A 57,436-nucleotide genomic window follows, 5' to 3' on the forward strand; every position below is an offset into this window, starting at 1 on the left:
CCAGCGTCTCCCAGCGCGCCAGCGCCGTCTCCAGTTCCCGTTCGGCTGCGGCCACGCGCTCGCTGGCTGCCCGGATCTCGGTCTGGGGACGGTCGTAGAAGCCCGGCGCGTTGAACTCCGCCTCCAGCTCGGCGATCCGTGTCTCCAGCGTCTCGATCGTATCCGGCAGGGCGCGCAGTTCCTTGCGCTCGGCGCTGGACAGCGGGTTGGCGGTGGGTGCCGGCGCCGTCGCCGGTTTCGAGGCGCCGCGGCCGCCCGTCTTCTTTCGGGGCTCGGCGGCTCGTGTCGGCGTCGGCCGCTGCCGCAGCCAGTCGGAATAGCCGCCGACGTACTCGCGCACGTCGCCCTCGTCCTCGAAGACCAGCGTGCTGGTGACCACGTTGTCCAGAAACGCACGATCGTGGGAGACCAGCAGCAACGTGCCGTCGTAGTTCATCAGCCGCTCTTCCAGCAGTTCCAGCGTCTCAACGTCGAGGTCGTTGGTCGGCTCGTCCATGACCAGCAGATTGGCGGGCCGGGTGAACAGCTTGGCCAGCAGCAGCCGATTGCGCTCGCCGCCGGAGAGTACCTTGGTCGGCGACCGTGCGCGCTTGGGCGAGAACAGGAAATCGCCCAGATAACTCATCACGTGCCGATCCTGGCCGTTGATGGTGATCGAGGAGCGCCCCTGGGCCACGTTGTCGAGCACGCTGATGGAATCGTCGAGGGCCGCGCGGTGCTGGTCGAAGTGGGCGACCTCGATGTTGGTGCCGAGCTTGACCTCGCCGGCATCCGGCGCGAGGCGACCGAGCAGCAGGTTGATCAGCGTGGTCTTGCCGGCGCCGTTCGGGCCGACGAGGCCGACCTTGTCGCCGCGCTGGATGATCGTGGACAGATCGTTGACGATGGGTTTGTCCGCCCAGCCGTAGGACAGGTTCTCGGCCACGATCACGTGCTTGCCGGAGCGGGCCGCGTCCTGGGTCACGATGTTGGCGCTACCGCCGCGCTCGCGGCGCTCGGCGCGTTCGGCGCGCATGGCCTTGAGCTCGCGCACGCGGCCCTCGTTGCGGGTCCGCCGGGCCTTGATGCCCTGGCGGATCCATACCTCTTCCTGAGCCAGGCGCTTGTCGAAGGCGGCGTTGGCCTTCTCCTCGTCGGCCAGCATCTTTTCCTTGCCTTCGAGAAAACGGTCGTAGTCGCCGGGCCAGGAGGTGAGCTTGCCGCGATCGAGATCGACGATGCGGGTGGCCAGATTGCGCAGGAAGGCGCGGTCATGGGTTATGAACAGCAGCGCGCCGTTCCAGTTCAGCAGCATCTCCTCGAGCTGGTCGATGGCGCTGATATCGAGATGGTTGGTGGGCTCGTCCAACAGCAGCAGATCGGGCGCCTGAACCATGGCACGGGCGAGTAGCACGCGCCGTTTCTGGCCGCCCGACAGCGACTCGAACTGCCAGTCGGCGCCGAGCTTGAGCCGCGACAGCGTGCTCTCGACCTGCTGGGCCAGCGTCCAGCCGTCGGCGGCATCGACCGCGGCCTGGGCCTTCGAGAAGGCATCCATCACGTCCTCGCCGGCGGACAGCCGCGCGGTCAGGTCGTGAAAACGGGCCAGCGCTTCGCCGACATCGCCGAGCCCGGCCGCGACCACATCGAACACCGGGCCGTGGGTGCCGGCGGGCACTTCCTGCTCCAGCCGGGCCACGCGCAGATCGGCCCGGGATTCGCGCAGGACCTCGTCCGGTTCGATCTCGCCGGAGACGATGCGCATGAGCGTGGACTTGCCGGTGCCGTTGCGGCCGACGAGCGCGACCCGCTCGCCGCGGTCGATGGCCAGTTCGGCGTCGTCGAGCAGCGGCTGGGTCCCGTAGGCCAGCCGCAGGTTGCGCAGTTGCAGCATCATGGGCGCGAGAGCATCGCGATCTGGAAAAGAGAGCGCGTATTGTACGCGCTGCCCGGACGCCGGACTCCATCGTCGGCGCGGGTGCGGCCGCACGCGCCAGCGGGGCGGCGTTAGACTGAGTGCCATCGCATTCCGCTGCCGGCCGAACGCTCCATCGATGACCACGCAAGCCATTGTTCTGATTGTTTCCGCGCTGCTGCTGGGCGTCCTTGTCGGCGCGGCGCTGGCCGTGCTCTGGGCGCGTTCGGCCCAGGCCCGTCTGGAAAGCGCCCGCGACAGTGCCCGACAGACGGCCGAGAATGAGGCGGGCGCGCATGCGAAGACGCGCGAGGCGCTCGAGTCCGTGCGCCAGGCGTTGACCGAGGCGCGCAGCGAGAACGCCCGGCTGGAGACGCGGCTCGACAGCGAACGCCGTAACAGCGAGGACAAGCTCAAGACGCTGACCGAAGCGCGCGAAGCCCTCACCCACCAGTTCAAGACGCTGTCCCAGGAAATCCTGGAAGAGAAAAGCCGGGCCTTCACCGAACAGAACAAGGCCAGCCTCGAGCCGTTGCTCAACCCGCTGCGCGAGCATATCGGCCGCTTCGAAAAGCAGGTCCGCGAAGCCTACGATCAGGAAAACCGCCAGCGCAGCGCGCTCGCCGAGCAGGTGCGCCTGCTGGAGCAGTCCAACAAGGCGATCGCCGAGGACGCGACCAATCTGGCCAACGCCCTGCGCGGCGAATCCAAGACCCAGGGCAACTGGGGCGAGATGATTCTGGAGACGGTGCTGGAGCGCTCGGGCCTGGAGAAAGGCGTCCAGTACGAGACGCAGTTCTCGGTCACCACCGAGGACGGCAGCCGCCAGCTGCCGGATGCGGTCGTGCATCTGCCGGAGCAGCGCAGCATCGTCGTCGACGCCAAGGTGTCGCTGACGGCCTATCTGCGGGTCCAGGAGGCCGGGGACGAGGACGCCCGAAAAACCGCACTCGCCGACCACGTCGCCTCGGTGCGGCGTCATCTCAAGCAGTTGTCGGCCAAGAACTACCAGCATATCGACGCCATACAGACGCTCGACTACGTGTTCATGTTCATTCCCTCCGAGGCGGCCTATGTCGAGGCGCTGCGCGGCGATTTCGACCTGCAGCGCGAAGCGCTCGACGCCAATATCGCGCTGGTCTCGCCGACCACGCTCATGCCCATGCTGCGCGCCATCGCCAATCTCTGGCGGCTGCAGCAGCAGGAGGAGAACGCCGCCGAGATCGCCGAGAAGGCCGGCGCGCTGCACGACAAGTTCGTGGGTTTTCTCGACGATCTCGACAAGCTCGGCCGGGCCATGGATACGGCCAACAAGGCCTACGAGGGCGCGCGCAACAAGCTCGTCGAGGGCCGCGGCAACATCGTGCGCCGCAGCGAGGAGTTGAAGAAGATGGGTGCGAACACCAGCAAGTCGATCGGACAGTCCTGGCAGCGTAACGCCGCGCTGGCTGCTGCCCGCGGGGACGCCGACGACGGCATCTCCGACGACGAGGACGACGACAGTCTCACCGACCACGACGAGGCCCGCGACGCGCCATGAGCCTGACAGACCAACTCGCCGAACTGCGCGAACGCATCCCGCCGGTGAACGCCGAGCGCGCCGCCGAACTGGCGCGCTCCGGCGCGCTGCTGGTCGATATCCGCGAGGCCGATGAGATCGCCCAGGGCACGCCCGTGGGCGCGAAGCCGCTCGGCCGCGGCTTTCTGGAGATGCGTCTGGAGCAGGAGGTCAGCGGACCCGATCAAACGGTGCTGCTGTTGTGCGCGTCGGGCTCGCGTTCGCTGCTCGCCGCCGACCAGCTCGCGCGTCTGGGCTATAGCGACGTGCGTTCGGTCGAGGGCGGTTTCGATGCCTGGAAGGACGCCGGCCTGGCGTTCGAGACGCCCACCATGCTCGACAACGCCGATCGCGCCCGCTATGCCCGCCAGCTCACCCTGCCCGAGGTCGGCGAGGCGGGCCAGACGAAACTGCGCGACGCGCGCGTGCTGGTCATCGGTGCCGGCGGGCTCGGCTCACCGGCGGCCTATTATCTGGCCGCGGCCGGCGTGGGGCATATCGGCATCGTCGATCACGACGTGGTCGATCGCTCCAACCTGCATCGCCAGATCCTGCATCGCGATGCCAGCGTCGGTCAGCCCAAGGTGCGCTCGGCGATGGCCGCGCTCACGGCCCTCAACCCGAGTATCGCCATCGAGCCGATCGAGGCGCGGGTGAGCGCGGACAATGCGGCCGGGCTGGTCGACGACCACGATCTGGTGGTCGACGGCTCGGACAACTTCAGCGCCCGCTATGCGGTCAACGATGCCTGCGTGGCGGCGCGGATCCCGCTGGTCTATGGCGCGGTCGAGCGCTTCGCCGGTCAGGTCGGCGTGTTCCCGGCCGGCGGCCGGCCCTGTTACCGCTGTCTGTTCGCCAGCGCGCCGCCGGCGGGCAGCGCGCCGACCTGTGCCGAGGCCGGCGTGCTCGGGGTCGTGCCCGGCATCGTCGGCACGCTGCAGGCGCTGGAGGCGATCAAGCTGATCGTGGGCATGGCCGACACGCTCGCCGCGCGCGTGCTCACGCTGGATGCGGCCACGCACCGCTGGCGCAGCCTGCAGATTCCGGCCGATCCGGCCTGCCCGGCCTGCGGCACGCCGTAGACGCGCCGCACAGCGCCGGCAGCGCAGACGCCTGATACGTTTGTAGACTGGCGCCCGGCGTATCCGCGTTGCTATCGTTCGCCACGCACAGCGTCCGCCTGAGGCGCGAAACCGCGGGGAGATCCAATGCCGGCCTTTTTTCTGATCGTCATGGCGCTGGTCGCCTTCTATCTGGGCTATCGTTTCTATTCGCGGTATCTGGCCGAGAAGGTCTACGCGCTCGATCCCAATTTCCGCACCCCGGCGCATGAAATGCGCGACGGTGTCGACTTCGTGCCGACGCACAAGCACGTGCTGCTCGGGCACCACTTCACCTCGGTGGCGGGCGCCGCCCCGATCGTCGGCCCGGCGATCGCGGTCTACTGGGGTTGGCTGCCGGCGCTGACCTGGGTGATCCTGGGCACCATCTTCGCGGCCGGCGTGCACGATCTCGGCTCGATCGTCGTATCCGCGCGCAATCGCGGCCAGAATATCGGCACGCTCTCCGGCAAGGTCATCAGCGCGCGCGCCAGTACCCTGTTTCTACTGATTATTTTCTTTCTGCTAACGCTCGTGAACGCCGTGTTCGGCGTGGTGATGGCGATCCTGTTCGAGTCCAACCCGGGCGCGGTGATCCCTGCGCTGATCGTGATTCCGATCGCGGTCTTCATCGGGCAGTGGGCCTATCGGCTGGGGCGTTCCATCATCATCCCGTCGATCGTCGGCCTGCTGCTGCTCTATATCGCGATCCCGATCGGCCAGGCGTATCCGATCGAGGTCGACGGGTTGGCTTCGGCGATCGGCCTCGAGGTGCGCACCACCTGGATCCTGTTGATCTTCGCCTACACCTGGATCGCTTCGCGCCTGCCGGTGTGGATCCTGTTGCAGCCGCGCGACTACATCAACGGCCAGCAGTTGATCGTGGCGCTGTTCGTGATCTTCCTCGGCGTGCTCGTCGGCTGGGATACGGTTAGCGCGCCCGCGGTCAACGAGGTCTCGGCGGATTCGCCGCACTGGTTCCCGTATCTGTTCATCACCGTCGCCTGTGGCGCGATCTCGGGCTTTCACAGCCTGGTCGCGTCGGGCACGACGTCCAAGCAGCTCGACAAGGAGCCCGAAGCCCGCTTCGTCGGCTACGGCGGCGCCCTCGGCGAGGGCGCGCTGGCGCTGGCCGCGATCCTGGCCTGCACCGCGGGTCTGGGCGCAGCCGGCGAATGGAATACCGCCTACGCCGACTTCGGCGCCGCGTCGGGCGGGGCGCTCGGCCATTTCGTGACCGGTACCGGCCACTTCCTTAGCAACCTCGGCATTCCGGCTACGCTCGGCGCGACCTTCGCCGCGGTGGTGGTCATCACCTTCGCCGGGACGACGATGGACACCGGCATCCGGCTGCAGCGCTACATTCTCGCCGAGATCAGCGAACTGGCCGGCTTCAAGGCGCTGTCGGGGCGTGTGAATCTGCTTACTACGCTGGCCGTGCTGATCCCGCTGGGTCTGGCGCTGGTGCCCGGCGGCGACGACGCCGGCGGCAAGGGCTTCGCCTTCGGTCGCCTGTGGACGCTGTTCGGTACCACGAACCAGCTCACCGCCGGCCTGGCGCTGTCGGTGATTGCGGTCTGGGTGCTGGCACGCAACCGCAATCCGCTCGCGGCGATCGTGCCGCTGGTGTTCCTGCTGTTCATGACCACCTGGGCGCTGCTGCTCAATCTGGTCGACTTCTTCCAGAAGGGTGACTGGCTGCTGCTGGCCATGGACGCGGCGATCTTCGTCCTCGCGGCCTGGCTGATCGTGGAAGCGGTGACCGCGCTCAACCGCCAGCGCGGCGCGCGCGACCCGGCGGCCGCGGATCGATGATCACGGCGTGCCGAACCGATCGCCCCGAGGCGAGCGCCGGCGCGGTGACGACGCACCAGGTGATCCTGGTGCGCGAGCAGGATGCGCAGCACAGTGGCTCCGGCTGTTGCGGCCGTCTGGGTGCGCGCGATTCGGCGCTCGGCGGGGCGGCGGACTTCAGCCACAGCCGGGCGCGCATGGAACGGATCGGGGCCGTCTATCGCGACCTGGCCGCGGCCGCGCCCGAGCTCGATCTGATCGTGGCCGACCCGCGTAACCTGCTCTGGCTGTATCCGACCGTCTGGCGGGCCGCGCGTCGCCGCGGCCTCGGTTGGGCAGCGACGATTCGCTCCATGGCCCGGGCCGGCGCGCCGATGGCGGTGGTCTGCGACGGTGACACGCTGTATTCGGGGCGTCTGCCCGCGACCGACACCGTGGTCGCGCGGGTGCTCGAGCGCATCGCGCAGGATTGAACGCGCGGCAACACGGTGACCGCATTCATCACGACAGGCATGTCGACATGGCCGACGAGAAAAGCCTGTGGCGTCGGTTCTCCGACTACCACGACGAACTGTTCATGGCGCCCTGGCGCGCCGGCATCGCCCGCGAGGCGCGCTCCGAAGAAGACGTGCTCGTCGCCCTGCTGTTTCTGGAGGCGCTGGGGATTCCCGGCCCGGCCGACTACTACGCGCTCGAACTCTATCCGGATCTGATCGAGTCGTTCCACCGCTGGCACCAGCGCATGGGCATGGACACCTTTCCCGAAGCCGGCGTGTGCTGCTAGCGCCCGTTGGTTGTTCGTCCGTGCGCCGCGTTGGAGACCGCCAAGCGTGTCCGGCAGGGCGCGAGCCGCCGGGGCCGGGTCTGCCACAACCGGGGTTTGCCACGCCGCCGGGTGCCCCTGGTTATGGCGGGGCGTCCGATTCTTCAGCCCCAGCGCCGATGACATGGACAAGATGTGGCCATCCAGCGTTGCAGCGCGCCTGTACAGCGTGACGGCGCGAGCCCGCGCGACGCCTCCTCTGGCCGCAGCACGACGCTTGGCGCGCAGGCCTGCGACCCGTCAACCGGCCATAGCGCCCGGTCGCGCCCACGATCGCGATACGCGGCGATCGGAACCTCGGCTGCGCTTCGCCTGGCCCGCGAGCGTCAAAAGCTCGCGCGACGCGTATGGCCGACACGCGCGCCGCGCATGAACCCGCTGGAGACGCCCGATGGCGAATGAGCACCACCACGACGGCCCGACCCGCTTCTACCTGTTCGGCGGCAAGGGCGGGGTCGGCAAGACCACGCTGGCCGCGGCCCACGCGCTGCGCCTGGCCGGCGAGGGCCATCGCACCCTGCTGGTCTCGACCGACCCGGCGCATTCGGTCTCCGACCTGCTCGAGACGCGGCTGGGCGATCAGCCGACCGCGGCCGGCGAGCGCCTCTGGGCGATGGAGATCGATCCGGAGGCCGATGCACGCGCCTATGTCGAAGGCATCCGCGAGGACGCCGAGGCGGCCGTGTCCAAGGCGGTGCTGCCGGCGCTCGACCGGCATCTCAAGCTCGCGGTGCAGGCGCCGGGCACGGCCGAGTCGGCGCTGTTCGATCGCTTCACCCGCATCATGACCTGGTGCCCCGGCGATTACGACCGCATCGTCTTCGATACCGCGCCCAGCGGCCATACGCTGCGCCTGCTCACGCTGCCGTCGATGCTGGGCGCCTGGGTCGAGGGCCTGCAGGCCCAGCGCGCGAAGGTGAACAAGCTTCAGGGCATGTGGCGCACGATGGCCGGCGTGAGCGAACCCGAGCGCGAGGATCGCGTACTCGTACGGCTTCGCCAGCGCGCGGAGCGCTTCGCCGAGGCGCGCCGGCGCCTGCACGCCGAGGCCGTGTTTCATCCGGTGCTGCTGGCCGAGCGCCTGCCGATCGAGGAGACCGCGCGCGTGATCGAGCAGCTGCGCGATACCCAGATTCCCATCGGCGCGCTCTACGTGAACCGACTCTGGCCGGAGGACCCGGCCAGCGCCTTCGTCACCGAGCGCGTCGCCCAGCAGAACGAATATCTGGCCGAGATCCGCGATCGCTTCGCGGCCTTCGAACGCGTCGAGGTCGCCCAGAGCGCGCGCGATATCGTCGGCCGCCACCAGCTCGTGGATCTGGCCGCACGCCTGGGCGACGCCGCGCCCGATTGAGGCGACGCAATCAGACCGCTAGTGCCCGGTCGCCGTCCGGCGTCTGCGGGCGCACCCACTGCGAGGTCGACAGGATGCGCGTTTCGTCGCAGCGATCGGCATAGCGCTGGGCCACGTCGATGATCTCGCCGAGCAGCTGTCCGCGCAGGGTGGTCGGTTCCAGGCCGAGATCGAGCAGGCAGCGGTTGTCCACGCACAGATCGTTCTCGGCGGCCTCACGGCGCGGGTTGTCCATATGGCGGATGCGCGCGCCGGTCAGGCCCGCGACCAGCTTCGCGAGTTCGCCCACGCGCCAGGTCTCGGTCATCTGGTTGTAGATGCGTACGCGTTCGCCGGCGTTTGGCGCGTTGCCGATCGCCATTTCGATACAGCGCACCGTGTCCTGGATATGGATGAAGGCCCGGGTCTGGCCGCCGCTGCCGTGCACGGTCAGATCGTGGCCGACCGCGGCCTGCATGAGAAAACGATTGAGTACGGTGCCGTAGTCGCCGTCGTAGTCGAAACGGTTGATCAGACGCTCGTCGAGGCGCGTCTCGCGCGTCTGCGTGCCCCAGACCACGCCCTGGTGCAGGTCGGTGATCCGCAGGCCGTCGTTCTTGTTGTAGAAATAGAACAGCAGTTGATCCTGCGTCTTGGTCATGTGGTAGATGCTGCCGGGGTCCGGCGGGAACAGGATCTCGCGCTGGGTGCGCGCGCCCGCGCTGTCGTCGACCTCGACGGTGAGATAGCCCTCGGGAATGCGCAGGCCGCCGCCGTAGCCGTACACGCCCATCGTGCCCAGATGCACCAGATGCGCGTCGACGCCGGTCTCGACCAGGGCGCAGAGCACGTTCTGGGTGGCGGCGAGATTGTTTTCGAGCGTATAGCGCTTGGCCCGTGCGTGCTTCATGGAATAGGGCGCCGAGCGCTGTTCGGCGAAGTGCACGATGGCGTCGGGGGCGAGCCGGTCGATGGTCGCCTCCAGACGGTCGTATTCGCGGGCCACGTCCATGTGCAGGGCGGCGATGGTGCGCCCGGTCGTGCGCTTCCAGATATCCAGACGCACGTCGATGGGCGCGATCGGCGTGAGCGAGGTCACGCCCAGTTCGTTGTCGATATGCCGGCGCGAGAGATTGTCGATGATCGTCACATCGTGGCCGCGACCGGATAGGTGCAGTGCGGTCGGCCAGCCGCAGAAACCGTCGCCGCCGAGTATCAGGATCTTCATCGCGAGATCTCCAGTGCCAGGGTGTTCGAGCCGTGGGAGCGCGGGCGCGCGAGTGCGAGCTGTGCGGCGAACTCGGCCGCCGAGGCCGCCCAGCCGTTGGCGCGCGCGTAGGCGATGCCGGCCTGCCCGTCGAGTTCGACCGCGGCGAGCGCGGCGGCGCGCAGATCCTCGTCGAGCACGCCGGTGACGTGCGGCTGCACGACCTGCATCGGCCCGGTGACCGGATAGGCCGCCACCGGCACGCCGCAGGCCATGGCTTCCATGAGCACCAGGCCCAGGGTGTCGGTACGGCTGGGAAAGACCATGCAGTCGGCCGCGCAGATATGGCGCACGAGATCCTCGCCCAGGTGCATGCCCGCGAAGTGCACGTCGGGATGACGGCGTTCCAGGGCCGCCCGCGCCGGGCCGTCGCCGACCACCAGCTTGCTGCCCGGCAGCTCGAGATCCAGAAACGCCTCGACGTTCTTTTCGGGCGCGACACGGCCGAAGTACATGAACACCGGCCGCGGCAGATCGAGCGCGGCCGGTTCGACCGGGCGGAACAGCCGGGTATCGACCCCGCGCCGCCAGAGTGCGAGCCGCGCAAAGCCCTGGTCCGACAGGAAATCGACCATCGGCGGCGTGCTGACCAGCGTCCGCACGCCGCGCCGATGAAACCGGTTGAGCACGCGATAGCCCAGGCCCACGGGGATCAGCGGCCAGCGGGCGTTGATGTATTCGGGGAAGCGGGTATGAAACGACGTCGTGAATCGCCAGCGCCGCAGCCGGCAGTACAGCCAGCCGGCCAGGCCGACGCTGCCTTCGGTGGCGATATGCACCGCATCGGGCGCGAAGCGCTGCAGGCGCCGGGCCACGCCCGGCAGCGGCGCGGCGGCCAGGCGAATCTCGCGATAGGTCGGGCAGGGCACGGTCACGAACAGACCGGGATGGATCACCAGGACTTCGTGGCCGGCCCGCTCGAGCTCGGCCACCAGGGCGGTCAGTGCGGTCACCACGCCGTTGACCTGCGGCCGCCAGGCGTCGGTGAGCAGTGCGATGCGCATGCGCCTTCCCCGTTTCGTTGCCGGCCCGAGAGGTTCGGGCCGGTGTCACGCTGGGCGCAGTGTGGCGTGCGCGGATAACGCCGCGATGACGGCCGGATTGCGGTTTGTTGACAGCTCGGGGCGCCGGCCGCGACAGCGGCCGGCGCGATCGCCTCAGTCCTGCGGCTTGATGACCACCTTGCCGGAGGCGCGACGCGAGGCCAGAAGCGTGATGGCTTCGCCGCCGCGCGCCAGGGGATACGTCGCCGAGACGTGGGGCCGCAGCCGGCCCTCGCCGAGCCAGGTGAACAGCTGTGTCAGCTGTTTCCGGTTCGCCTCGGGTTCGCGCTTGACGAAGCTGCCCCAGAACACGCCCACGATCGAGCAGCCCTTGAGCAGGGCGAGGTTGAGTGGCGGTTTCGGGATCTCGCCGCTGGCGAAGCCGATGACCAGCAGCCGCCCGCGCCAGGCGGTGCCGCGCAGCGCGGCTTCGGTGGCCGGGCCGCCGACCGGATCGTAGACGACATCCACGCCGCGGCCGCCGGTGCGGTCCTTGATCGCGGTCTTGAGATCCTCCTCGCCGTAATTGATCGTCTCGTCCGCGCCGTGCTCGCGGCAGACCGCGAGCTTGTCCTCGCTCGAGGCCGCGGCGATCACGTGCGCGCCCAGGGCCTTGCCGATCTCGATCGCCGCCAGGCCCACGCCGCCGGAGGCGCCGAGCACCAGCAGACTTTCGCCGGACTGCAGCGCCGCGCGGTCGGCGAGCGCGTGATAGGTCGTGCCGTAGGTCATCACGAACGCCGAAGCGGTGACATGATCGACGCCCGCCGGCATGGGGATGACGCGATCGGCCGGGGCGGCCACCTGTTCGGCGAAGGCGCCGTAGGTGGTGAAGGCGATGACGTCGTCGCCGACGGCGACGTGATTCACGTTGTCGCCCACCGCCGAGACCACGCCGGCGAGCTCGCCGCCCGGCGAGAAGGGCAGCTCGGGCTTGGTCTGATACTTGTTCTCGATGATGAGGCTGTCGGGGAAGTTGACCGCGGCCGCCTGGACGTCGATACGGACATCGTCGGGGCCGATCTCGGGCGCGGCGATGTCCTCCACGACCAGCGTCTCCGGCGGACCGAACTGCTTGCAGAGCAGTGCTCTCATTCTCGTCTCCTCGATTGGGGCGCGCGGTCCGCGCCTCGATTTCCGGTTATAACGAACGTTCGTTCAGCATATTCTGCCTGATCGTGGCCATGACGTGACCGCGGCGACGCGCAGAACCGACGGAGCCCGGCCGGTGCCACGGTCGCGACGGCCTATGGCCGGCGGGGCGTAGCCGGCCCTCAGCCCGGCCTGTGGCGGGCCAGCACGGCGGCGACCGCGGCCTCGCAGGTGCGCTCCACCTTGGCCGCCGAGGGGCGGCGCTGGTCGTTGAGCATCCGCGGCCAGAAGACCACGCTCGATATCATGCCCAGAAACTGCTCCGCAGCCAGGCCCGGATCGGCCACGACCAGCGTGCCCAGCGCGTGCTCGCGCTCGAAGTAGCGCTTGACCGCGGCCAGAAACGGGCCGTGACCGCGCTGCTCCAGCGCGTGGCCGAGCTGGGGCAGGCGCACGGCTTCCGCGATGAGCACCCGAACCAGCGGCTGGAAATGCGGCGTGAGGATCAGTCGCGCATAGCGTTCGGCGATCTGCGGCAGCACCGCGGCCGGCTGGCCGGTGGGCAGCGTGTCCAGCGATTCGGCGGCGCCATCGAGAAAGGTGCGTTCGATGATCTGGGCGAAGAGCTCGTCCTTGCTCGGGAAATGCCGGTAGACGGTGGCCGTCGATACCGCCGCGGCGGCGGCGATGCGGTTGAGGCTGGTGCCGGCGAAACCGCGTTCGAGAAAACAGTCGAGCGCGGCGTCGAGGATCGCCGCGCGCTTGGCCCGGAAGATCCGGCGCTGGTAGGCCGCTGCAGGACTCGCGCTCGTCATGACCGTCCGGGTGAAATCGATGATGCGAGTCTAGCGGCTGCGCCGCTCGGTCTAAAGTGAGCCACTCGACTTGACGGCGTGGCGAGCGAGTAGCACGCTTTCGGCCACTACATGCGAAGACTGTCGCGGCGCGTCGGGCCGACCGGCTCGCAGCCGCAGACAGCGGCCTTTCGAGAGGAGAGGATCGTGTCATCGATCCGGCACCACGGCGCGCCGAGCGCCGGTCATTCCAGCCACGCGGGTGCGCCTGTGGCCCGCCGTCTTCAGCCGTATCGCGCGCGTGCCGGCGGGTGTCGGGGCGCAGGACGGCCGCGTGCCGCGGCGGTTCGCGTCGCGAGTGTCCAGCGTCGGACGGATACGGTTCGGGCTCGATCTGAGGCTTTCCCGGCGTCGCGCCTGCTGGCGCCGAGGTCGAACGGCGTGAAGCCCGCCCCGGGCCGCGTCGGCGACCTGTTTCTGCAGGCCGGGTACGGCGGCTTCGCGCTCGGGCCGACGACGCGGAGGCCGCTTCAAGACGACGGCGGAGCGTTCTGACGTGACGGTCCTGTCCTCCACGGTGGACGTCGAGTCCGAAGACCATCGCCGCAATCGCGAGGGCATGCTCGCCGCGGTCGAGGCGCTGCGCGACGTGGAAGCGCGCGTTCGGGCCACCGAGCAGAGCAAGGCCGCGCGCTATCGCGAGCGTGAACAGCTGCTGCCGCGCGATCGGGTCAACCTGCTGCTCGATCGCGGCTCGCCGTTTCTGGAGCTGTCGACGCTGTGCGGCTACGGCTGCCACGACGATACCGACGGATCGCTGGCCGGCGGCAACAGCATCTGCGGGATCGGCTACGTGGCCGGCGTGCGCTGCATGATCAATGCCTCCAACAGCGCGATCAAGGGCGGCACGATGACGCCCTGGGGCGTGCAGAAGACCCTGCGCATTCAACAGATCGCGCTCGAGCAGAAGCTGCCGATCGTCTCGCTCATCGAGTCCGGCGGCGCCAACCTGCTCTATCAGGACGAGATGTTCATCGAGGCCGGACGGACCTTCGCCAACCAGGCGCGTCTGTCGGCGGCCGGCATTCCGCAGATCACGGTCGTGCACGGCTCGTCCACGGCCGGGGGCGCCTATATGCCCGGCCTGTCGGACTACGTGATCATGGTGCGCGGCCAGGCCAGGGTCTTTCTCGCCGGCCCGCCGCTGCTCAAGGCCGCCACCGGCGAGATCGCCGAGGACGAGGCGCTGGGCGGCGCCGACATGCACGCCGGCACCGCCGGCACCTGCGAATACCTGGCCGAGGACGACGCCGACGGCGTGCGCCAGGCGCGCGAGGTCATGGGCCGCCTGGACTGGCCCGTCCGCGCGCCGCGTCCCGAATCGGCCCCATTCGCGCCGCCGCGCTACGACATCGACGAGCTCTGCGGCATCGTCGCCGCCGATCACAAGACACCCTACGATTGCCGCGAGGTGATCGCGCGCCTGGTCGACGATTCGGATTTCGACGAGTTCAAGGCCGACTTCGACGCACAGCTCGTCTGCGGCCACGCCGCCGTGGAAGGGCGCAGCGTGGGCGTGATCGGCAACAACGGCCCGATCACCACTAAAGGCGCGAACAAGGCCGCCCAGTTCATCCAGCTGTGCTGCCAGTCCGAGATTCCGCTGGTGTTCCTGCAGAACATCACCGGTTACATGGTCGGCAAGGACGCCGAGCAGGCCGGCATGGTCAAGCACGGCTCGAAGATGATCCAGGCGGTCGCCAACGCCCACGTGCCCAAGATCACGTTCGTGATCGGCGGCTCCTTCGGCGCCGGCAACTACGGCATGTGCGGGCGCGGTTTTTCGCCGGATTTCATCTTCGCCTGGCCGAACTCGCGCACCGCGGTGATGGGCGGCGAACAGGCCGCGGGTGTGATGCAGATCGTCACCGAAGGCAAGTACGCGGCGCGCGGCGAAGCCGTGCCCGAAGGCATGCTCGACGAGATGCACGCCCGTATCACCGGCGCCTTCGACAAGCAGGGCCATGCCTTCTACGGCAGCGCGCGCCTGTTCGACGACGGCCTGATCGACCCGCGCGACACCCGCCGCGTGCTGGCGCTCACGCTCTCGGTCTGTCGCGAGGCGCGCCAGCGCACGCTGCGGCCCACCGACTTCGGCGTCGCGCGTTTCTAGGAGCCTGAGATGACACAAGCGAACGAGGTCCCGCGCGCAGAAGGCCCGAGTGTCGCCGACGCACCGGCAACACATTGCCTGCGCGGATATTCGGGCAGGCCGTGTGCGGCGCGTGCTCGCAACGGCGCGCGCCGCCGTCGCGCCGGGGGCGCCTGATGTTCACCCACGAGCACGACGAGATCCGGCGCACCACCGAGCGCTTCATCGAAGAACAGGTCAACCCACAGGTGCGCTCCTGGGAAAACGCCGGCATCTTCCCGGCCCATGAGCTGTTCAAGGGTCTCGGCGATCTCGGCCTGCTCGGCATCACCAAGCCAGAGGAATACGGCGGCCTCGGGCTCGATTACTCCTACCAGCTCGCCTTCGCCGAGAGCCTCGGGCGCATGACCTGCGGCGGCATTCCCATGGCCGTGGGCGTGCAGACCGACATGGCCACGCCCGCGCTGGCGCGCTACGGCAGCGACGAGCTCAAGCGCGACTTCCTCGCGCCGGCCATCGCCGGCGATCAGGTCGCCTGTATCGGCGTGTCGGAACCGGGTGCGGGCTCCGACGTCGCCGGCATCACGACCACGGCCCGGCGCGAGGGCGACGACTACGTCATCAACGGCCAGAAGATGTGGATCACCAACGGCACCCAGGGCGACTGGATCTGCCTGCTGTGCGTGACCGGCGGTGAGTCGAAGCACAGCGACAAGTCGCTGATCGTGGTGCCGCTGGACGCGCCCGGCGTCAATCGCGAAACGCGGCTCGACAAGCTCGGCCAGCGCAGCTCCGATACGGCGATCATCTTCTTCGACGACGTGCGTGTGCCGGCGCGCTACCTCATCGGCGAGGCCGGCCAGGGCTTCGTCTATCAGATGCAGCAGTTCCAGGAGGAGCGGCTGTTCCTCGCCGCCAGCATTCTCGAGGCCATGCAGCGGGTGTTCGACGATACCGTCACCTACACCCGAGAGCGCCGGGCCTTCGGCCAGAGCGTGATCGACAACCAGTACGTGCAGTTCACGCTGGCCGAACTGGCCACCGAACTGGAGGCGGCGCGTGCGCTCACCTACCAGGCCACCGCGGATCTCGTCGCCGGGCGCGACGTCACCCGCAACGCCTCGATGGCCAAGCTCAAGACCAGCCGGCTCGCGCGCCAGCTCACCGATACCTGCCTGCAGTTCTGGGGCGGGCAGGGCTATATGGCCGAATCCACCACCGCCCAGTTCTATCGCGATCTGCGCCTGCATTCGATCGGCGGCGGCGCCGACGAGATCATGCTGCAGATCATCGCCAAGCGCCTCGATCTGCATTCGACCGCATAGGAAACCGACATGGCACTACCCGAGACCACTGCGCTCGCCCTCGACCGGCAGGACGGCGTGCTGCATGCCACCCTCGATCGCCCCGACGCCGGCAACGCGCTCGACGCCGGGCTCATCGACGATCTGGTGAACACCTTCAACGCGGTCCGTGACGACCGCAGCGTGCGCGTCGTCGTGCTGCGCGGGGCCGGCGACCATTTCTGTGTCGGCGCCGATCTGAACGCGCTCGCGGACTTCGACGGTGACGACGCGAGCGCTCGCGACGAAGCCACCGCGCACAGCCGGCGCTTCGGGGAGCTGCTCGAAACCGTCGACGCCGCCCCGCAGGCCGTGATCGCACTGGCCGACGGCGCGGCCCTGGGCGGCGGTTTCGGGCTGCTGTGCGTGGCCGACATCACCATCGTCACCACCGATACGCGCATGGGTATGCCCGAGGCGCGGCTCGGTGTGCCGGCCGCCCAGATCCTGCCGTTCGTGGTCGCGCGCATCGGCGCCGCCGAGACCCGACGGCTCGGCATCTGCGGTCATCAACTCAAGGGCGGCGAAGCCGCGCGACTGGGCATCGCCCACGATGTGGTCGACGACGCCGAGGCCGGCGAGGAGCGGATCACCGCCGTGCTCGAGGATGTGCTGGCCTGCGCGCCCGGGGCGATCGCGGAGACCAAGCGCATCGTCCGCGCGGCGCGGACCGCCGAGCCCGCCGCGCTGCTCGACGCCGGCGCCGAGACGTTCACCGACTGTCTGACCGGCGACGAGGGGCGCGACGGGGTACGCGCGTTTTTCGACAAGCGGGCGCCGTACTGGGCGCAGGGTGATGGCGATGCCTGAAGCGACCGGGAGCCCGGAGGCCCGCGGATGCGCGCCCTGAACAAACTGCTGGTGGCCAACCGCGGCGAGATCGCCGTACGGCTGATCCGCGGCGCCCGGGCGCTCGGCTGGTCGAGCGTCGCGGTGTATTCCGAGGCCGACGCCGACGCGCCGCACGTGGCGCTCGCCGACGAGGCCGTGTGCATCGGCCCGGCGCCGGCGGCCGAGTCCTATCTGTCGATAGCGCGGCTGATCGAGGCGGCCCGGGCCACCGGCGCGGATGCCGTGCACCCGGGCTACGGCTTTCTGGCCGAGAACGCCGCCTTCGCGCGCGCGATCGAGGACGCCGGTCTCGTCTTCGTCGGCCCGGCCCCCGACGCCATCGCGCTCATGGGCGCCAAGCGAGCGGCCAAGCAGCGCATGATCGAGGCCGGCGTGCCCTGCGTGCCGGGCTACGAAGGCGCGGCCCAGGACGATGACGTGCTGTGCGCCGAGGGCGAGCGCATCGGCGTGCCGATCATGGTCAAGGCCTCGGCCGGCGGCGGCGGACGCGGCATGCGTCGCGTCGAACGCATCGCCGATCTCGCCTCGGCGATCGCCTCGGCGCGCTCCGAGGCGGCCTCGGCCTTCGGTTCCGACGAGCTGATTCTGGAGAAGGCGGTCACCGGCGCGCGCCACGTCGAGATCCAGGTTCTGGCGGATCACCACGGCCACGTCATCCATCTCGGCGAGCGCGACTGTTCGGTACAGCGGCGGCATCAGAAAGTCGTCGAGGAAGCTCCCTCACCGGCGGTGGACGCCGCGCTGCGAGCGCGGATGGGGGCCGCGGCCGTGGCGGCGGCCCGGGCCATCGACTACCGCGGCGCCGGCACGGTGGAATTCCTGCTCGAGCCCGACGGCGCCTTCTACTTCATGGAAATGAACACGCGCCTGCAGGTCGAGCATCCGGTGACCGAGATGGTCACCGGGGTCGATCTGGTCGCCTGGCAGCTGCGCATCGCCGCCGGCGAGCCGCTCGCGCTGGCGCAGGATGCGATCCGCTTCGAAGGCCATGCCATCGAAGTGCGGCTGTGTCTCGAGGACGTCACGCAGGACTTCATGCCGGCGACCGGCACGATACACCGTTGGCGCCCGCCGGCCGGACCGGGCGTGCGCGTGGATCACGGCCTGGCCGACGGGCTGGTCGTCTCGCCGCATTACGATTCCATGGCCGCCAAGCTCATCGCCACCGGCGCCACGCGTGACATCGCCCGTCGACGCCTGATCGGAGCGCTGGACGACACGCTGCTGTTCGGGCCGACCAGCAATCGCGATTTTTTGCGCCGTATCCTGGCGCATCCCGTCTTCGCCGGCGGCGACTTCGATATCGGCTTCGTCGAACGGCACATGGCCGACGCGCTGGAGCGCGAGCGCCCGCCGGCGCTGCACCGCGCGCTCGCGGCGGCCGCGATGCATCATCAGGAGGCCGTCGCCCTGGCCGACAGTGCCGGGCTCGACGCCTCGCTGCTGGGCTGGCGCAGCGCCTATGCCGACGAAGCACCGATGATCCTGGATGACGGCGAGACCCGCCATGCATGCCGGCTCGCCTGCGACGGCGCGGGCCGCTACCGCGTATGCGTCAATCAAGCGTGGATCGAACTGGGGCTGACCGCATCCGCGGACACGCGGCTGGACTGGCACCACGCCGGCGTGCATCGACGCGCCCATGCGCTTCGGCACGGGGCGTGCCTCTGGCTGGCCGCCGAAGGCGTGACCCTGGCCTATGAGGACGTGTTGCGTCGTCCGCCGGCCTCGGCCGATGCGGCCGGCGACGGTCGCACGGTCGCGCGCATGGACGGCCGCATCCAGCGTGTGGACGCGGTCGCGGGCCAGTCGGTGCGCGCCGGTGACACGCTGCTCGTGCTCGAGGCGATGAAGATGGAGTTCGTCGTGGCCGCCGACGTGGACGGCACGGTCGAAGCCGTCCACTGCCGGGCCGGTGACCAGGTCGCCGCGCGCCAGTTGTTGCTCGTGATCACGCCCGACACGGCTTGATTGCGCTGTTGAACCGATGGCGCCGAGTCGTGGCGGGCGGCATTTCCGCCCGGCGAGTCGTACGGACGAGCTCTGGTCTCGCGGCGCTGTCGGGGCTGATGCTCCTGTCCGCCTGTGCGAGTTCCCGGATTGAGGCCGTGGTCGACCCGGCACACGCGGACACGCGCTACGACGGTTTCATCGTCTACGCCGCCTTCGACGATGTCGGCCTGCGCATGCGCTACGAGCGCGCGCTGTGCGCGCGCCTGATCGCCGCCGGCCATGCCTGCACGACCATGATCGCGGCCGCGCCGCCCACACGTGAACAGGACGCGGCCAGCCGCCACGCCGCCAGCCGCAACAGCGGCGCGCAGGCGACGCTGCTGATCGAGTTCGCCGAGGTGACCGGGGATGCGCGTCGTCTGTTGGCCGGGGGCGCCCCGGCTACGAGATCCGTGTGATCGACAACAGCGCCCAGACCGTGGCGCAGCTGATCAGCGTGGCCGGTCGACGCGACGGCAGCCCGTCGCAGCGGGCCACCGAACTCGCCGATGCGGTCGTCGCCGGTCTGCGTTCGGGAACGCTGCTTTACGAGCGTCCGTGAGGCTTCGACAGACCCGTGAAGTGGAGCGGCGGACGAGATTCGAACTCGCGACCTCGACCGTGGGAGGGTCGCGCTCTACCAACTGAGCTACCGCCGCACAGGCGCATTGATAACCCGATACGGCGATGCTTTGCAAGTACGGCGTTGGCATGGCGCAACGCGGCGGCCCCGGCGCGCGTATATTGCTGGAACCCTGTTCCGCCGCCGCGCTCCGCGTTGCTAGAGTACGACCATGAAGACAGCACTCATCACCGGGGGTACCGGCTTCATCGGCCGGCATCTGTGCGCCGATCTGCGGTCGGACGGCTGGGCGGTCACGGTGGCCACGCGCGATGCCGAGGCGGCCGAGCGCGTGCTGCCGGCCGGCGTGCAGCCGGTCGAGTCCCTGACCGCGGCCGATCCGGCCGACGCGGTGATCAATCTGGCCGGCGAGAATCTGGCCGGCGGGCGTTGGACCGAGGATCGCAAGCGGGAGATGCGCGAGAGCCGCCTGCGGATCACGCGCGAGCTCACCGACGTCATCACGCAGTGGGAGACGCCGCCCTCGGTGCTGGTCAGCGGTTCCGCCGTGGGCTACTACGGCGCCCGCGGCGATGACGTGCTCGACGAGGAGGAGCCGCCCGGGGACGAGTTCCAGTCGGAACTCTGCCTGGCCTGGGAGCAGGCCGCGCGCCGCGTCGAGGGCGCCGGCATCCGCTTGTGTCGGATTCGTACCGGCATCGTGCTCGGCGCGAACGAAGGGGCGCTGGCGCAGATGCTGCCGCCGTTCCGGTTCGGACTCGGCGGCCATTTCGGCAGCGGTCGGCAGTTCATGCCCTGGATCCACATCCGGGACGAGATCCGCGCGATCCGTTTCCTCATGGCCGAGCCGGGCTGCAGCGGGGCCTACAATCTGACCGCGCCGGAGCCGGTCAGCAATCGCCAGTTCAGCGCCACGCTGGCCCGGGTGCTGCACCGGCCCAAGATCGCCTGGGTGCCCGGCCCCGTGCTGCGGCTGATGCTCGGCGAGATGGCACACCTGCTGCTCACCGGCCAGCGGGCGGTGCCTGCAGCGCTCGAGGCGGCCGGTTTCGCTTTCGAATATCGTCACCTGCAGCCGGCGCTCGCCGATCTGCTGACGGACGATCCAGCGCGCGCGGCCTGATGGCGGCACGGATTCTGGAGGCGCTCGCCGGCGTGGTCGGCGCCGACGAGGTGCTGACCGGCGACGCGGCGCAGCCCTATTTGCAGGAATGGCGGGGCGCCTTCCAGCCGCGGGCGCTGGCGGTCGTGCGGCCCGCGGACACGGCCATGGTGGCGGCGGTGGTCCGGGCCTGCATCGACGCCGACTGCGCGATCGTGGCGCAGTCCGGCAACACCGGCCTGGTCGGCGGCTGCGCCGCGGACGATGCCCGCCGGCACGTGATTCTGTCGCTGGAGCGGCTGTCGGCGGTGCGTGGCATCGATGTCGACAACGCGACCCTGACGGTCGAGGCCGGCTGCACCCTGGCGGACGCGCAGCGCGCGGCCGCCGATGCGGGCCTGTATTTCCCGCTGACCCTGGCCTCGCGCGAGCGCTGTCGCATCGGCGGCAACCTGGCCACCAACGCCGGGGGGTTGAATGTGGTCCACTACGGCAACACGCGGGATCTCGTGCTGGGGCTGGAAGTGGTCACGGCCGACGGGCGTGTCTGGGACAATCTCACCGGGCTGCGCAAGGACAACAGCGGCTTCGATCTCAACGATCTGTTCGTGGGCAGCGAGGGGGCGCTGGGCATCATCACCGCGGCGGTGTTCAAGCTCCACTCGCCGATCGTTCAGCAGTCTGTCGCCCTGTTCGGGCTCGACACGCCCGCGCAGGCCGTCGGCGTGCAGCGGCGGCTGACCGCGGCCTCCGGTCACAATCTCACCGGCTGCGAACTGATGTCGCGCCAGGCGGTGGCGCTGGCCTGCGCGCACATCGAAGGCTGCGCCGAGCCGTTCGAAGCGGCCTGCGACTGGTATCTGCTGGTCGAGCTGGCGAGCTCGGCCTCCGGCGACTGGCTCGCCGCCGCCCTTGGCGGCGCGATTGCGGATCTGCGCGCCGAGGGCATTGTCCGCTCGGTGCGTGTGGCCGCCGACGCCGCCGGCGCCCGCGATATCTGGCATCTGCGCGAATCACTGCCGCCGGCCCAGGTCGCCGAAGGCGCGTCGATCAAGCACGACATATCGCTGCCGGTGTCGCGCCTGCCGGCGTTTCTGGATCGCGCCCTGCCGGCCGTGCGCGAGGCCCTGCCCGGCGTTCGGCCCTGCCCCTTCGGCCACGTCGGCGACGGCAACCTGCATTTCAATCTGTCGAAGCCGGCCGGGAGCGACGATGCGGCCTTTCTGTCCGAGACGGCCCGGGCGAACGCCGTGGTCCACGACATCGTCGCCGAGATGGGCGGGTCCTTCGCCGCCGAGCACGGGATCGGCCGTCTGAAGGTCGCCGCACTCGCCCGCTACAAGCAGCCGGTCGAACGCGACATGCTGATCGCGATCAAACGCGCGCTGGACCCGGACAACCGGCTGAACCCGGGCGCGGTCGTGGATCTGGACGCTCCGAGCTAGGGTCTGTTAACACGCCATGGCAGGTCGCGGCACGGCGCTTGTCCCGAAGGGTGGAGCCTCAAATCGCGCACTGCGGCGTTGCCAGTCTTGATCGTGGCGCGCCACGTTCCGACTCGCGCCTTGCAGCCCACGGTGTACGGTATCCAACGCGGGGTGGATTGCCGGCCCGGCGGCTATGACAACGATTGACCCGCCAGCGGCGCTTTTCGTGCACGCGCATGTCGCGTTGGCGCACAGCTGGTGGCGGCCGCATCGGCCCTGGAATGCGGGCGCGATATGAGTCCCCGTGGGTGCGCCCGCTGCCGGGCGCCGTCGCGGCGTCGATGCATGCGCGCGATCAGCGGCGAACCGAACGCGCTCGGGGCATGGGCCGGTCGATGCCCTGGCTGGATCGCGGGCGATGGCCGGAAGCTTCTCGCCCCGCTGCTTCGTGAAAAGCTCCTGCGTCGACGGCTCGCTCCGGGGCAGGGCCGGCGCGGCGCCGGCCACCGCGCGCCGGCTTCGCCGACCGTGACGATCACTACGGGTAGCCCGACGCCGAAAGTCCGGCATCCGCCCCTCGCCGCGAATTGCGACGGTCGCGCGTGGTCTAGCCGCCGTTCATCACCGCGGCGTCGACGAGCGCGATCAGCGGCTGCGGATAGATACCGAACAGAATCACCGCGGCCGAGAGTAGGAGCACCATGATGCCGCCCGACTGCTGTCCCCAGCCGGAGACCGCGTCGCGGCGGCTCTGGCCCGGCTCGACTAGATACAGGATGATCATCACGCGCAGGTAGTAGTACAGCCCGATCCCGCTGCCGATGACGATGCCGCCGACCAGCCACCACAGCCCGCTCTGGACGCCGACCGCCAGGGCGTAGAACTTGCCGATGAAGCCGGCGGTCATCGGGATGCCGGCCAGCGACAGCATCATCACGGTCAGCACCGCGGCCAGATAGGGCCGGCGCCAGAACAGGCCGCGGTAGTGGTGCAGGGCGCCCGCGTCGGTGCCGGAATAGGGGCTGGACACCAGCGTCACCACGCCGAACGCACCCAGCGTCGTGGCGACATAGGTCGCCAGATAGATGCCGACGGTTTCGATGCCGAGCTCGCCACCGGCCACCACTGCGGTCAGCAGATAGCCCAGATGCGCGATCGACGAATAGCCGAGCAGACGCTTGATGTTGTTCTGACGCAGCGCCAGCAGATTGCCGATCAGCATCGAGGCCAGGGCGATGACCCCGATCAGCGTCAGCAGCCAGCCGTCGTCGGCCGGCGGTGCGAGGCTGAAAAAGCGTGCGAGCAGCGCGAACACGGCCACCTTGCTGACCGTGGCCAGAAAGGCCGAGACTGGGCCGGGTGCGCCTTCGTAGACGTCCGGCGTCCACAGGTGGAAGGGCACGAGCGAGAGCTTGAACGCCAGCGCGACCACCATCATGCCGACGCCCGCGAGCATCCAGGTCGAGCCGACCCCGTCGGTCGCGGCCTCGGCGAGCTCGGCGAACACCAGCGTGCCCGAGGCGGCGTAGAGCAGCGCCATGCCGAACAGGAGAAAGGCCGACGCGGCGCCGGAAAGCACCATGTACTTGAGGCCGGCCTCGAGCGAAATCCGGTCGCGATAGGTATAGGCGACCATGCCGTAGAGGGGTACCGACAGCAGTTCGAGGCCGATGAACAGCGAGGCCATGTGGCGGGCCGCGATCAGCGCCAGCGCACCGCCGGCCGAGCACAGCAGCAGGACGTAGAATTCCTCGCGCCGGTCGGGGAGCGTCTCGAGATAGGCGTGCGCCAGGGTGGAGCAGGCCAGCGACGCCACCAGCACGATCGCGCCGAACAGGACCGAATAGTTGTCGATGATGAACAGCGGCGTCACCTCGAGCGGGGTGACCTGGAGTACGCCCAGCAGCGAGATGAGTGCGGCGTTCAGCCCCACGACCGTGATCGTCGCCGCAGTGAAGTGATGGCGGCCGACCGCGATGGTGCCGATCACGGCCACGATCGTCGCGCAGATGATCAGCAGCGGCGCGAGCGCGATGACGTTGGTGAGGAAGTCGTTCATGGCTTATTCGCTTACGGCGTCGGGGACGCGGAGACGGGTGCGGCGAACCAGTGGTTGACCTCGGTCATGGCGGTCTGCGAGACGTCGAGCACCGACTGCGGATAGAGCCCCACCAGCAGCGTCAGCACGAGCAGCAGCAGCATCATGCTGTATTCGCGGAAATCGAGCCCGCCGAGCGACGTCTCGGCCGCGGGCGTGCCCCAGTACACCCGATGCATCAGCACCAGCGAGTAGACCGCGGCCAGCACGAGGCCGAAGCTCGCGATCACGACCACCCAGGGGAAGGCCTGATAGGCGCCGAACAGGATCAGGAATTCACCGATGAAGTTGCCGGTGCCCGGCATGCCCAGCGACGCCATCACGAACACGAGCGCGAAGCCGGGCAGTGCGCCCATGCGACCGAACAGGCCGCCCATCTCGCGCATGTTCCGGGTGTCGATGCGCTCGTAGATCTGGCCGGAAATGATGAACAGCCCCGCGGCGGAGAAGGCGTGCGCCACCATCTGGGCGATCACACCCTGCAGCGCCAGCACGCTGCCCGAATAGATGCCGATGAGCACGAAGCCCATGTGCGAGATGCTGGAGCAGGCGATCAGCCGTTTGACGTCGGTCTGGGCGTAGGCGAGCACCGCGCCGTAGTAGATCCCGAACAGACCCAGCGCCATCGCCACCGGCGCGAACTGGGCCGAGGCTTCGGGAAACAGCGGAATGGCGAAGCGCAGCATGCCGTAGGCCGCGGTCTTGAGCAGGATCCCGGCCAGATCCACCGAACCGGCGGTCGGCGCCTGGGCGTGGGCGTCCGGCAGCCAGCCGTGCAGCGGCACCACCGGCAGCTTGACCGCGAAGGCGATGAAAAAGCCGAGCATCAGGACATAGGCCAGCGGACCGTCCAGAGGTGTCTCCCGCAGCACCATGTAGTCGAAGGTGAAGGTGCCGGTCTGGCCGTAGTGGGTGAACACCAGCCCCAGAATCGAGACCAGCATCAGCAGGCCGCTGGCCTGGGTGTAGATGAAGAACTTGACCGCCGCCGAGATGCGCGTATTGCCCTTCGAACCGCTGTGGCCCCACAGCGCGATCAGGAAATACATCGGGACCAGCATCATCTCCCAGAAGAAGAAGAACAGGAACAGATCCACGGCCAGGAACACGCCGATCACGCCGCCGATGATCCAGAGCAGGTTCAGATGGAAGAAGCCGATGCGGTTGGTGATCTCCTGCCAGGAACAGATCACCGCGAGCGCGCCCAGAAAGCCCGTCAGCGTGATCATGATCAGCGACAGGCCGTCGAGCGCCAGATGGAAGGAGATGCCGAAGCGATCGATCCAGGGCAGCTCGAACTCGCGGGTCCAGCTCGGCGAATCGCCGACGGCCCCGGGCAGCGAGTAGTCGCCGGTCAGCCACAGCCACAGCGAGAGCACGAGCACGATCCCCATGGTGGCGAGCGCGATCCAGCGCGGCACCTGGGACGGCGCGTGCCGGCTTTCCAGCTGCCAGCAGAGCAGGCCGCCGATGAAGGGGATGAACAACAGCCAGCAGAGGATCATCGGAGGTCCTTGAACGCGGTGATCGACATCATCATGCGCACCCCTAGCCGAACATCAGCGCCGCGAGCAGCGCGGTCGCGCCGGCCAGCACCGTGAGCGCATACCAGCGCAGGCGGCCGGTCTGAGTGGAGGACAGCGCGCCGTTGAGCGCCAGTGCCAGCGCGGGCACCGTATTGATGATCGAATTGATCCAGTCGCGCCGGTGGACGCGCGTGAGCATCAGATACGGGCGCACGAACGCGCGGTCGTACAGGCGATCGAAACCCCAGGCCTCGTGCCAGAGACGCCAGAGCGCCGTACCCCGCGGCGTCTCGCGGAGATGCCGCGCGGTCTCGCGGTTGCCGAGGAACAGCGCCGCGGCGGCGCCGAGGCCGACGATCGCGACGACACTCGACAGGATCTCGACCGTCAGCTTGACCCAGCCGTGGCCGCCACCCTCGTGGCCCGGCAGCACATCCGCCAGCGGCGGGTGGATCCAGGCCCCGACGAAGGTGGAGAGCACGGCCAGCACGATCAGCGGCAGGTGATGGGCCACGCCGCGGCCGGCGTGGGCCTGCGTTCCGGCTTCGCCGTGGAAGGCGATGAAGATCATGCGGAAGGTGTAAAGCGCGGTCAGGAAGGCGCCCGCCAGCCCCGCGAACCAGAGCACGTAGTGGCCGTTGGCGAACGACAGCCAGAGGATCTCGTCCTTGGAATAGAAGCCGGCGGTGATCAGCGGCAGCGCGGCCAGGGCGGCGCCGCCGATCAGGAACACCGCGTAGTCCAGCTTGAGCGTCCTGCGCAGCCCGCCCATCTTGAAGATGTCCTGCTCGTGGTGGCAGGCGATGATCACCGAGCCCGCGGCCAGGAACAGCAGCGCCTTGAAGAAGGCGTGGATCATCAGATGGAAGATCGCCGCATCCCAGGCGCCGGCACCCAGCGCCAGGAACATGTAGCCGATCTGGCTCATGGTCGAATAGGCCAGCACCCGCTTGATGTCGGTCTGGCACAACGCGGCGAAGCCGGCCAGCAGCAGGGTCAGCGCGCCGATCACGCCCACCAGCATCAGCGCGATCGGGGCGAGTTCGAAGATCACGTGCATGCGCGCGATCAGATAGACGCCCGCGGTGACCATGGTGGCCGCATGGATCAGTGCGGAGACCGGCGTCGGGCCCGCCATGGCGTCGGGCAGCCACGTCTGCAGCGGCAGCTGGGCGGACTTGCCGACCGCGCCGCCGAGCAGCATGAGGGCGGCGAATGTGGCCATCGGGTCGCCCTCGGACCAGAGCTGCGGCGCGGCCTCGAGGATGCGCTGGATGTCGAGCGTGCCGAAGGCCGCGAACAGTGCGAACAGACCGATCGCCAGGAACACGTCGCCGATGCGGGTGATGATGAAGGCCTTGAACGCGGCCCAGGCGTTGGCCTCGTCGCGATAGTAGTAGCCGATCAGCAGATAGCTGCACAGGCCCACGCCTTCCCAGCCCAGGAACAGCAGCAGCAGGTTCTCGCCGAGCACCAGCAGCAGCATGCTGACGACGAACAGGTTCATGTAGGCGAAGAATCGCCCCATGCCCGGGCCGCCCGCCAGGTCCTCGGTCATGTACCAGGCGGCGAACAGGTGGATGAGAAAGCCCACCCCGGTGATCACGCCGAGCATGGTCAGCGACAGGCCGTCGAGATACAGCGAGATGTCGGGCGTGAAGTCGCCCACCGCGACCCAGGTCCACAGGGTCACGGCCTCGCTGCCGCCGTCGAAACCCAGGATCAGCAGGCCGGTCATCAACGCGGCCAGGCCGATCGAACCGGCGCCGATGGCGGTTGCCGCGCGATCGGGCATGCGCGGCCAGAACGACAGCAGCAGCGTGCCCGCGAGCGGAAAGGCGATGGTCAGGGCGAGCATGTTCATCCGTGCATCTCGCTGGCGGCGTCGATGTCGGTGGTCTTGAACCGTTTCTGCAGCTGCAGCAGCAGCCCCAGGCCGATGCTGGCCTCGGCGGCGGCGAGCGTGATCACGAGAATGAACATGATCTGGCCGTCCGGCTGGCCCCAGCGCGTGCCGGCGACGATGAAGGCCATGCCGGCGGCGTTGAGCATGATCTCGAGGCACATGAGGACGAACAGCGTATTGCGCCGCACGGCCAGGCCGACCAGGCCCAGCACGAACAGCAGCGCGGCCAGCGCCATGCCGTGCTCCAGCGGTACTCCGTTCATCGTCGTCTCCCTATGACTTGCGCGCGTTGCGGCCTTCACGGGCCGTCTTGACGTGATCCGGCGGGCGTTCCTCGCGGCCCAGATGCGCGGCCACGACGAGCGCGGCGAGCAGCACGAACGCCGCCAGTTCCACGACCAGCACGTACGGGCCGAACATCTGCATGCCGATCTCGCGCGCGTTCAGCGGCGTGCCGTCGATGTGGGCGCCGGACTCCACGCCGCCCAGCGCCACGGCCACCACGCCCAGCAGCACGAGGCCGAGTACGCCGGGTCCGGCCCAGAGTCTGGGCGCCAGCCAGCTGCGTTCGCGCTGGGTCGTCTCGGCGTTGAAGTTGAGCATCATCACCACGAACACGAACAGCACCATGATCGCGCCGGCGTAGACGATCACCTCCAGCGCGGCCGCGAACGGCGCGCCCAGCGCATAGAACACCACCGCCACCGCGAGCAGCGACGTGATCAGGTAGAGCAGCGCATGCACCGCGTTCGCGCAGGTGATCACACGCATGGTGGCGGCGACGGCGACGATGGCGGCAGTATAGAAGGCAATTTCCATGATCGTCGCCTACGGCAGAAGGGTCTTGACGTCGACCGGCTCGGCCTCGTTGACGGCCTCGCCCTTGTCCTTGCCGCCGACGGCCATGCCGGCGACGCGATAGAAGTTGTAGCCGGGCCGCTTGCCCACGCCCGAGATCAGCAGGTCGGATTTCTCGTAGACCATGTTCTGACGGTCGAACTCGCCCATCTCGAAGTCGGGGGTGAGCTGGATGGCGTAGGTCGGGCAGGCCTCCTCGCAGTACCCGCAGTAGATGCAGCGCGAGAAATTGATGCGGAACGTCTCCGGATACCAGCGGCCGGTCTCGTCCTCGGTCTTGACCACGCTGATGCAGTCCACCGGGCAGGCGACGCTGCACAGGTTGCAGGCCACGCAGCGCTCGGCGCCGTCCGGGTCGCGCGTGAGCACGATGCGGCCGCGGTAGCGCGGCGGCAGATACGGCTGCTGTTCGGGATACAGGATGGTGTCCCGCTTGCGGAAGGTGTGCATGAACGTCATGCCGATGGTGCGCAGGACACTCGACGTGGCGTTCCATGCGGTCTGTGCGGCGTTCAGCATAGTCGGCTCGACGAACGGCGAAAACGAGGGTGACGGGGCGACGTGCTCATGCCATGGCCACCACGACGGCGCCGGTGATCGCGACGTTGACCAGCGCGATCGGCAGCAGGATCTTCCAGCCGAAGCTCATCAGCTGGTCGTAGCGGGGTCGTACGGTCGCCGCGCGCAGGAGCACGAAGAAACAGACGAAGAATCCGGCCTTGAGCGCGAACCAGACGAAGCCCGGCAGGATCGGCCCGAGCCAGCCGCCGAAGAACAGCACGGTGATCAGACAGGAGATCAGCACGATGCCGAGATACTCGCCCACGAAGAACATGCCGAACTTCATGCCCGAGTATTCGGTGTGGTAGCCGGCGGTCAACTCCTGCTCGGCCTCCGGCAGGTCGAAGGGCGCGCGGTGGATCTCGGCGCAGCCGGCGATCAGAAAGATCACGAAGGCCGGAAACTGCGGGATGATGTTCCACATGCCGGCCTGAGATTCGACGATGACGCGCATGTCGAAGCTGCCGGCCAGCAGCACGACGCCCAGCAGCGACAGGCCCATGAAGACCTCGTAGGAGATCATCTGCGCGGCAGTGCGCATGCCGCCCAGCAGGGCGTACTTGTTGTCGGAGGACCAGCCGGCCAGGATCACCGAATACACTCCGAGCGAGCTCATCGCCAGGATGAACAGCAGGCCGATGTTCAGGTCCACCACGCCGATCGTCTCGGTGAAGGGGACCACCGCGAATGCCATGATCGTGGTGAACATGATGATCGCGGGCGCGATCACGAACACCGTCTTGTCCGCGAACGGCGGGATCCAGTCCTCCTTGAAGAAGATCTTGATCATGTCCGCGGCCACCTGGAGGATGCCGAACGGGCCGACGCGGTTGGGGCCGTAGCGGTCCTGCCAGACGCCCAGCAGGCGCCGTTCGACCCAGATCAGCAGGGCCGCGGCGATCACCACGGCCAGCAGGATCGCGATGGTCTCGAACGCGGTCAGCGCGATGTCGAGCAGCTGATCGAAGGACAGGCCGAACATCAGGGGGTGACCTCCGCGGGCAGGCGCAGGCCCTGCAGGCCCTCGAGGCCCACGGGCACGCCGACGGTCCGCTCCGGCAGGCTCGGGTCTATGCGCACCGGCAGGGCGTGGCGCTCGGTGCCGATGACCAGCTCCAGCGTCTCGGCGCCGGTCACGCCGAGCGCCTTCGCGCTTTCGGGGTTGAGGCTGAATTCGGCCGGCGGCGTGCGTTCGGCGATCGCCGGGGCCCGGGCCGACTGCGATTCGCTGCCGAAGATGTGATAGCAGGGTACGGCCTGCCAGCCGGCAACGCGCGTGATCGCGGCCGCGGCGTAGCCGTTGCCGTCGCCGCCGGGCCGGATCAGGCGCACGCCCGGATCGCCGCCGCGCAGGTGGCCGCCGACCTCGTCCTGGAAGCGCGTGATGGCCGCCTGGTTGGAATCCCAGCCCGGTGTCCAGGCATAGGACATCAGCGAGCCCGGCGTGTTGGAGCCCTGATAGCCCTCCATCGAGAAGGCCAGCGGCGAGTCCGGATCCTGTTCCGGGCGGCGCTCGCGCACGTCGACGTTGGCGTAGAGCGCGGTGCGGCCGGAAAAGCGATGCGGGCTGCGCGGAAAGCGCATGCCGTCCTTGCGGAAGCTCTGCCCCGGGGCGGCGTTCTCGATGCCGGCGAACTGCGGCATGTCGGCGACGATCGCCGCGATCAGGTCGTCCATGCCCTGCCAGCCGGTGGGCTTGCCCAGGCCGCGTTCGAGATCGGCGCACCAGCGCCAGCCCTCCTGTAGCGGCGCGTCCGGGATGAAGACCTGGAAGAACCGCTGTGCGCGGCCTTCGTTGTTGATCAGCGTGCCGTCGGCCTCGGCGAAGCTGCCGGCCGGCAGCACGTAGTCGGCGTTGGCGATGGTCGCGGTCATGCTGTGGTCGAGTACGACCACGTTGCGCGCGGCCTTGATGGCGGCGTCCACCCGGGCCTTCTCCGCCCGCTCGTAGAGGTCGTTCTGCATCACCACGAGGGTGTCGGCGCGCCGGCTCTCGATCGCCTCGAGGGCGGCGTCCACGTCGGGCGCGTCCATCATCGCCAGGCCGAGGCTGTTGGCTTCACTCAGGGTGAGGAACAGGCCGGCGTCGTCGTGCGCCGACGCCAGCGCCCGCATGGCATTGCCCGCGGCGTGCAGCACGGCCGGATCGCCGAGGCTCGTGCCGGCGACGATCAGCGGCTTGCGCGCGCCCTTGAGCGCGGCGGCGATCCGCTCGGCCTGGGCGCGGGTGGCATCGTCGATGTCGTCGGGCAGCGGGGCGTCGCCGTCGAGCGCATGCGCGACCGCGAACCCGAGTGCGGCGATGCCGGCCGGGCGGTCGCGGAAGCACGCCGTGGCCACATCGTCCAGGCGCGTGGCCATCGGCGTGGCCAGATACATCGGGCTGTAGAGCTGCTGGCCCTCGTCGCGCACGGCGCGGGCGTGCCATTTCGGGATCTTGGCGGCCTCGGCCAGGTCGAGGAAGTTGTTGCGTACCGACTGCCGCAGCGACAGGGCCAGCCGCGGCGCGACCTGGGTGACGTCCTCACCGAGCACGAGCACCGCATCGCAGGATTCGACCTCGCGCAGCGTCGGCAGTCGGCCGGCGTGCTCGCGCAGCAGACCGAGGGCCGCGCGGCTGGCCTGCGCGTCGGGCGCGCTCATGCCGTTGTGAAAGCCGTTCTCGCCGACCAGATGCCGCAGGGCGAAGTTGTCCTCGAGCGAAGCCCGCGGCGAGCCCACGCCGACGATGCCGTCGGCCTCGGCCAGCGCGTCGCGCAGATCGGCGAGCATGACGTCCATGTCCTGCGGCTCGAGCACGCCGTTGGCGTCGCGTTTGAGCGGCTGGCGCGGCCGGTCCTCGCGATTGACGAAACCGGCGCCGAAGCGGCCGCGGTCGCAGAGGAAGTAGTGATTGATCTCGCCGTGGTAGCGGTTCTGGATGCGCTTGAGGATGCCCTGGCGCGAACCCGGGCTGGTGTTGCAGCCCAGCGAGCAGTGGGTGCAGATGCCGGGGGCGTTCTGCATGTCCCACTTGCGGGTGTAGGTCGCGCCCAGCGTCTTGTCTGTGAACACGCCGGTCGGGCAGACCTCGACCAGGTTGCCGGAGAATTCGCTGTTGAAGGGGCCGTCGGCCTCGCGCCCGAAATACACGTTCGAGTGCGAGCCGAGCACGCGCAGGTCGTCGCCGTCGGCATAGTCGCGGTAGTAGCGCACGCAGCGGTAGCAGGCGATGCAGCGGTTCATCTCGTGGCTGATGAACGGGCCGAGATCCTGATTGCGATGGGTGCGCTTGGGCCCGCGATAGCGCCGGCGCGTGTGCCCGGTCATCAGGGTCATGTCCTGGAGGTGGCACTCGCCGCCTTCCTCGCAGACCGGGCAGTCGTGCGGGTGGTTGATCATCAGCCACTCGACGACCTGGGCGCGGAAGTCGCTGGCCTCGGTGTCGGCCACGGAGAAGCAGCCGCCATCGCTGGCCGGCGTCATGCAGGCCATCACGATCTGGCCCTGGTCGTCGTTCTCGTCCTTGTACTGCTTGACCGCACACTGGCGGCAGGCGCCGACGCTGTGCAGCTCCGGATGCCAGCAGAAGTAGGGCAGGTCGAAACCCTTGGAGAGCGCGACCTTGAGCAGGTTGTCGGTGTCGTCCACCTCGTACTGCTTGCCGTCGATCGTGATCGTTGCCATGCCGATTAAACCTGGGAGTTCGAGGCCGTGTTCGCCGGCTCGGTCAGCGACAGCGTATCGCTATCGTCCGGAATCAGCGCGGCGAGCTCGTCGCGGAAGTACTTGAGGCCGGATTCGAGCGGGCCCATCGCGCCCGGCGCGTGGGCGCAGAAGGTCTTGCCGGGGCCGAGCAGCTTCGTGTGCAGTTCCAGAAGCTCGATGTCGCCGGGGTGGCCCTTGCCGGCCTCGAGGTTGGTCAGGATGCGCTCGACCCAGGGCAGCCCGTCGCGGCAGGGCGTGCACCAGCCGCAGGACTCCTGGGCATAGAAATGCTCGAGGTTCTTCAGCACGCCGACGATCGGGGTCGTCTCGTCCATGACCACCATGGTGCCGGTGCCCAGGCGGCTGCCGGCCGCGCCCACGCCCTCGTAGTCCATGGGGGTATCGAGATGGTCCGCGGTGAGCAGCGGGGTCGAGCCGCCGCCGGGCAGCAGCGCCTTGAGCCGACGGCCCTCGCGGATGCCGCCGAAGTGTTCCAGCAGGTCACCCATCCGGGTGCCCAGCGGCATTTCCGCCAGGCCCGGCCGGTTGACGTGGCCGGAGGCGCCGAACAGCTTGGTGCCGCCGTCCTTGTGTGCGCCGAGCTGTTTGTACCAGTCGGCACCGTTGCTGACGATGTGCGGCACGTTACAGATCGTCTCCACGTTGTTGACCGTGGTGGGCTGGCCGAACAGGCCCGAGGCGGCCGGGAAGGGCGGCTTGTGCCGGGGCACGGCCCGGCGGCCCTCGAGCGCGGACAGCAGCGCGGATTCCTCACCGCAGATATAACGCCCGGCGCTCATGTGCAGATAGATCTTGAGGTTGTAGCCGCTGCCGAGGATGTCGTTGCCGAGATAGCCGGCCTCGGTGGCCTCGTCGATCGCCTTCTGCAGGCGCCGCTGGCACTCCACGTACTCGCCGCGCAGGAAGACATAGGCGATGTCCGCGCCGATGGCGTAGCTCGAGATCGCCATCGCCTCGATCAGCTGGTGCGGATCGCCCTCCATGAGCAGGCGATCCTTGAAGGTGCCCGGCTCCATCTCGTCAGCGTTGATCACCAGATACACATGCGCCGGGCGTTCTTCGGGGCGTTCCTCGAAGCGGGGCATGAACGACCACTTCATGCCCGTCGGAAAGCCCGCGCCGCCGCGGCCGCGCAGGCCGGCCTCCTTGACCAGTTCGCCCACCTCGGTCGGCTTGAGCTCGGCGAGCGTCTTCTTGAAGGCCTCCCAGCCACCGGCCGCCTCGTATTCGGCGCGCCAGACCGGCTCGCGGCCCTCGCGGATGTTGCGGGTGAGTACCCGGGTCTCGTCCATCACTTGTACTCCGCCAGGATTGCGTCGACGCGATCGGGCGTCAGCCGGCCGTGATAATCCTCGCCGACCCGCATCGACGGGCCGTTGTCGCAGTCGCCCAGACAGCAGATCGGCAGCAGCGTGAAGCGGTCGTCCGGCGTGGTCTGGCCGAACTCGATGCCCAGCGTCTTCTTCAGATACGCGAGGATTTCCTCGTAGCCGGTCAGATAGCAGGAGATCGAATCGCAGATCATGATCACGTGCCGGCCCACCGGCTGGCGAAAGATCAGGTTGTAGAAGGTCGCCACGGCTTCCATCTGCGTGGGTGTGACGCCGACCACGACCGCCGCGGCCTCCAGCGCCTCGTCGGAGACCCAGCCGCGGTGCTCCTGCACGATCTTGAGCGCCTCGATGGTCGCCGCCCCCGGGTCCTCGTAGAGGCTCATCTCGTGACGGATGGCCTCGATTTCGGTCTGGCTGAGTTCGATCATCGGTCCACGTCCGCCATCACGAAGTCGATCGAGCCGATGATCGCGACCAGGTCGGCCACCAGGCCGCCCTGGGAGATCAGCGGGATCTGCTGCAGGTGGGCGAAGCTCGGCGTGCGGATACGGGTGCGGTAGCTCACGGTGTGCTTGTCGGAGATGCTGTAGTAGCCGTTCAGGCCCTTGGTGCCCTCGACCATGGTCGCCGACTCCATCGCCGGGACGACCGGGCCCCAGCTCACGGTCAGGAAATGCGCGATGAGCGTCTCGATGTCCTGCATCGTGCGTTCCTTGACCGGCGGCGTGGTCAGCGGATGGTCCGCCTTGTAGTCGCCGGCGGGCATGTTCTTCATGCACTGCTCGATGATGCGACAGCTCTGGAACATCTCCTCGATGCGCACGTCGAGCCGATCCTGACAGTCGCCGTTGGTGCCGGTCGGCACCTCGAAGTCGAAGTTCTCGTAGCCGGAGTAGGGGCGGGCCTTGCGCAGGTCGAAGTCCACGCCGGTGGCGCGCAGCCCGGGGCCGGTGATGCCCCAGTCGATCGCCTCGTCCTGCGAGTAGGCGCCGATGTGCCTGGAGCGCTCGATGAGCACGCTGTTGCGCGCCATCGCCTTCTTGTACTCGGTCAGGCGCGTCGGGAACCAGTCCAGGAACTCCTTGACCTTGCGATCCCAGCCGTTGGGCAGGTCCATGGCCAGGCCGCCGATGCGGAAGAACGCCGGATGCATGCGAAAGCCGCAGATCGCCTCGATCACGTCGTAGGCCTTCTGGCGGTCGGAGAACATCCAGAAGATCGGGCTCATGGCGCCGATGTCCTGGACGTAGGTGCCGAAGAACATCAGGTGACTGGTGATGCGGAAGAACTCGCAAAGCATCACCCGCGCGACCTTGACGCGCTCGGGCACCTCGATACCCAGCACCTTTTCTAGGTTCATGACGTACGGCAGCTCGTTCATCACGCCGCCGAGATAGTCGACTCGATCCGTGTAGGGGATGTAGGTGTGCCAGGACTGGCGCTCGGCCATCTTCTCGGCGCCGCGGTGGTGATAGCCGATGTCCGGCACCGAGCCCACGATTTCCTCGCCGTCGAGCTGGAGCACGATACGAAACACGCCGTGCACCGAGGGATGGTTCGGGCCCATGTTGAGGAACATGAACTCCGTGTCCTCGGATTCGCGCTTCATGCCCCAGTCCTCGGGCTTGAACTGCAGCGCGTTCTCCTCCTCGTCCTGGCGCTTGGGGTCGAGATGCAGCGGCTCGAACTCGGTCGCCCGGGCGGCGTGGTCCTTGCGCAGCGGATGCCCCTGCCAGGTCGGCGGCATGAGAATGCGGCGCAGGTTCGGGTGCCCGTCGAAGGTGATCCCGAACATGTCCCAGACTTCGCGCTCGTACCAGTTGGCGTTGGGCCAGATGGCGGTGACGGTCGGGGTGTTCAGGTCCTGGTTCGACAGCGCGACCTTGATGCGGATCTCGGCCACGGGCGACAGGCTGAGCAGATGATAGACCACCGTGAAGTCGGCGGCCGGCTGGTTGGGGCGGTGTTCGCGCACGCGCTCGTCGATCGCGGTCAGATCGAAGAGCATGCGATAGCGCGGGGTGGCGCCCTGCTTGAGGAAGGTCAGGACATCGCGGATCCGGTCACGTCCGACCCAGAAGGTCGGCATGCCGTCCGCGGTGATCTGCGGGTGCAGCGTGGATTCGCCGAAGCGATCGACGAGTTGGCGCTGGATGTCGACGGTATCGAGCATACAGCCCCCGTCAGACCTCGTCCGGCGTGCGCAGCACGTCGGCCTGGCCGCGTTCGGTGCGCTTGCGATCGCGCATGGAGATCTTCGGCGCCCGGGTCACGCCTTGCGGCCCGATCATCCACGATAGCGGCCGCTTCTCGGACGAGATCGACTCCTGCAGCAGCAGCAGCCCCTCGAGGAAGGCCTCCGGGCGCGGCGGGCAGCCCGACACATACACGTCGACGGGCAGGAACTTGTCCACGCCCTGGACCACGGAATAGATGTCGTACATGCCGCCGGAGTTCGCGCAGGAGCCCATGGAGATGACCCAGCGCGGCTCCATCATCTGATCGTAGAGACGCTGGATCACCGGCGCCATCTTCAGAAAGCAGGTGCCGGCGATGACCATCACATCCGACTGACGCGGGGTGGCGCGGATGACCTCCGAGCCGAAGCGTGCCATGTCGTGCGGCGCGGTAAGGGCCGTGGCCATCTCCACGTAGCAACAGGACAGGCCGAAGTTGAACGGCCACATCGAATTCTTGCGGCCCCAGGCGATCATGTCGTCGAGCTTCGCGGTGACCACGTTGCGGGCCAGCGCGTCCTCGAGGGTGCCGCCGTCCTGTCCGGCGGAGCCCGGCTTGGGGTTCTTGTCCGTACTGCTGAGAGACCAGGCCATTACAGACCGTCCTGTCGATGTTCGAATTGGAGCGCGGCGGCGCGACTCACGTGTCGCGCCCCGAGAGGTTGCGCCGCCGATTGTTCTCGATCGCGGCCAGGCGATACTGGCGCGGCGCGCGTGGCGCCCAGTCGAGTGCGCCGATGCGCCATTCGTAGATCAGCCCCAGCGTGAGGATGCCGAGGAAGAACAGGAACGCGCCGTAGCCGGGCCAGCCCAGATCGGGCGCCGCGATTGCCCAGGCGAAGATGAACACCACCTCGAGATCGAACAGCACGAAGATGATCGCCACGAGATAGAACTTCGCCGAGAAGCGCATGCGCGCGCTGCCCGTGGGTTTGATGCCGGATTCGTAGGGCTGATTGCCGAGCCGCGAACTGTGGCGGCCGCCCAGCACCGCGGAAATACCCAGCATCGCCAGAATAAGGCCGATGGCGCCGGCCGTGAAGAGCAACAGGGGCCAGAGCACGACGGCTTGTTCGGTGGCGGCTTCCATATGGGTTCCCCATTGTACGCCAGCCGTCCCGCACCGGTTGCCGGAGACGGCCGTCGATTTGCATGCAATATACAGGAAGCGGCGTCGAGCCGTCGTTCCCCTCGTGCTCGCGCCCGTATGCGCGCCTCTCAACCCTAGTGGATTTGTCTTCGCATGGCGAGGCCCCCAGGCCGCCGGGCCCGGCCGTGCGCGTAAGGTCGTAGGCGAATCGCTTTGTGATCGCGGCGCGTGACGTCTAGAGTGGCGGCATAACCTTTTCGGAGGCATCCGATGGCCAAGAACGTTGCACAGAAACTGATCGAATCGCATCTCGTCGACGGCGAGATGACGCCGGGCAAGGAGATCGCGCTCACCATCGATCAGACGCTGACACAGGACGCGACCGGCACGCTGGTCATGCTCGAGCTCGAGGCGATGCAGCTCGATCGCGTCAAGACCGAGATCTCGGCGCAGTACGTCGACCACAACCTCATTCAAGAGGACAACAAGAACCCCGACGACCACCTGTTTCTTCAGTCCGCCTGCGAGCGCTTCGGCGCCTGGTTCTCGCGCCCCGGCAACGGCATCTCGCATGCCGTGCACATGGAGCGCTTCGGCCGGCCCGGCAAGACGCTGCTGGGCTCCGACAGCCATACGCCGGCCGGCGGCTCGATGGGCATGCTGGCGATCGGCGCCGGGGGGCTGGAAGTGGCGATGGCGATGGCCGGTGAGCCGCTCTACACCAAGATGCCGAAAGTCTTCGGCGTCAAGCTCACCGGCAAGCTGCCGGACTGGGTCTCGGCCAAGGACGTGATTCTCGAGATGCTGCGTCGCCACGGCGTTTCCGGCGGTGCGGGCACCATCATCGAGTACTACGGCCCGGGCCTGGACAACCTCGAGGCCATGGACCGGCACGTGATCGCGAACATGGGCGCCGAGCTTGGGGCGACGACCACCGTCTTTCCGGCGGATGCCGAGATCAAGCGCTTTCTGACCTCACAGGGCCGCGGGGACGAATACGAGGAATGGGTCGCCGACCCGGGGGCGAGCTACGACAAGCACGACGAGATCGACATGTCGACGCTCGTGCCGCTGATCGCCAAGCCGACATCGCCCGGCAACGTGGTGCCGGTCTCCGAGGTCGCCGGCGGCGAACTCTACCAGGCCTATATCGGCTCCTCGGCCAATCCCGGCTACCGCGACTTCGCGATGGCCGCGGAGATGGTGCGCGGCCGGCAGGCCAGCCAGAAGGTCTCCTTCGACATCAATCCGTCGTCACGGGCGATGCTCGAGACCCTGGCCCGTGACAATCTGCTCGGGCCGCTGATCGCCGGCGGCGCGCGCCTGCATCAGGCCGGCTGCAACGGCTGCATCGGCATGGGGCAGGCGCCGGCGCACAAGCGCAACAGCCTGCGCACCACGCCGCGCAACTTCCCCGGCCGCTCGGGCACCAAGGAGGACTCGGTGTTCCTGTGCTCGCCGGAGACGGCGACCGCCAGCGCCCTCATGGGCGAGATCACCGATCCGCGCACCCTCGATTTCGCCTATCCGCGGGTGTCCAATCCGGACGATCCGGTGATCAACGAGCGCATGCTCGAATCGCCGCTGCCCCTCGAGGAGGCGCGCCAGGTCGAACTGGTCAAGGGGCCCAACATCGCCTCGCTGCCGGATTTCGACGGCATTCCGGACAGCTTCGATCTGCCGGTGCTGCTCAAGGTCGGCGACGACATCTCCACCGACGAGATCATGCGGGCCGGCGCCGAGGTGCTGCCGTTCCGCTCGAACATCCCCGAGATCGCCAACTTCGTCTACGACGTGGTCGACGAGCAGTACCCGACGCGCGCCAGGGATACCGGTGACCACGCCATCATCGGCGGCTCCAACTACGGCCAGGGCAGTTCGCGCGAGCATGCCGCGATCGCGCCGCGCTATCTCGGCCTGCGCGTGGTGATCGCCAAGGACTACGCCCGGATCCACTGGCAGAACCTGGTCAATTTCGGTGTCCTGCCGCTGACCTATGCCAGCGCCGCCGATCACGACCGGCTCGAGCAGGGCAGCAAACTGCGGATCTCGGGGCTGCACGAGGCGCTGGCCTCCGGCAACACGGTCAACGTCGAGACCGAGGGCGGCGATACGGTCGAGTGCCATCACGGCCTGTCGTCGCGGCAGATCGAGATCCTCCGGGCCGGTGGCCTGATCAACTGGAAGCGCGACCAGGGCTGACGTCGACACCGGTGGGGCGCGCCACCGGCGGCGTCATCCGACCGAGATGCGGTGGGTTGCATCTCGGTGCCGGCCGATGCCGTGACACCGACAGCCGTACGGCTGCCATACCGTGATCGGGCCCCGACCGCATGCGGGCGCACGCGCCCGAGTCGTGAAGTCACGGATCGTATGGTTCGGCCTTTCGGCGCCATCCGCTGCCGCGTCGACGGATGGCGCGCCGATGGGGCAGGCCGTGTCTCCTCGCGCCGGCCCGGCGCGAATCCGGTGTCGCCAGGCATGCGTTTTCGGGCCCTTTGGCCTGCCGCCCGGCCTTTTCGCCCCGAGCCTGGTGGCGCGCGAATGCGGATCCCGCATGCGGCGCTGCCGCATCGTTTTTTGTATCCGCGCCGCGACGGGCGTATTCTGCGCACGCCAATTCGGGGCCTCGTTGTTTTGGATCACGGGAATCATTCCATGGATCAGCAATCCGTCGTTACCGCCTATCGCCGTCTGTCGCGTCAGTACGATCGTTTCTTCGGTCCGGTATTCGAGCAGGGCCGCCAGGTCTCCGTTCGGGCGATGGACTGCCAGCCCGGCGACCGCGTTCTGGAAGTCGGCGTGGGCACCGGCCTGTCGCTGGATCACTATCCCGAGGGCGTCGAGGTCGTCGGCATCGACGTCTCGCCGGAGATGCTCGACTATGCCCGCTCCCGCGTGAACGGCAACGCCGATCGTGTGACCCTGCAGGTCATGGACGGGCAGTCGGTCGACTATCCGGACGACAGCTTCGACAAGGTCGTGGCGATGTATGTGGTGTCGGTCGCGCCCGACCCGAAGAAGGTCATCGACGAGATGAAGCGCGTCTGCAAGCCCGGCGGCGAACTGTTCATCGTCAACCATTTCAGCCAGGGCAAGGGGCCGATGGCGTCGCTCGAGCGGCTGGCCTCGCCGCTTTCGAAGCTGGTCGGCTTCCGTCCGTCCTTCCCGATGGCGGATTTTCTCGCGATGGCGGATCTCGACGTGGTCGAGACGCGTCCGGTCAACGCCTTCGGCTACTGGACGTTCATTCACGCCCGCAACCGCTAGCCGCGGCGCTCAGCCGCCGAACAGCTGCTGGCCGAGGGCGACGCGCGCGGCCGCGTCGTCCGGCACTTGGGCCAGTGCCCGGATCTGTTTCAGCCGCGAGAGCAGACCCATCTGGTTGGCGAGCTGGATGTTGAGCCCCGGGCGCGCGTTGTACTCGAGCACCAGCGGGCCGTGGTCGCGGTCCAGCACCACGTCCACGCCCAGATAGCCGAGCCGGGTCAGGTCGTAGGAGCGGGCGGCGAGCGTGAGCAGTTCGTCCCAGTCCGGGACCTGGATGCCGCGAACGCGATTGCCCGAATCGGGATGCGCGTCCAGCACGTTGTTGAACCACACCCCGTCCACGGTCCGGCCGCTGGCCAGATCGATGCCGGCGCCGATCGCGCCCTGATGCAGATTGGCCTTGCCGTCGGACTGACGCGTCGGCAGGCGGACCATGCTCGCGACCGGTACGCCGCGGAAGACGATGGTGCGGATGTCGGGCACGCCCTGATAGCTGACCGCGTCGAACACCGCATGCGGTTTGACCCGGTATTCGATGATCGCCTTGTCCGGCAGCCCGCCCAGGCTGTACATGCCCGAAAGCGCGTTGGAGATGAAGTGCTCCAGCTCGCTGCGCGTCACGCTCGCGCCCGAGGCGCGCAGGAAGTTCACGCCGCGCCGGTCGGCGATCACCATGATGCCGTTGCCGCCCGAGCCCTGGGCCGGCTTGATCACGAATTCGCGCCGGCCGTCGAGGATCCGGTCCAGCTCGCGCACCTGGTGCTCGATCTCCACCACGCCGTAGAGCTCCGGCGTGGCGATGCCGGCGGCCAGCGCCAGCTCCTTGGTCTTGAGCTTGTCGTCGACCAGCGGATAGTGGCGGCGGTCGTTGTAGATGCCGATGTAGTCGCCGTTGCGCTCGTTCATGCCGAGAATGCCCAGCGCGCGCAGCGTCGACGGCATGCGCAGCGGCGGACTGTGCCGCATCAGGCGCAGCCGCGCACGCAGGCGTCGCCCCAGGGTCGTCATCAGCGCTGCCGGGCGATCGCCTTCGCCGACGCCCGGAAACGCCACAGCTCGGACAGGCGGTAGCCGGTGTAGCGGCCGGCCAGCAGCGTGAGCGCGAGCACGACCAGCAGCAGCTCGGGGAAGACGAAGGTCAGATACTCGGCCAGCGGATGCGTCATCACCACGAAGCCCACGGCCGCGACCGCGAGGCTGCCCAGCCCCGACATGATGGCGTCCCGGGGGCCGCTTTCGTCCCACATGATCGACATCCGCTCGATCGTCATCGCCAGGATCACCATCGGAAACAGCGCGATCGACAGTCCGTGCTCCATGCCCAGCCGATGGGCGAGCACGGAGACACCGGCCATGATCAGGATGACGATCGTGAGCATCGAGGCCAGCCGCGGGACCAGCAGCAGCTTGAGTCGCTCCAGATAGAAACGCACGAGCAGCCCCAGCGTGACGATGATCGTGAACAGGATGCTGCCCCAGATCAGTTCGGTCTCGCGGAAGGCCAGCGCGATCAGCACCGGCATGAAGGTGCCGAACGTCCGCAGACCGATGAAGTTGCGCAGGATCACCACCACCAGCGCGCCGAGCGGCACCGTGAGCAGTACCTTGTAGACGTTCTGGGTGGCGATCGGCAGGGCGAGCAGCGAGTATTCGAGAACGTCGGAATCGATCAGGCGGGCGCGCTGCTGGGCCAGCCCCATGACGTCGCGGGAAGAGCGGGTGGCCGAGAACTCGACGCGCGCGTCGTTCGCTCCCTCCAGGCGCGTCAGCGGCGCATCCCCCACGTGCCAGACCAGCGCGTCATCCGGGAAGCCTGCGTGGCCGTTACGCGGATTGAACGCCAGCCAGCGTTCGCCGTTGTAGACCTCGAGCCAGGGCTCGAGGGTGCCGTGGCGCATGCTCTCGCTGAGACGCAGCACGTGCGCGATGCGCGTCGGGATGCGGGCGCCGGCCAGGACGTACTGAAGCTGGCGGACCTGGGCGGTCTCGTCGGCCGACTCGTTGCGAAGGACCTCCACCTCGGTATCCGGCGTCGGGTCGTTGAAGCGCCTGAGCAGCTCCTGCGTGAACGAGGGCGTGTCGGCCGAGCGGGAACGCACGTTGTCGAGCAGGGCGAACACGGCGGCGCGCTCCGGGTCGGTGTACTGCGGCACCTCGGGGTAGCGCGGTACGGGCGTCGTGCGCTCGCGATGCGCCTCGGGGTCCTCGGTCAGCACGAGGCGGTAATACAACGTCTGTTCGCCGCTCAGGTTGCGTGCCGCCCACTGTGCGCTGCGGTTGGCGCCGTCCGCCTCCGTCGACAGGCCGAAGCCCGAGGAGATGAAATTCTCGTCGAGAATGGAAAAGCCCGGCGGCTCGTTGGGAATGTCGAGGCCGATCTTGGCGGCGCGTCCGGTGCCGTCGAAACGCAGCGTCGCTTCGACCGTCCACACCTGAGCCTGGCTGTCGGGCGCGAGCGGCACGCCGAGCCGATGAACCTTGTAGTAGCACAGGCCCAGCCCGCAGGCGACGAGCGCGAGCGCGAGCAGCTTGACATGCAGATTCTTCACGCCGGGCGCCGCGGCTGTCTAGGCGTCGTCGTCTTCGTCCTGCGCGACGAATTCGGAGTCGTCGTCGCAGCTCGGCTCGCTCAGAAAGGTCTCGCTGACGTCGACCAGGCCCAGGTGTTCGATGGTGCGCCGGCCCAGCAGCATCGGATAGATCATCTCGCCGCGATCGCGCAGCGAGAACTGCTCCTCGTAGATCGTGTCGTTCATGCAGATTCGCAGCAGCACCACCGGGCGCTCATCGCTGCCGCCGGCGCCGGTGACCCGGAGACGGCGGAACAGCGGGCGTTCGAACTCGCGCTCGGCCATGTCCTCGTCACGCTGGTCTTCGATCCGCGTGGTGAAACGCACCCAGGTCTCGCCGTCGCGCTCGAAACGTTCGATATCGGTCGCATGCAGCGACGAGGTGAGCGCGCCGGTGTCGAGCTTGGCCTTCGCCTCCACGCCCCAGGGCTCGATGCGGGCGTTCTCGACCCAGCCATAGATCGTCTCGTCACCGTCCGCCAGGGCCGGTGTCAGCAGGCCCGGCATCAGCGCGAGAACGAACAGGCCGGAAACGAGAAAACGGAGACGGGGCGGTCGCATTCGTATCATCCTGGAGTCGGTGGCGTGGTCGAGTCGGGGCGGGCGGAGTCTGCGGCCCGGTTCGGGGTCAGCGGTCGCGGTCGATCGCCCGATGGCCGATGTCGCGGCGATAGATCGCGCCGCGCCAGCTTATTTTTTTCACGCCAGCATAGGCGCGCGCCTGGGCCGTGGCAACGTCGGCGCCCAGCGCGCACACGCAGAGCACGCGCCCGCCGGCGGTGCGCACCCGGCCATCGTCGTCGAGCCGCGTGCCCGCGTGGAAGACCTGGGCACCGGTCGCCTCGGCCTCGGCGAGGCCCTCGATCACGTCGTCCTTGTCATACGGGCCCGGGTAGCCGCCCGCGGCCACCACGACGCCCACCGCGGCCTCGTCGCGCCAGCGTGCCTCGACCTGGTCGAGGCGCCCGGCCAGCGCCGCCTCGACGAGGTCGACGAGATCGCTGTCCAGGCGCATGAGAATGGGCTGGGTCTCGGGATCGCCCAGGCGCACGTTGAATTCGAGCACGCGAGGATCGCCCCGGTCGTCGATCATCAGGCCGGCGTAGAGAAAGCCCTTGAAGGCGTGGCCGTCGGCGGCCATGCCGGCGACCGTCGGCCGGATGACCTCGGCCATGACGCGCTCGGTGATGGCCGGGGTCATCACCGGGGCCGGGGAGTAGGCGCCCATGCCGCCGGTGTTGGGGCCGGTGTCGCCGTCGAAGGCCGTCTTGTGGTCCTGGGAGCTGGCCAGCGGCAGGATGTGTTCGCCGTCGACCAGCGCGATGAAGCTGGCCTCCTCGCCGACGAGAAAGCTCTCGGCGACGATGCGGGCGCCGGATTCGCCCAGGGTGCTGTCCTCGAGCATCGCGCGGGCGGCGGTCAGTGCCTCGTCCACGCTCGTGGCCAGATGCACGCCCTTGCCGGCGGCCAGGCCGTCGGCCTTGATCACGATCGGCGCGCCCGCCGCGCGGATGTGGCGTTCGGCCGCGGCGTAGTCCGTGAACACGGCGTAGTCCGCGGTCGGGATCGCATGGCGGGCGAGAAAATCCTTGGAGAAGGCCTTGCTGGCCTCGAGCTGCGCGGCGCCGCGGTGCGGTCCGAAGCAGGCCAGACCCGCGGCCTCGAACGCATCCACGATGCCGGCGGCCAGCGGCGCCTCCGGACCGACGATCGTGAGCGAGATGTCGTTGTCGCGGGCGAAATCGCGCAGGCCCGACACGTCGGCCGCATCGATGGCGATGTTGCTCACCCCGGCCATACCTGCAGTACCGGCGTTGCCCGGCGCGACACAGACGCGGTCCACGCGCGGTGATTGCGCGATCTTCCAGGCGAGGGCGTGCTCGCGCCCGCCGCCGCCGACGATGAGAATGCGATGCGCTGTCCGGCTCATGCTCCCTGTCCGGTTGAGGCCTGGCCGAGGCTGGTGACGACGGCCCGCCCCCGCAGGCCGTCCAGGCGCGGCAAGCTTAGCAAAAAGCCCTGCCGGCGCGCCGGCTTCACGGCCGTCATCGTTTCGTCATCGCAGTGTCACGCGGCCGTGATCTGGCCCGGTCATGCTGATCTCACCATGCGAGCCAGGGCCACGCCATGACCGCGAATCCGGACCAGCCGAACGCCACCCGGCGCTATCGCAGCGTGTTCGTTTCCGATGCCCATCTGGGCACCGCCGGCAGCCAGGCGGAGAAGCTGGCGGCCTTTCTCAAGCACTGCCGCTGCGATCGACTGTACCTGGTCGGCGACATCGTCGACGGCTGGCGACTCAAGTCGACCTTCTTCTGGCCGCAGGCGCACACGAACGTGATCCGGCGGATCCTGACCCTGTCCAAGCGCGGCACCCAGGTCTACTACGTGACCGGCAACCATGACGACTTCCTGCGCAAGTTCGTGGACTACGAACTGCGCATGGGCAACATCCACGTGGTCAACGACGTGGTGCACGTCACCGCCGACGACCGCCGCTTCTTCGTGATCCACGGCGATCTGTTCGACGTGGTCACACGCTATCACCGCTGGGTCGCGCGCATCGGCGACGTGGCCTACGTCACGCTGCTGCGGGTCAACCGGCACTTCAACAGCGTGCGCGCCCGGCTGGGTTATCCGTACTGGTCGCTGTCGGCCTACGCCAAGCACAAGGTCAAGTCGGCGGTGAATTTCATCGGCGAGTTCGAGAAGGCGGTCGCCCACGAGTGCCGGCGTCGCGGTTTCGACGGCATCGTCTGCGGCCACATCCATCACCCCGAGATCAAGACCATCGAGGGTGTGACCTACTGTAACGCCGGCGACTGGGTGGAGTCCTGCAGCGCGCTCGTCGAGCACGACGACGGCCGCTTCGAGATCGTCCACTGGGACGATCTCGTCGCCGAAGGGCCTGTCCGCACACTGCGCGCGGCCTGAGGCCACGCTCGGCAGGCGCGCACGGGAGCCGCTAGAATCGCGCGGTCAGTCAGCCATGCGAGCCGGATCATGCCCGCCGACACCATCCTTCACGACGGCGAGTTCCTGCGCCTGAAACGCCGCGACAACTGGGAATACGTCGAGCGCGCCAACGCGCGGGCGGCGGTGATCATCGTCGCGGTCACCGATGACGACGCCCTGTTGCTGGTCGAGCAGCCGCGGGTGCCGATCGGCGGGCCGGTGCTGGAGCTGCCGGCGGGGCTGGTCGGCGACATCGTCGGGGAAGAGGACGAAGCGCTCGAAATCGCGGCTGCGCGCGAGCTGGAAGAGGAGACGGGCCATCGTCCGGGCCGGCTGACCTTCCTCTGCGCCGGCCCGCCGAGCGCCGGTCTGGCCAACGAGACCATGGCCTTCTACCGCGCGCACGACCTGACCCGCATCGACGCCGGGGGCGGCGACGACAGCGAGCGGATCACGCCGCACGAGGTGCCGCTGGCGCAGATCGAGGCCTGGCTCGCCGCGCGCGAGGCCGAGGGCATACGGGTCGACCCCAAGATCTACGCGGGCCTGTACTTCCTCATGCGCGATCGGCTGCCGGTCGGTTAGCCGCGCACGAGCCAGCGCGCGACCGGGCGCTTTTGCTCCACGAACGAGACGCCGCGCGGGGCGTCCTCCGGCGCGGGCGGGTGAATCCGAGCCTCGGCTGCCGGGTCGGGACGCAACATGGGCCGATTGGTGGTCCGGTTTTTGGTAGCCGCCTCGACCGATCGCGCGCCGAGGCGCGCAGCGGGCCGCCCGGATCGTCCGGCTATCAAAGGGGGACCAGGTCGATGTCGCCGATGGGCCGGTCGCTGGCCAGGCAGGCGGCATAGCCGGCCGCCAGTTCCAGTCGCCGCAGCGGCCAGTCGAGGCCGTCCAGCCGGGCGTGATCGGCGTGGAGCGTCAGCGCCTTGATGCGCGCCAGTCCGACCCGGCCGCTGGCCTTGACGGTGGCCTCACGCGCGCACCAGTAGTCGAAGAACCGCGGCGGGTCGGCCAGCGCGATCGCCCGTTCGTCACCGCTCAGCAGTCGGGCCAGGCGTGTCGGCGAGCGCGGTCGTCGCGCTTCGACGTCCAGGCCGATCGCGGCGCCTTCCGGGGCGATGGCGCAGGCGACCAATGCCTCGCTGTGGGAGATGTTGAACGGCGGCCCGCCGTCGATCTCCGGCCGGCCGTCCGCGCTGAAGCCGAGCCGCGCGAGCGCGCCGTCGTCAAAGCCGCGGGCGCGCAGCCCGTGATCCAGCAGCCAGAGGCCGGCGAGCGTGCGCCGGCGGGCCTCGATGCTGCGCATGCGATCGAGGCGCCCGCGGTATGCCGGCGGGAGGTCGGCGCGGGCGCCAAATCCATCCACTCGATCGCTGCTGGATGCATCTATTATGGTGTATAGTACATGCATAGCGGAATCTTGATATGCCGAACGTCGGTGGCAGGCCCGTGGGCCGGACCCGCCCGATCGGCGCGGGGTCGTGCCACATGGCGAGCAGCCTATCCGAAACGTCGGCGCCGGTCGGTCTCGCCGGGCCGCGGACCGCGTTCCCGATCGCGCCGGACGACGAGACCCGGCGCATGCTGTGTCGCTGGCATGGCGAGTACGGGGCGGTGTATCGCGTGCCCGACACGCGCGGCGGGCCGGACCACTGGGTCGTACACGATCCGCGCCTGGTCCGGCTGGTGCTCGTGCAGCGCGGGGCGGACTACGAGAAGGGCCGGGGCCTGGATCGCGTGCGGCTGCTGCTGGGCGAGGGCATCATGGTCAGCGAAGGCGCCTTCTGGGCCCGCCAGCGGCGTCTGATGCAGCCGGCGTTCCGGCCCCGGGCCCTGGCCGATTTCAACGCCATGATGCTGGCCGAGAACCGTGCGCTCGCCGAGCGCTGGGCCGCTGCAGCTACAGGCGGCGCGGCCGTGGACGTGGCCGCGCATATCAGCGAGCTGACGCTGGTGATCGTGCTCAAGTCGATCTTCGGGCGCGATTACGCGGCGCTCGTGGCCGCCCATGGCAATCCCTTCGCCCTGCTGACCGAGGCGCCCGAACGCGATCTGCGCTTCGCGGCGCGCTTCCATCGCCTGACCGGGGTGGTCGCGGCCGTCGTCGAGCGGCGCCGGGCCGCACCGCGGCCGGCGTTCGATTTTCTCGGCCATATGCTGGCCGCGCGCAGCCGGACGGGCGCGTCGATGAGCACGCGGGCGCTCATCGACAAGGTCATGACCCTGATCGTCGCCGGCCACGAGACCACCGCGAGCCTGCTCGCCTGGGCGTGGTATCTCATCGCCACCCACGAGGATGTCTGCGCGCGGGCCCGGGTCGAGGCGGAGGCCGTCGATGAGGCGGCGTTGGGGACTCATGGGCCCGGGGCCGATCTGCCGTTCATCGGTCGTGTCATCGACGAAACGCTGCGGCTGTATCCGCCCGGCTGGCTGCTGTCGCGTCGCGCCCGCGTGGACACGGATCTCGGCGCGCATCGGCTGCCGGCCGGGTCGCAGGTGTTCATCAGCCCCTATGTGCTCCATTGGCACGATGCCCACTGGCGCGATCCCGAGCGCTTCGACCCGGCGCGCTTCGCGCGCGGCGACGAGCCGGGCCACCGGTTCGCGTTCGTGCCCTTTGCCGCCGGGCCACGCCGCTGCGTGGGCGAGCACATGGCGCGCACGGAGATGGGGATGCATCTGGCGGTCATGCTGCGGCGCTTCACGCCGCGCTACGCCGGCGAGGCGCCCCCGGCGATGGAATCGCGCATCAACCTGCGGCCCGCGGCCGGAATTTATTTACAATTGACCCAGAGATAAGCAGTTCACGATCTTTCTATGCCTTCATTCCATACCCTTGCCGAGGCGCTGGACGCGCAGATCGACGGCTCCGGCGAAATCGGTTTCATCGACGGCGCCAACGACGAGCGCCGCGTCAGCTACGGCCTGTTGTCGCGGGCCGCGCTGCGGCTGCTGGCCGTGCTCCAGGCGCGCGGTGCGCAGCCCGGCGATCCGCTCGTGCTGTTCGTCGACGATAATCTGCATTTCCTGCAGTTCTTCTGGGCCGCCATCTACGGCGGGCTGGTGCCGGTGCCCATCGCGGCCGGTGCCTCGGAGGTGCACTTGGAGAAACTGGCCCGGGTCTGGGCCCATCTGGACGAGCCGCGGGTGGTCGCCGGCGCCCGCCACATGGCGCGTCTGCGCGCCTACTTCGAGGCGCGTGGACAGGCCGATGCGGGCGCGCGCCTGGCCGACAACGCGGTGTCCGACGAGCCCTCCGCCGTGGAACGCGAGGCGGTGCGGGCCACGCCGGGGCCCGACGACACCGCCTTCATCCAGTTCTCCTCCGGCTCCACCGGCGATCCCAAGGGGGTGGTGCTCAGCCACGCCAACGTGCTCGCCAACATCCGTGCCATCAGCGAGGGCTCGCGCTTCGGCGCGCGCGAGGTGGCCGTGTCCTGGATGCCGCTGACCCACGACATGGGCCTGATCGGCTTTCACCTCACGCTGGTCTGCAACGGCTTCGATCATCATCTGATGGCAACGGACCTGTTCGCCCGCCGGCCGCTGCTGTGGCTTGACAAGGCCGCGGAGAAACGGGCCACGCTGCTGTGCTCCCCGAACTTCGGTTATCGCCACACGCTGCGGGCGATCGCCGCGCGGGGCCGGCCCGACGTCGATCTCTCGGCGGTGCGCCTGATCTACAACGGCGCCGAGCCGATCGCCGCGCCGCTGGTGCGCGAGTTTCTCGACACGCTGGCGCCGACGGGGCTGGCGGCCGGCACCATGTTCCCGGTCTACGGGCTGGCCGAGGCCAGCCTGGCGGCGACCTTCCCGCCGGCCGGTGCCGGGCTGCGCACGCGCCGCGTGGCGCGCGGCGAGCTCGGCGTGGGCGACGCCGTGCGTTTCGACGATTCCGATCAGGCCATCGAGCTGGTCGATCTCGGCCGCCCGGTGGCGGGCACGCAGCTGCGCATCGCCGATGCCGAGGGCCAGGCCCTGGCTGACGACGTCGTCGGCCGGGTGTGGATCCGCGGCGACAACGTCACCGCCGGGTACCACCGCAACGCCGCGGCCAACGAGGCCGCGCTGATGGGCGACGGCTGGCTCGACACCGGCGATCTCGGCTTCACCCACGACGGGAATCTGCTGATCACGGGCCGGGCGAAAGAGATCATCTTCGTCAACGGCCAGAACCACTATCCGCAGGATCTCGAGAACGTCGCCCAGGCCGCGGCGGGCGTGGAACTCAACAAGATCGCCGCGGCCGGCGTGCGCCCGCCCGGCGGCGATGCCGACGAACTGGTGCTGTTCGTGGTCTTTCGCGGCCATCTCGCGGATTTCGTGTCGATGGCGCGCGAGATCGCGGCCGTTATCAACCACCACACCGGGCTGGCGGTCGCCCGCGTGCTGCCGGTCGCGCACATGCCCAAGACCACCAGCGGCAAGCTGCAGCGATCGCTGCTCGCCCGCGATTATGCCGACGGCGCGTTCGCAGACGTGGCCGCGGAATTGGACGCGCTGATGCAGCCCGCGGCGGCCGATGACGACGAAATCGGCGATGGCGGCGACGTCGCCGCGGATCTCAAGGCGATCTGCGACGAGGTCGCGCCGAACAAGCGCATCGGCTACGACGACGATCTGTTCGAGATCGGCCTGTCGTCGCTGGAGCTGGCCCAGATCCACGAAGGCATCGAGGCCCGCTGGCCGGACCGGCTGGACATGACCGATCTGTTCGACTATCCGACGATCAACGATCTGGCCGCGTTTCTGGAGCGCGAGCGCGTGGCCTGAGCGGCGCCGAAACGCGCTTCTCAGGTCTGTTGGCGTTTCGTACGCGTCCACGCCAATCGCTTCCTGAAAAATCGACCATGGGCGGCAGGACGCGGCGTAGTGCGCGCCGCGCAGTCATTCTGCAACGGCGCGCTACAATGCTGGATTGCCGTCGTATCGTTGATTTTACGGGCGCTTGTCCCGAGGGGTTCGGCCCTCCATGAAAGAGCGATTAGAGCGCCCGACGGCGTTACGAGCCTGGGCCGTGGAACGCCCAGCGACGGCGGCTCCCGCCTTGCGGGACACGGTTTGCCGTTGGAAACCAAAGCGCTCGTATGAAGCGTCTACAGAGCCTAGCCCTCGTCGCGCTTTCGGCCGCGACGGCCCGGTATCGGGTCCGCGCCCGCCATGCGATCGGCTTCGGCGCTGAGCGTGTCCAGTTGGTCGCCGAGTGCGGCCGCGCGGCTTTCCAGGTCCTCGCCGCGGGCGATCGACTGCGGCGCGCCGATGACGAGCGTCACCCGCGCGAACGGCTTGGGGATGATGACCCGGTCCCAGGATTTCAGCTGCCAGTAGCGATCGGCGGAGAAGGCCAGCGGCAGCAGCGGGGCGCGTGTCATCTGCGCGAGCATCACGGTGCCGCTTTTCACCCGGTTCGCCGGTCCGTGCGGGCCGTCCGGGTGGATGATCGGCGAAATACCCTCGCGCAGGGTCACGTAGAGCGCCCGAAGTGCCCGCGCGCCGGTGCGGGTCGCCGATCCGCGCACCACCGTCGCCCCCAGGCCGGTGACCAGACGGGCGGTGAGCTCGCCGTCCCGCGAGGGCGAGACGAGAAAGCCGGGGCGCAGCCCGCGGGCCCGGGCTTCGAGCAGATAGCTCACGCAGCCGGTCAGCCGCTGGTGCCAGCAGCAGGGCAAAAACGCCCGCTGTTCGTCGAGTAGCGCCGACAGGTGGGTCTCGCCGGCCACGTGCTCGATGCGCCAGCTCGCCCGCAGCAGGCGCGCGGCCAGCCGCAGCAGCGGCACGGCCAGCGGCATCCAGAAGCGTGTCCAGCCCGTAAGAGGCGTTGCCGAATCGTCGTCTGTCACCTGTGCGTCAACCGTGTCCTGTCTGGGCCGCCTCGGCGAGTTCGTTGAGTGTGTCCAGGCGTTCGCCGATCTCCCGGGCGATGCGATCGGCGTGCGCGTCGTCCGTCAACGCGCCGATCGACCAGGGTTCGCCCACGGCGACGGTGAGTCGCGCGAACGGCTTGGGGATATGGCCGCTGTCCCAGGACTTCAACTGCCAGTAGCGATCAGCGGCGCAGCCGACCAGAAACAGCGGCGCGCCGGAACGACTCGCCAGTATGGCCGCCCCGACCTTGAACACGCCAGCCGGCCCCCGCGGGCCGTCGCCGTACATGGTCGGGGAAATACCCTCGCCGATCGCCTGCACCAGCGCCTGCATCGCGGCCTGGCCGGTACGGCTCGATGAGCCGCGGATGGTGGTCGCGCCGTGGGCCAGCGCCACCCGGGACAGGAATTCGCCCTCGCGCGACGGGCTGATGAGGAAACCCAGCCGCAGACCGCGCGGAATCAGCGTGCGCAGGAACAGCCCGCTGGGCACGATGCGCTGGTGCCAGCCGCAGGGCACCACCGGGCGACCGCCCTCGAGCGTGGCCCGGACGTGTTCGGCGCCGTGCACGACCTCGATGCGGCAGGTCAGCCGGTACACCCACACCAGGACGATGCAGGCCCAGGCGGCCACGCGCATGACCATCCGCTGGCGCCAGGTCGGCGGTTTGCGGGGCTTCGACGCGCGCCGTCGGTCGCGCGCAGGGTCGGGCCGCTCGGGTTGTTCTGCCATCGACACGTCCGATGATTGTGGCCGCGGCCGGCGCTGTGGGCGAAAAAGGGCGACCTGCGATGCGGCGAGCCTATGCCCGTCGGCCACGAGTTGAAAGCGCGCACCAACGCTCGCACTGTCGTCGGACCATTCGTGCACGATCAGCCTATGGCCTTCCTGGGGCAACTCTATGGCCGCGCACCGGCGCTGCTGACCGATCTCTATCAACTGACGATGGCCTATGCGCACTGGCACAACGGCGGCCACGAGCGCGAGGCGGTCTTCCATCTGTTCTTTCGCGACGCGCCGTTCGACAACGGCTTCGCCATCGCCTGCGGCGTGGAGACGGTGCTCGACTACGTCGAGCGCATGCGCTTCGAGGCCGCCGACATCGATTATCTCGCCACGCTCGAGGACACGGCCGGCAATCCGCTGTTCGCCCGCGGTTTTCTCGACTATCTGGCCGATCTGCGCTTCAGCGTCGACATCGATGCCGTACCGGAAGGCACCGCGGTGTTCGCGCACCAGCCGATGCTGCGCGTGCGCGGGCCGATCCTGCAGGCGCAGCTGCTCGAGACCGTGCTGCTGAACCTGATGAACTTTCCGACCCTGGTCGCCACCAAGGCCGCGCGTATCGCCCACGCCGCCGGCGACGACCCGGTGCTGGATTTCGGACTTCGGAAGGCCCAGGGCATCGACGGCGGCGTATCGGCCTCGCGCGCGGCCTACATCGGCGGCTGTGCGGGCACCTCGAACGTGCTCGCCGGGCAGCTGTTCGGCATCCCGGTGTCGGGGACCCACGCCCACGGCTGGGTCATGGCCTTCGACGACGAAATCGACGCCTTCGACGCCTACGCCGACGCGCTGCCCGACAACTGCATCTTCCTGGTCGACACCTATGACACCGTGCAGGGGGTGGAAAACGCCATCCGCGCGGGCCGCCGGCTGCGCGCCGCGGGCCACGAGATGGCCGGCATCCGGCTGGACTCGGGCGATCTCGCCGAACTCTCGCGCACCGCGCGACGCATGCTCGATGCGGCGGGTTTCGAATCGACCCGCATCGCGGCCAGTTCCAGTCTCGACGAGCGGGTCATCGCCGATCTGCGTGCACGCGGCGCGCCGATCGTGCTCTGGGGGGTCGGCACGCAGCTGACCACGGCCCAGCCGGACGCCGCGCTGGACGGTGTCTACAAACTCGCCGCGATCCGCAACGACGACGGCCGCTGGTCCTATCGCATGAAGCTGTCGGATACGCCCGGCAAGCTCACCCGGCCCGGCGTGCACCAGGTGCGCCGTTTTCTCGACGAGGAGGGCGCGCCGGTCGCGGATCTGCTGTTCGACGAAGCCGCGCCGGAGACGGCCTGGGCCGGGGACACGGCGGACGGCGCCCGGGCCTTCGATCCCGATGCGCCGCATCGCGATCTGCTGCAGCCGGCGCTCGAGGGCGGTGCGCGCGTGGCCGAGGCCCCGGTGCTGGCCGCGGTGCGGGGGCACGCGCGTGGCGAGTTCGCCGCCTTCCGCGCGCGGCCGGATTATCCGGTGCTGGTCGATCGTTATCTCGACGAATCCACGAATGCGCTGCACGCCTGGCTGCGCGAGCGCATCGAGCGCGGCGCGGCCGCAGCACCCGAGTCCGAAGCGCGGGAGGTCTGACATGAAGGCACTGCTGCTGGTCGACATCCAGAACGATTTCCTGCCCGGCGGCGCGCTGGCCGTCGCCGACGGCGACGCCGTGGTGCCGGTGGCCAATCGGCTGATGCCGTGTTTCGAGCACGTGGTCGCCAGCCAGGACTGGCATCCGCCGCATCATCTGTCCTTCGCCGCCGAGCACGCCGGCTTCGATCCCTTTCAGGTCACCGAACTCGACGGTCTGGAGCAGATCCTGTGGCCGGTGCACTGCGTGCAGGGTTCGTCCGGGGCGAGCTTCGCCTCGGCGCTCGACGTGGCCGGCATCGACCACGTCGTCCGGAAAGGTACCGACCCTCGCATCGACAGCTATTCCGCCTTCCACGACAACGGCCACCGCCAGGCCACCGGCCTGACCGGGCATCTGCACGCCCGGGGCGTCGAGCACGTGGTGGTAGTCGGGCTGGCCGCGGATGTCTGTGTGAAATTCACCGTCATGGATGCGCTGGCCGAAGGCTTCGGCGTGACGCTCGTGCGCGACGGCACCCGCGGCGTCGATATGCAGGCCGGCGATACCGACGCCGCGATCGAGGCCATGCGCGCCGCGGGGGCGGGGGTCGTCGACAGCGAAAGCCTGATTACCGACGCCTAGCAGGACGTGCGGCGCGGTGGCGCGTCGCGCATTGCCGCTTTGTATTGCAACCGGGGCGTTGTTAGATTGCTCGACTATCTTCCCTGCATGCGAGGGCTGCTATGAGTGCCGTGCCCAAGGATCTTGCGGTGTCAGCGCGTCTGGCCGACGAGATGCGCGAGCCGTTTCCCAATTCCTCCAAGATTCACGTGGGGGGATCGCGCGACGATATTCGCGTACCCATGCGAGAAGTCGCCCAGAGCAACACGCCGGCGACCTTCGGCGTGGAGAAGAACCCGCCGATCACGATCTACGACTGTTCCGGGCCGTATACCGACCCGGCCGCGGCCATCGACCTGCGGGCGGGCCTGCCGGCGCTGCGCGCGGCCTGGATCGCCGAGCGCGGCGATACCGAGCGGCTGGCCGATTTCTCGTCCGAGTTCGGGCGCGAACGCCATGCCGACAACGCGCTGACCCATCTGCGTTTTCCCGAGCCGCCCAAGCCGCTGCGTGCCAAGGCCGGGGCCAACCTCAGCCAGATGCACTATGCCCGCCAGGGCATCGTCACCCCGGAGATGGAGTTCGTCGCCATTCGCGAGAACGCGCGGATCGACGAGATCCGCGATTCGCGCCTGTTGCGCCGTCACCCCGGCGAAGGCTTCGGCGCGAACATTCCCGAGCGCGTGACGCCCGAATTCGTGCGTGACGAGATCGCCGCCGGGCGCGCGATCATCCCCAATAACGTCAATCACCCGGAATCCGAGCCGATGATCATCGGCCGTAATTTCCGGGTGAAGATCAACGCCAATATGGGCACCTCGGCGGTGACGTCCTCGATCGCCGAGGAGGTCGAGAAGATGGTCTGGGCGGCGCGCTGGGGCGGCGACACGATCATGGATCTCAGTACAGGCAAGCATATCCACGAGACCCGCGAGTGGATCATCCGCAACGCGCCGGTGCCGGTGGGCACGGTGCCGATCTACCAGGCGCTGGAAAAGGTCGACGGCAAGGCCGAGGACCTCACCTGGGAGATGTTTCGCGACACGCTGATCGAACAGGCCGAGCAGGGCGTGGACTATTTCACGATCCATGCCGGCGTGCGCCTGCCGTACGTGCCGATGACCGTGAACCGCATCACCGGCATCGTCTCCCGCGGCGGCTCGATCATGGCCAAGTGGTGTCTGGCGCATCACACCGAGTCTTTCCTCTATACCCATTTCGAGGATATCTGCGAGATCATGAAGGCCTACGACGTGGCCTTTTCGCTGGGCGACGGGCTGCGCCCGGGCTGTATCGCCGATGCCAACGACGAAGCCCAGATGGCCGAGCTGCGCACCCTAGGCGAGCTCACCAAGATCGCCTGGGCACACGATGTGCAGGTGATGATCGAGGGGCCCGGCCATGTGCCGATGCAGCGCATCAAGGAGAACATGGAAGCCGAGCTGGAAGATTGTCACGAAGCGCCGTTCTATACGCTGGGCCCGCTGACCACCGATATCGCGCCCGGCTACGACCACATCACCTCCGGCATCGGCGCGGCCCAGATCGGCTGGTATGGCACCGCCATGCTCTGTTATGTCACGCCCAAGGAGCATCTCGGCCTGCCCAACAAGGACGACGTGCGCGAGGGCATCATCACCTACAAGATCGCCGCGCACGCGGCCGATCTGGCCAAGGGCCATCCCGGCGCACAGATCCGCGACAACGCCTTGTCCAAGGCGCGCTTCGAGTTCCGCTGGGAAGACCAGTTCAACCTCGGCCTCGACCCCATGAAGGCGCGCGGCTTCCACGACGAGACCCTGCCCAAGGACAGCGCCAAGGTCGCCCACTTCTGCAGCATGTGCGGGCCCAAGTTCTGTTCCATGCGCATCTCTCAGGAAGTGCGCGAGTTCGCCCACGATCGCGGGATCCACACCGTCGAGGACGCGATCGAGGCGGGCATGGAGGAAAAGGCCGAGGAGTTCCGCGAGGGCGGCAGCCGGATCTATCAGTGAGGCTGAGGGCCCGGCCGATGATTCAGCATCGATTCATCCGCGTGGGCGACACTTGAATCTCGTGCATCGCGCCCGAGTCGACCTTCGCGGGCGCGTCAAGCCAACGTACAAGGACCAACCCGATGACATATCCCATGATTCGCCAGACCCGCCGCGTCACGATCGCTGGTGCCGCCCTGGTCGGCCTCTGCCTCTCGAGCGGGGCGTTCGCCGATAACGATGATCTCATCACCACGGCCAGCACGGCCGGCACCACCGCCTACATCGTGGGCAAGAACGTGGACGACGACGACTTCGCCCAGGCCCACGATTTCGCCGACACCCAGGCGGTGGCGCTCAAGCGC

The 57,436-nt window shown here is 68.5% G+C and carries 49 protein-coding genes and 1 tRNA gene (1 of these 50 cut by a window edge); 24 read left to right on the forward strand and 26 right to left on the reverse strand.

Features of this window, described 5'->3' with window-relative positions; all coding sequences use genetic code 11:
- A partial coding sequence (locus SAOR_RS12995) for an ATP-binding cassette domain-containing protein (protein ID WP_123631815.1) occupies positions 1-1,876 on the reverse strand: 1,876 nt, incomplete at its 3' end.
- 157 nt (positions 1,877-2,033) lie between these two features.
- Between SAOR_RS12995 and SAOR_RS13000 the strand changes: the two genes are divergently transcribed.
- The 6 genes from SAOR_RS13000 (at position 2,034) to SAOR_RS13025 (ending at position 8,523) form a co-directional block, all read left to right on the forward strand.
- Entirely contained in the window at positions 2,034-3,434 is a 1,401-nt protein-coding gene (locus tag SAOR_RS13000) for a DNA recombination protein RmuC (protein ID WP_123631816.1), read from the forward strand.
- Positions 3,431-4,534, forward strand: a complete 1,104-nt coding sequence (gene moeB / locus SAOR_RS13005) for a molybdopterin-synthase adenylyltransferase MoeB (RefSeq protein ID WP_123631817.1) — start codon at positions 3,431-3,433, stop codon at positions 4,532-4,534. Before SAOR_RS13000 ends, moeB begins: the two co-directional genes overlap by 4 nt.
- A 126-nt stretch (positions 4,535-4,660) precedes the next feature.
- Positions 4,661-6,367, forward strand: coding sequence for a carbon starvation CstA family protein (locus SAOR_RS13010; RefSeq protein WP_123631818.1), 1,707 nt, complete (start codon positions 4,661-4,663; stop codon positions 6,365-6,367).
- Between the two features lie 44 nt (positions 6,368-6,411).
- A complete protein-coding gene (locus SAOR_RS13015) occupies positions 6,412-6,819 on the forward strand; it encodes a hypothetical protein (RefSeq protein ID WP_123631819.1) in 408 nt (135 codons plus the stop codon).
- A 47-nt stretch (positions 6,820-6,866) separates the two neighbouring features.
- On the forward strand, positions 6,867-7,130 hold the full coding sequence (locus SAOR_RS13020) for a cory-CC-star protein (RefSeq protein WP_123591565.1): 264 nt from the start codon (positions 6,867-6,869) through the stop codon (positions 7,128-7,130).
- Between the two features lie 430 nt (positions 7,131-7,560).
- Positions 7,561-8,523 carry an ArsA family ATPase gene (locus SAOR_RS13025; RefSeq protein WP_123631820.1) on the forward strand — a complete coding sequence of 321 codons (963 nt, stop codon included), beginning with the start codon at positions 7,561-7,563 and terminating at the stop codon, positions 8,521-8,523.
- Positions 8,524-8,533: 10 nt separating this feature from the next.
- On the opposite strand, the gene SAOR_RS13030 is transcribed toward SAOR_RS13025, so the two are convergent.
- The 4 genes from SAOR_RS13030 to SAOR_RS13045 all read right to left on the reverse strand — a co-directional run bounded on the left by SAOR_RS13030 (position 8,534) and on the right by SAOR_RS13045 (position 12,719).
- Complete coding sequence (locus SAOR_RS13030; protein ID WP_123631821.1) at positions 8,534-9,730, reverse strand: NAD-dependent epimerase/dehydratase family protein; 1,197 nt, start codon at positions 9,728-9,730, stop codon at positions 8,534-8,536.
- The gene (locus tag SAOR_RS13035; RefSeq protein WP_123631822.1) at positions 9,727-10,773 is read right to left on the reverse strand and encodes a glycosyltransferase family 4 protein; all 1,047 of its coding nucleotides are present in this window, start codon (positions 10,771-10,773) and stop codon (positions 9,727-9,729) included. Before SAOR_RS13035 ends, SAOR_RS13030 begins: the two co-directional genes overlap by 4 nt.
- A gap of 153 nt (positions 10,774-10,926) precedes the next feature.
- On the reverse strand, positions 10,927-11,907 hold the full coding sequence (locus SAOR_RS13040) for an NADPH:quinone oxidoreductase family protein (RefSeq protein WP_123631823.1): 981 nt from the start codon (positions 11,905-11,907) through the stop codon (positions 10,927-10,929).
- 179 nt (positions 11,908-12,086) lie between these two features.
- A complete protein-coding gene (locus SAOR_RS13045; RefSeq protein WP_123591560.1) occupies positions 12,087-12,719 on the reverse strand; it encodes a TetR/AcrR family transcriptional regulator in 633 nt (210 codons plus the stop codon).
- Positions 12,720-13,254: 535 nt separating this feature from the next.
- Between SAOR_RS13045 and SAOR_RS13050 the strand changes: the two genes are divergently transcribed.
- The 6 genes from SAOR_RS13050 to SAOR_RS16840 all read left to right on the forward strand — a co-directional run bounded on the left by SAOR_RS13050 (position 13,255) and on the right by SAOR_RS16840 (position 19,599).
- Positions 13,255-14,871, forward strand: coding sequence for an acyl-CoA carboxylase subunit beta (locus tag SAOR_RS13050; RefSeq protein WP_123631824.1), 1,617 nt, complete (start codon positions 13,255-13,257; stop codon positions 14,869-14,871).
- Positions 14,872-15,023: 152 nt separating this feature from the next.
- Positions 15,024-16,175, forward strand: a complete 1,152-nt coding sequence (locus tag SAOR_RS13055) for an acyl-CoA dehydrogenase family protein (RefSeq protein WP_123631947.1) — start codon at positions 15,024-15,026, stop codon at positions 16,173-16,175.
- Positions 16,176-16,184: 9 nt separating this feature from the next.
- Positions 16,185-17,003, forward strand: a complete 819-nt coding sequence (locus SAOR_RS13060) for an enoyl-CoA hydratase/isomerase family protein (RefSeq protein ID WP_123631825.1) — start codon at positions 16,185-16,187, stop codon at positions 17,001-17,003.
- Positions 17,004-17,030: 27 nt separating this feature from the next.
- Positions 17,031-19,016: an acetyl/propionyl/methylcrotonyl-CoA carboxylase subunit alpha gene (locus SAOR_RS13065; RefSeq protein WP_123631826.1), complete on the forward strand. Its 1,986-nt coding sequence runs from the start codon at positions 17,031-17,033 to the stop codon at positions 19,014-19,016.
- A 137-nt stretch (positions 19,017-19,153) separates the two neighbouring features.
- Complete coding sequence (locus SAOR_RS13070; protein WP_123631827.1) at positions 19,154-19,456, forward strand: hypothetical protein; 303 nt, start codon at positions 19,154-19,156, stop codon at positions 19,454-19,456.
- A complete protein-coding gene (locus tag SAOR_RS16840) occupies positions 19,453-19,599 on the forward strand; it encodes a hypothetical protein (protein ID WP_185015682.1) in 147 nt (48 codons plus the stop codon). Before SAOR_RS13070 ends, SAOR_RS16840 begins: the two co-directional genes overlap by 4 nt.
- Positions 19,600-19,620: 21 nt before the next feature.
- On the opposite strand, the gene SAOR_RS13075 is transcribed toward SAOR_RS16840, so the two are convergent.
- Positions 19,621-19,696, reverse strand: a tRNA-Gly gene (locus SAOR_RS13075).
- A gap of 135 nt (positions 19,697-19,831) precedes the next feature.
- Between SAOR_RS13075 and SAOR_RS13080 the strand changes: the two genes are divergently transcribed.
- Positions 19,832-20,743 carry a TIGR01777 family oxidoreductase gene (locus tag SAOR_RS13080; protein ID WP_123589570.1) on the forward strand — a complete coding sequence of 304 codons (912 nt, stop codon included), beginning with the start codon at positions 19,832-19,834 and terminating at the stop codon, positions 20,741-20,743.
- Complete coding sequence (locus SAOR_RS13085) at positions 20,743-22,167, forward strand: FAD-binding oxidoreductase (protein ID WP_123631828.1); 1,425 nt, start codon at positions 20,743-20,745, stop codon at positions 22,165-22,167. Before SAOR_RS13080 ends, SAOR_RS13085 begins: the two co-directional genes overlap by 1 nt.
- Before the next feature lie 589 nt (positions 22,168-22,756).
- On the opposite strand, the gene nuoN is transcribed toward SAOR_RS13085, so the two are convergent.
- The 13 genes from nuoN to ndhC are packed head-to-tail and all read right to left on the reverse strand — an operon-like array spanning position 22,757 to position 37,467.
- Entirely contained in the window at positions 22,757-24,208 is a 1,452-nt protein-coding gene (gene nuoN / locus SAOR_RS13090; protein WP_123631829.1) for an NADH-quinone oxidoreductase subunit NuoN, read from the reverse strand.
- Positions 24,209-24,219: 11 nt separating this feature from the next.
- Positions 24,220-25,752 carry an NADH-quinone oxidoreductase subunit M gene (nuoM, locus tag SAOR_RS13095; RefSeq protein ID WP_123631830.1) on the reverse strand — a complete coding sequence of 511 codons (1,533 nt, stop codon included), beginning with the start codon at positions 25,750-25,752 and terminating at the stop codon, positions 24,220-24,222.
- Positions 25,753-25,795: 43 nt separating this feature from the next.
- On the reverse strand, positions 25,796-27,637 hold the full coding sequence (gene nuoL, locus SAOR_RS13100) for an NADH-quinone oxidoreductase subunit L (RefSeq protein ID WP_123631831.1): 1,842 nt from the start codon (positions 27,635-27,637) through the stop codon (positions 25,796-25,798).
- Positions 27,634-27,942, reverse strand: a complete 309-nt coding sequence (gene nuoK, locus SAOR_RS13105) for an NADH-quinone oxidoreductase subunit NuoK (RefSeq protein ID WP_123589565.1) — start codon at positions 27,940-27,942, stop codon at positions 27,634-27,636. Before nuoK ends, nuoL begins: the two co-directional genes overlap by 4 nt.
- A 10-nt stretch (positions 27,943-27,952) precedes the next feature.
- Positions 27,953-28,498, reverse strand: coding sequence for an NADH-quinone oxidoreductase subunit J (gene nuoJ, locus SAOR_RS13110; RefSeq protein ID WP_123589564.1), 546 nt, complete (start codon positions 28,496-28,498; stop codon positions 27,953-27,955).
- A gap of 9 nt (positions 28,499-28,507) precedes the next feature.
- Positions 28,508-29,056 carry an NADH-quinone oxidoreductase subunit NuoI gene (gene nuoI / locus SAOR_RS13115; protein ID WP_123631832.1) on the reverse strand — a complete coding sequence of 183 codons (549 nt, stop codon included), beginning with the start codon at positions 29,054-29,056 and terminating at the stop codon, positions 28,508-28,510.
- A 46-nt stretch (positions 29,057-29,102) separates the two neighbouring features.
- Complete coding sequence (nuoH, locus tag SAOR_RS13120) at positions 29,103-30,080, reverse strand: NADH-quinone oxidoreductase subunit NuoH (RefSeq protein WP_123631833.1); 978 nt, start codon at positions 30,078-30,080, stop codon at positions 29,103-29,105.
- The gene (gene nuoG / locus SAOR_RS13125; RefSeq protein WP_123631834.1) at positions 30,080-32,764 is read right to left on the reverse strand and encodes an NADH-quinone oxidoreductase subunit NuoG; all 2,685 of its coding nucleotides are present in this window, start codon (positions 32,762-32,764) and stop codon (positions 30,080-30,082) included. The genes nuoH and nuoG overlap by 1 nt, the downstream gene beginning before the upstream one ends.
- A 5-nt stretch (positions 32,765-32,769) precedes the next feature.
- A complete protein-coding gene (gene nuoF / locus SAOR_RS13130) occupies positions 32,770-34,098 on the reverse strand; it encodes an NADH-quinone oxidoreductase subunit NuoF (protein WP_123631835.1) in 1,329 nt (442 codons plus the stop codon).
- On the reverse strand, positions 34,098-34,568 hold the full coding sequence (gene nuoE, locus SAOR_RS13135) for an NADH-quinone oxidoreductase subunit NuoE (protein WP_185015683.1): 471 nt from the start codon (positions 34,566-34,568) through the stop codon (positions 34,098-34,100). Before nuoE ends, nuoF begins: the two co-directional genes overlap by 1 nt.
- Positions 34,565-36,313 (reverse strand): NADH-quinone oxidoreductase subunit C/D, encoded by a 1,749-nt coding sequence (nuoC, locus tag SAOR_RS13140; RefSeq protein WP_123631836.1) that lies wholly within the window; start codon positions 36,311-36,313, stop codon positions 34,565-34,567. Before nuoC ends, nuoE begins: the two co-directional genes overlap by 4 nt.
- Positions 36,314-36,323: 10 nt before the next feature.
- Complete coding sequence (locus tag SAOR_RS13145) at positions 36,324-36,971, reverse strand: NADH-quinone oxidoreductase subunit B (protein WP_123589558.1); 648 nt, start codon at positions 36,969-36,971, stop codon at positions 36,324-36,326.
- A 46-nt stretch (positions 36,972-37,017) separates the two neighbouring features.
- Positions 37,018-37,467, reverse strand: a complete 450-nt coding sequence (ndhC, locus tag SAOR_RS13150) for an NADH-quinone oxidoreductase subunit A (protein ID WP_123589557.1) — start codon at positions 37,465-37,467, stop codon at positions 37,018-37,020.
- A gap of 270 nt (positions 37,468-37,737) precedes the next feature.
- Here ndhC and SAOR_RS13155 point away from each other — a divergent pair, with 270 nt between their 5' ends.
- Together SAOR_RS13155 and SAOR_RS13160 are read left to right on the forward strand one after the other, a co-directional pair.
- Positions 37,738-39,669: an aconitate hydratase gene (locus tag SAOR_RS13155; protein WP_123631837.1), complete on the forward strand. Its 1,932-nt coding sequence runs from the start codon at positions 37,738-37,740 to the stop codon at positions 39,667-39,669.
- 456 nt (positions 39,670-40,125) lie between these two features.
- Entirely contained in the window at positions 40,126-40,737 is a 612-nt protein-coding gene (locus SAOR_RS13160; protein ID WP_123589555.1) for a class I SAM-dependent methyltransferase, read from the forward strand.
- A gap of 9 nt (positions 40,738-40,746) precedes the next feature.
- Here the strand turns inward: SAOR_RS13160 and SAOR_RS13165 are convergent, their stop codons facing one another.
- The 4 genes from SAOR_RS13165 to purD all read right to left on the reverse strand — a co-directional run bounded on the left by SAOR_RS13165 (position 40,747) and on the right by purD (position 45,237).
- Entirely contained in the window at positions 40,747-41,703 is a 957-nt protein-coding gene (locus SAOR_RS13165; protein WP_342782593.1) for an alpha-L-glutamate ligase-like protein, read from the reverse strand.
- A gap of 41 nt (positions 41,704-41,744) precedes the next feature.
- Complete coding sequence (locus SAOR_RS13170; RefSeq protein WP_123631838.1) at positions 41,745-43,286, reverse strand: inactive transglutaminase family protein; 1,542 nt, start codon at positions 43,284-43,286, stop codon at positions 41,745-41,747.
- Between the two features lie 18 nt (positions 43,287-43,304).
- On the reverse strand, positions 43,305-43,868 hold the full coding sequence (rloA3, locus tag SAOR_RS13175) for a retropepsin-like aspartic peptidase RloA3 (RefSeq protein ID WP_123631839.1): 564 nt from the start codon (positions 43,866-43,868) through the stop codon (positions 43,305-43,307).
- A gap of 67 nt (positions 43,869-43,935) precedes the next feature.
- Positions 43,936-45,237, reverse strand: coding sequence for a phosphoribosylamine--glycine ligase (gene purD, locus SAOR_RS13180; RefSeq protein WP_123631840.1), 1,302 nt, complete (start codon positions 45,235-45,237; stop codon positions 43,936-43,938).
- A gap of 197 nt (positions 45,238-45,434) precedes the next feature.
- On the opposite strand from purD, the gene SAOR_RS13185 reads away from it, so the two are divergent.
- Both SAOR_RS13185 and SAOR_RS13190 read left to right on the forward strand, forming a co-directional pair.
- Positions 45,435-46,241, forward strand: a complete 807-nt coding sequence (locus tag SAOR_RS13185; RefSeq protein WP_123631841.1) for a UDP-2,3-diacylglucosamine diphosphatase — start codon at positions 45,435-45,437, stop codon at positions 46,239-46,241.
- Positions 46,242-46,310: 69 nt separating this feature from the next.
- Entirely contained in the window at positions 46,311-46,847 is a 537-nt protein-coding gene (locus SAOR_RS13190; RefSeq protein WP_123631842.1) for an NUDIX hydrolase, read from the forward strand.
- 205 nt (positions 46,848-47,052) lie between these two features.
- Here the strand turns inward: SAOR_RS13190 and SAOR_RS13195 are convergent, their stop codons facing one another.
- Entirely contained in the window at positions 47,053-47,571 is a 519-nt protein-coding gene (locus tag SAOR_RS13195) for a 4'-phosphopantetheinyl transferase family protein (protein WP_185015684.1), read from the reverse strand.
- 182 nt (positions 47,572-47,753) lie between these two features.
- On the opposite strand from SAOR_RS13195, the gene SAOR_RS13200 reads away from it, so the two are divergent.
- Both SAOR_RS13200 and SAOR_RS13205 read left to right on the forward strand, forming a co-directional pair.
- The gene (locus tag SAOR_RS13200) at positions 47,754-49,064 is read left to right on the forward strand and encodes a cytochrome P450 (protein WP_185015685.1); all 1,311 of its coding nucleotides are present in this window, start codon (positions 47,754-47,756) and stop codon (positions 49,062-49,064) included.
- Between the two features lie 18 nt (positions 49,065-49,082).
- On the forward strand, positions 49,083-51,038 hold the full coding sequence (locus SAOR_RS13205; RefSeq protein ID WP_123631845.1) for a non-ribosomal peptide synthetase: 1,956 nt from the start codon (positions 49,083-49,085) through the stop codon (positions 51,036-51,038).
- Positions 51,039-51,370: 332 nt separating this feature from the next.
- Here SAOR_RS13205 and SAOR_RS13210 read toward each other — a convergent pair whose 3' ends face one another.
- On the reverse strand, positions 51,371-52,105 hold the full coding sequence (locus SAOR_RS13210) for a lysophospholipid acyltransferase family protein (protein ID WP_123631846.1): 735 nt from the start codon (positions 52,103-52,105) through the stop codon (positions 51,371-51,373).
- A gap of 7 nt (positions 52,106-52,112) precedes the next feature.
- A complete protein-coding gene (locus SAOR_RS13215) occupies positions 52,113-52,862 on the reverse strand; it encodes a lysophospholipid acyltransferase family protein (RefSeq protein ID WP_185015686.1) in 750 nt (249 codons plus the stop codon).
- Positions 52,863-52,994: 132 nt separating this feature from the next.
- Between SAOR_RS13215 and SAOR_RS13220 the strand changes: the two genes are divergently transcribed.
- The 4 genes from SAOR_RS13220 to SAOR_RS13235 form a co-directional block, all read left to right on the forward strand.
- Positions 52,995-54,494 (forward strand): nicotinate phosphoribosyltransferase, encoded by a 1,500-nt coding sequence (locus SAOR_RS13220; RefSeq protein ID WP_245965477.1) that lies wholly within the window; start codon positions 52,995-52,997, stop codon positions 54,492-54,494.
- Between the two features lies 1 nt (position 54,495).
- Positions 54,496-55,119 carry a bifunctional nicotinamidase/pyrazinamidase gene (pncA, locus tag SAOR_RS13225; RefSeq protein WP_123631849.1) on the forward strand — a complete coding sequence of 208 codons (624 nt, stop codon included), beginning with the start codon at positions 54,496-54,498 and terminating at the stop codon, positions 55,117-55,119.
- A gap of 101 nt (positions 55,120-55,220) precedes the next feature.
- Positions 55,221-57,092, forward strand: coding sequence for a phosphomethylpyrimidine synthase ThiC (gene thiC, locus SAOR_RS13230; protein WP_123631850.1), 1,872 nt, complete (start codon positions 55,221-55,223; stop codon positions 57,090-57,092).
- A gap of 122 nt (positions 57,093-57,214) precedes the next feature.
- Positions 57,215-57,436: the 5' portion of a DUF3015 family protein gene (locus tag SAOR_RS13235; RefSeq protein WP_123631851.1), read on the forward strand. Its footprint extends 165 nt past the window's final position; 222 of the gene's 387 nt are visible here — the first part of the coding sequence; the start codon lies at positions 57,215-57,217; its stop codon lies beyond the right edge, outside the window.

The sequence above is a fragment of the Salinisphaera orenii subsp. orenii MK-B5 genome, from assembly GCF_003788635.1.
GTDB lineage: Bacteria > Pseudomonadota > Gammaproteobacteria > Nevskiales > Salinisphaeraceae > Salinisphaera > Salinisphaera orenii.

Coding starts and splice junctions, on each gene's coding strand:
- SAOR_RS13145 (WP_123589558.1), bottom strand. CDS start 36,971: ATGGCCTGGTCTCTCAGCAGTACGGACAAGAACCCCAAGCCGGGCTCC.
- SAOR_RS13020 (WP_123591565.1), top strand. CDS start 6,867: ATGGCCGACGAGAAAAGCCTGTGGCGTCGGTTCTCCGACTACCACGAC.
- nuoC (WP_123631836.1), bottom strand. CDS start 36,313: ATGCTCGATACCGTCGACATCCAGCGCCAACTCGTCGATCGCTTCGGC.
- SAOR_RS13060 (WP_123631825.1), top strand. CDS start 16,185: ATGGCACTACCCGAGACCACTGCGCTCGCCCTCGACCGGCAGGACGGC.
- SAOR_RS13040 (WP_123631823.1), bottom strand. CDS start 11,907: ATGAGAGCACTGCTCTGCAAGCAGTTCGGTCCGCCGGAGACGCTGGTC.
- SAOR_RS13030 (WP_123631821.1), bottom strand. CDS start 9,730: ATGAAGATCCTGATACTCGGCGGCGACGGTTTCTGCGGCTGGCCGACC.
- moeB (WP_123631817.1), top strand. CDS start 3,431: ATGAGCCTGACAGACCAACTCGCCGAACTGCGCGAACGCATCCCGCCG.
- nuoG (WP_123631834.1), bottom strand. CDS start 32,764: ATGGCAACGATCACGATCGACGGCAAGCAGTACGAGGTGGACGACACC.
- nuoF (WP_123631835.1), bottom strand. CDS start 34,098: ATGGACGAGACCCGGGTACTCACCCGCAACATCCGCGAGGGCCGCGAG.
- nuoI (WP_123631832.1), bottom strand. CDS start 29,056: ATGCTGAACGCCGCACAGACCGCATGGAACGCCACGTCGAGTGTCCTG.
- SAOR_RS13045 (WP_123591560.1), bottom strand. CDS start 12,719: ATGACGAGCGCGAGTCCTGCAGCGGCCTACCAGCGCCGGATCTTCCGG.
- SAOR_RS13195 (WP_185015684.1), bottom strand. CDS start 47,571: ATGCGCAGCATCGAGGCCCGCCGGCGCACGCTCGCCGGCCTCTGGCTG.
- SAOR_RS13190 (WP_123631842.1), top strand. CDS start 46,311: ATGCCCGCCGACACCATCCTTCACGACGGCGAGTTCCTGCGCCTGAAA.
- SAOR_RS13215 (WP_185015686.1), bottom strand. CDS start 52,862: ATGGCAGAACAACCCGAGCGGCCCGACCCTGCGCGCGACCGACGGCGC.
- nuoM (WP_123631830.1), bottom strand. CDS start 25,752: ATGATCCTCTGCTGGCTGTTGTTCATCCCCTTCATCGGCGGCCTGCTC.
- SAOR_RS13080 (WP_123589570.1), top strand. CDS start 19,832: ATGAAGACAGCACTCATCACCGGGGGTACCGGCTTCATCGGCCGGCAT.
- SAOR_RS13185 (WP_123631841.1), top strand. CDS start 45,435: ATGACCGCGAATCCGGACCAGCCGAACGCCACCCGGCGCTATCGCAGC.
- nuoK (WP_123589565.1), bottom strand. CDS start 27,942: ATGAACGGAGTACCGCTGGAGCACGGCATGGCGCTGGCCGCGCTGCTG.
- nuoE (WP_185015683.1), bottom strand. CDS start 34,568: ATGATCGAACTCAGCCAGACCGAAATCGAGGCCATCCGTCACGAGATG.
- SAOR_RS13035 (WP_123631822.1), bottom strand. CDS start 10,773: ATGCGCATCGCACTGCTCACCGACGCCTGGCGGCCGCAGGTCAACGGC.
- SAOR_RS13205 (WP_123631845.1), top strand. CDS start 49,083: ATGCCTTCATTCCATACCCTTGCCGAGGCGCTGGACGCGCAGATCGAC.
- SAOR_RS13010 (WP_123631818.1), top strand. CDS start 4,661: ATGCCGGCCTTTTTTCTGATCGTCATGGCGCTGGTCGCCTTCTATCTG.
- SAOR_RS13155 (WP_123631837.1), top strand. CDS start 37,738: ATGGCCAAGAACGTTGCACAGAAACTGATCGAATCGCATCTCGTCGAC.
- SAOR_RS13200 (WP_185015685.1), top strand. CDS start 47,754: ATGGCGAGCAGCCTATCCGAAACGTCGGCGCCGGTCGGTCTCGCCGGG.
- thiC (WP_123631850.1), top strand. CDS start 55,221: ATGAGTGCCGTGCCCAAGGATCTTGCGGTGTCAGCGCGTCTGGCCGAC.
- SAOR_RS13165 (WP_342782593.1), bottom strand. CDS start 41,703: ATGCGGCACAGTCCGCCGCTGCGCATGCCGTCGACGCTGCGCGCGCTG.
- SAOR_RS13085 (WP_123631828.1), top strand. CDS start 20,743: ATGGCGGCACGGATTCTGGAGGCGCTCGCCGGCGTGGTCGGCGCCGAC.
- purD (WP_123631840.1), bottom strand. CDS start 45,237: ATGAGCCGGACAGCGCATCGCATTCTCATCGTCGGCGGCGGCGGGCGC.
- SAOR_RS13025 (WP_123631820.1), top strand. CDS start 7,561: ATGGCGAATGAGCACCACCACGACGGCCCGACCCGCTTCTACCTGTTC.
- ndhC (WP_123589557.1), bottom strand. CDS start 37,467: ATGGAAGCCGCCACCGAACAAGCCGTCGTGCTCTGGCCCCTGTTGCTC.
- pncA (WP_123631849.1), top strand. CDS start 54,496: ATGAAGGCACTGCTGCTGGTCGACATCCAGAACGATTTCCTGCCCGGC.
- SAOR_RS13000 (WP_123631816.1), top strand. CDS start 2,034: ATGACCACGCAAGCCATTGTTCTGATTGTTTCCGCGCTGCTGCTGGGC.
- nuoJ (WP_123589564.1), bottom strand. CDS start 28,498: ATGGAAATTGCCTTCTATACTGCCGCCATCGTCGCCGTCGCCGCCACC.
- SAOR_RS13065 (WP_123631826.1), top strand. CDS start 17,031: ATGCGCGCCCTGAACAAACTGCTGGTGGCCAACCGCGGCGAGATCGCC.
- nuoH (WP_123631833.1), bottom strand. CDS start 30,080: ATGTTCGGCCTGTCCTTCGATCAGCTGCTCGACATCGCGCTGACCGCG.
- nuoN (WP_123631829.1), bottom strand. CDS start 24,208: ATGAACGACTTCCTCACCAACGTCATCGCGCTCGCGCCGCTGCTGATC.
- SAOR_RS13160 (WP_123589555.1), top strand. CDS start 40,126: ATGGATCAGCAATCCGTCGTTACCGCCTATCGCCGTCTGTCGCGTCAG.
- rloA3 (WP_123631839.1), bottom strand. CDS start 43,868: ATGCGACCGCCCCGTCTCCGTTTTCTCGTTTCCGGCCTGTTCGTTCTC.
- nuoL (WP_123631831.1), bottom strand. CDS start 27,637: ATGAACATGCTCGCCCTGACCATCGCCTTTCCGCTCGCGGGCACGCTG.